The sequence below is a fragment of the uncultured Bradyrhizobium sp. genome (assembly GCF_947648125.1).
Lineage (GTDB): Bacteria > Pseudomonadota > Alphaproteobacteria > Rhizobiales > Xanthobacteraceae > Bradyrhizobium.
This window is the reverse complement of sequence record NZ_CANSMR010000004.1, coordinates 1-56975: the sequence shown is the minus strand read 5'-3', so window position 1 is coordinate 56975 and position 56975 is coordinate 1. Positions and strand designations below refer to the sequence as shown.

The 56975-nt window shown below is 64.6% G+C and carries 54 protein-coding genes (1 of these 54 running past the window's edge); 21 read left to right on the top strand and 33 right to left on the bottom strand.

The features are described from left to right. The 17 genes from Q0030_RS09680 to urtA all read right to left on the bottom strand — a co-directional run. Positions 1–979, bottom strand: the 5' portion of a protein-coding gene (locus tag Q0030_RS09680; protein WP_298365902.1) for a cytochrome c peroxidase. It extends 50 nt beyond the left edge of the window; only the first 979 of its 1029 coding nucleotides appear in the window; it begins with the start codon at positions 977–979; the stop codon falls past the left edge of the window. A gap of 187 nt (positions 980–1166) precedes the next feature. Then, complete coding sequence (locus Q0030_RS09675; protein WP_298365900.1) at positions 1167–2828, bottom strand: HWE histidine kinase domain-containing protein; 1662 nt, start codon at positions 2826–2828, stop codon at positions 1167–1169. Positions 2829–3171: 343 nt separating this feature from the next. Further along, complete coding sequence (gene ureG / locus Q0030_RS09670; protein WP_298365897.1) at positions 3172–3819, bottom strand: urease accessory protein UreG; 648 nt, start codon at positions 3817–3819, stop codon at positions 3172–3174. Positions 3820–3981: 162 nt separating this feature from the next. Continuing rightward, complete coding sequence (locus tag Q0030_RS09665) at positions 3982–4719, bottom strand: urease accessory protein UreF (RefSeq protein WP_298366587.1); 738 nt, start codon at positions 4717–4719, stop codon at positions 3982–3984. After that, positions 4700–5332, bottom strand: a complete 633-nt coding sequence (ureE, locus tag Q0030_RS09660; protein ID WP_298365896.1) for an urease accessory protein UreE — start codon at positions 5330–5332, stop codon at positions 4700–4702. The genes Q0030_RS09665 and ureE overlap by 20 nt, the downstream gene beginning before the upstream one ends. Positions 5333–5340: 8 nt before the next feature. Beyond that, positions 5341–5640 carry a putative quinol monooxygenase gene (locus Q0030_RS09655; RefSeq protein ID WP_298365894.1) on the bottom strand — a complete coding sequence of 100 codons (300 nt, stop codon included), beginning with the start codon at positions 5638–5640 and terminating at the stop codon, positions 5341–5343. 24 nt (positions 5641–5664) lie between these two features. Continuing rightward, positions 5665–5964 (bottom strand): putative quinol monooxygenase, encoded by a 300-nt coding sequence (locus tag Q0030_RS09650; RefSeq protein ID WP_024581875.1) that lies wholly within the window; start codon positions 5962–5964, stop codon positions 5665–5667. Positions 5965–6013: 49 nt separating this feature from the next. Next, positions 6014–7729, bottom strand: a complete 1716-nt coding sequence (gene ureC / locus Q0030_RS09645; protein ID WP_298365891.1) for an urease subunit alpha — start codon at positions 7727–7729, stop codon at positions 6014–6016. Position 7730: 1 nt separating this feature from the next. Then, positions 7731–8285, bottom strand: a complete 555-nt coding sequence (locus Q0030_RS09640) for an HD domain-containing protein (RefSeq protein WP_298365889.1) — start codon at positions 8283–8285, stop codon at positions 7731–7733. Between the two features lie 5 nt (positions 8286–8290). Next, on the bottom strand, positions 8291–8596 hold the full coding sequence (locus Q0030_RS09635) for an urease subunit beta (RefSeq protein ID WP_021076832.1): 306 nt from the start codon (positions 8594–8596) through the stop codon (positions 8291–8293). Positions 8597–8605: 9 nt separating this feature from the next. Next, positions 8606–8908: an urease subunit gamma gene (locus Q0030_RS09630; RefSeq protein ID WP_063695274.1), complete on the bottom strand. Its 303-nt coding sequence runs from the start codon at positions 8906–8908 to the stop codon at positions 8606–8608. A 27-nt stretch (positions 8909–8935) separates the two neighbouring features. After that, positions 8936–9868, bottom strand: coding sequence for an urease accessory protein UreD (locus tag Q0030_RS09625; RefSeq protein WP_298365882.1), 933 nt, complete (start codon positions 9866–9868; stop codon positions 8936–8938). 51 nt (positions 9869–9919) lie between these two features. Next, positions 9920–10615 (bottom strand): urea ABC transporter ATP-binding subunit UrtE, encoded by a 696-nt coding sequence (urtE, locus tag Q0030_RS09620; RefSeq protein ID WP_092119000.1) that lies wholly within the window; start codon positions 10613–10615, stop codon positions 9920–9922. A gap of 3 nt (positions 10616–10618) precedes the next feature. Next, positions 10619–11380, bottom strand: coding sequence for an urea ABC transporter ATP-binding protein UrtD (urtD, locus tag Q0030_RS09615; RefSeq protein WP_050405363.1), 762 nt, complete (start codon positions 11378–11380; stop codon positions 10619–10621). A gap of 4 nt (positions 11381–11384) precedes the next feature. After that, complete coding sequence (urtC, locus tag Q0030_RS09610) at positions 11385–12554, bottom strand: urea ABC transporter permease subunit UrtC (RefSeq protein WP_298365876.1); 1170 nt, start codon at positions 12552–12554, stop codon at positions 11385–11387. A 184-nt stretch (positions 12555–12738) separates the two neighbouring features. Then, positions 12739–14349, bottom strand: coding sequence for an urea ABC transporter permease subunit UrtB (gene urtB, locus Q0030_RS09605; protein WP_298365873.1), 1611 nt, complete (start codon positions 14347–14349; stop codon positions 12739–12741). Positions 14350–14450: 101 nt separating this feature from the next. Continuing rightward, positions 14451–15779 carry an urea ABC transporter substrate-binding protein gene (gene urtA / locus Q0030_RS09600; protein ID WP_097673797.1) on the bottom strand — a complete coding sequence of 443 codons (1329 nt, stop codon included), beginning with the start codon at positions 15777–15779 and terminating at the stop codon, positions 14451–14453. Positions 15780–16310: 531 nt separating this feature from the next. Between urtA and Q0030_RS09595 the strand changes: the two genes are divergently transcribed. The 3 genes from Q0030_RS09595 (at position 16311) to Q0030_RS09585 (ending at position 18527) form a co-directional block, all read left to right on the top strand. Beyond that, positions 16311–17729, top strand: a complete 1419-nt coding sequence (locus Q0030_RS09595) for a DEAD/DEAH box helicase (RefSeq protein WP_298365869.1) — start codon at positions 16311–16313, stop codon at positions 17727–17729. A 24-nt stretch (positions 17730–17753) separates the two neighbouring features. Next, positions 17754–18047, top strand: coding sequence for a translation initiation factor IF-1 (infA, locus tag Q0030_RS09590; protein ID WP_016842649.1), 294 nt, complete (start codon positions 17754–17756; stop codon positions 18045–18047). 267 nt (positions 18048–18314) lie between these two features. Further along, positions 18315–18527: a cold-shock protein gene (locus tag Q0030_RS09585; protein ID WP_016842648.1), complete on the top strand. Its 213-nt coding sequence runs from the start codon at positions 18315–18317 to the stop codon at positions 18525–18527. Positions 18528–18731: 204 nt separating this feature from the next. Here Q0030_RS09585 and Q0030_RS09580 read toward each other — a convergent pair whose 3' ends face one another. The 5 genes from Q0030_RS09580 to Q0030_RS09560 form a co-directional block, all read right to left on the bottom strand. Next, positions 18732–19361, bottom strand: coding sequence for a TadE/TadG family type IV pilus assembly protein (locus Q0030_RS09580; RefSeq protein ID WP_298365867.1), 630 nt, complete (start codon positions 19359–19361; stop codon positions 18732–18734). A gap of 8 nt (positions 19362–19369) precedes the next feature. Then, entirely contained in the window at positions 19370–19918 is a 549-nt protein-coding gene (locus Q0030_RS09575; protein WP_298365865.1) for a TadE/TadG family type IV pilus assembly protein, read from the bottom strand. Between the two features lie 171 nt (positions 19919–20089). After that, a complete protein-coding gene (locus tag Q0030_RS09570; RefSeq protein ID WP_298365862.1) occupies positions 20090–20596 on the bottom strand; it encodes a pilus assembly protein N-terminal domain-containing protein in 507 nt (168 codons plus the stop codon). 228 nt (positions 20597–20824) lie between these two features. Next, a complete protein-coding gene (locus tag Q0030_RS09565) occupies positions 20825–22270 on the bottom strand; it encodes a hypothetical protein (protein ID WP_298365860.1) in 1446 nt (481 codons plus the stop codon). A gap of 24 nt (positions 22271–22294) precedes the next feature. Then, positions 22295–23125, bottom strand: coding sequence for a sterol desaturase family protein (locus Q0030_RS09560; protein ID WP_298365858.1), 831 nt, complete (start codon positions 23123–23125; stop codon positions 22295–22297). Positions 23126–23403: 278 nt separating this feature from the next. Here Q0030_RS09560 and Q0030_RS09555 point away from each other — a divergent pair, with 278 nt between their 5' ends. The 9 genes from Q0030_RS09555 (at position 23404) to Q0030_RS09515 (ending at position 32153) form a co-directional block, all read left to right on the top strand. Further along, entirely contained in the window at positions 23404–23568 is a 165-nt protein-coding gene (locus Q0030_RS09555) for a Flp family type IVb pilin (protein ID WP_092119027.1), read from the top strand. 170 nt (positions 23569–23738) lie between these two features. After that, positions 23739–24263, top strand: a complete 525-nt coding sequence (locus tag Q0030_RS09550) for a prepilin peptidase (RefSeq protein ID WP_298365854.1) — start codon at positions 23739–23741, stop codon at positions 24261–24263. Between the two features lie 127 nt (positions 24264–24390). Continuing rightward, a complete protein-coding gene (gene cpaB / locus Q0030_RS09545; RefSeq protein WP_298365851.1) occupies positions 24391–25185 on the top strand; it encodes a Flp pilus assembly protein CpaB in 795 nt (264 codons plus the stop codon). 2 nt (positions 25186–25187) lie between these two features. Then, complete coding sequence (locus tag Q0030_RS09540; protein ID WP_298365850.1) at positions 25188–26666, top strand: type II and III secretion system protein family protein; 1479 nt, start codon at positions 25188–25190, stop codon at positions 26664–26666. Positions 26667–26674: 8 nt separating this feature from the next. Beyond that, a complete protein-coding gene (locus Q0030_RS09535; protein ID WP_298365848.1) occupies positions 26675–27427 on the top strand; it encodes a CpaD family pilus assembly protein in 753 nt (250 codons plus the stop codon). Beyond that, the gene (locus tag Q0030_RS09530) at positions 27424–28692 is read left to right on the top strand and encodes an AAA family ATPase (RefSeq protein ID WP_298365846.1); all 1269 of its coding nucleotides are present in this window, start codon (positions 27424–27426) and stop codon (positions 28690–28692) included. Before Q0030_RS09535 ends, Q0030_RS09530 begins: the two co-directional genes overlap by 4 nt. A gap of 24 nt (positions 28693–28716) precedes the next feature. Continuing rightward, a complete protein-coding gene (locus Q0030_RS09525) occupies positions 28717–30180 on the top strand; it encodes a CpaF family protein (RefSeq protein ID WP_298365844.1) in 1464 nt (487 codons plus the stop codon). Between the two features lie 11 nt (positions 30181–30191). Next, positions 30192–31169 (top strand): type II secretion system F family protein, encoded by a 978-nt coding sequence (locus Q0030_RS09520; RefSeq protein ID WP_298365842.1) that lies wholly within the window; start codon positions 30192–30194, stop codon positions 31167–31169. Positions 31170–31178: 9 nt separating this feature from the next. After that, positions 31179–32153 (top strand): type II secretion system F family protein, encoded by a 975-nt coding sequence (locus Q0030_RS09515; RefSeq protein ID WP_298365840.1) that lies wholly within the window; start codon positions 31179–31181, stop codon positions 32151–32153. Between the two features lie 166 nt (positions 32154–32319). Here Q0030_RS09515 and Q0030_RS09510 read toward each other — a convergent pair whose 3' ends face one another. Further along, the gene (locus Q0030_RS09510) at positions 32320–33117 is read right to left on the bottom strand and encodes a tetratricopeptide repeat protein (RefSeq protein WP_298365838.1); all 798 of its coding nucleotides are present in this window, start codon (positions 33115–33117) and stop codon (positions 32320–32322) included. A gap of 207 nt (positions 33118–33324) precedes the next feature. Here Q0030_RS09510 and Q0030_RS09505 point away from each other — a divergent pair, with 207 nt between their 5' ends. Both Q0030_RS09505 and Q0030_RS09500 read left to right on the top strand, forming a co-directional pair. Continuing rightward, positions 33325–34704, top strand: coding sequence for a leucyl aminopeptidase family protein (locus tag Q0030_RS09505; RefSeq protein ID WP_298365836.1), 1380 nt, complete (start codon positions 33325–33327; stop codon positions 34702–34704). Further along, positions 34697–35539 carry an NlpC/P60 family protein gene (locus tag Q0030_RS09500; RefSeq protein WP_298365834.1) on the top strand — a complete coding sequence of 281 codons (843 nt, stop codon included), beginning with the start codon at positions 34697–34699 and terminating at the stop codon, positions 35537–35539. The genes Q0030_RS09505 and Q0030_RS09500 overlap by 8 nt, the downstream gene beginning before the upstream one ends. Before the next feature lie 116 nt (positions 35540–35655). Here Q0030_RS09500 and Q0030_RS09495 read toward each other — a convergent pair whose 3' ends face one another. From Q0030_RS09495 to Q0030_RS09470, 6 genes are all read right to left on the bottom strand, one after another. Further along, on the bottom strand, positions 35656–37281 hold the full coding sequence (locus tag Q0030_RS09495; protein ID WP_298365832.1) for an ABC transporter ATP-binding protein: 1626 nt from the start codon (positions 37279–37281) through the stop codon (positions 35656–35658). Between the two features lie 3 nt (positions 37282–37284). Then, positions 37285–38469, bottom strand: coding sequence for an ABC transporter permease (locus Q0030_RS09490; protein WP_298365830.1), 1185 nt, complete (start codon positions 38467–38469; stop codon positions 37285–37287). Next, the gene (locus Q0030_RS09485; RefSeq protein ID WP_298365828.1) at positions 38469–39578 is read right to left on the bottom strand and encodes a microcin C ABC transporter permease YejB; all 1110 of its coding nucleotides are present in this window, start codon (positions 39576–39578) and stop codon (positions 38469–38471) included. Before Q0030_RS09485 ends, Q0030_RS09490 begins: the two co-directional genes overlap by 1 nt. A 3-nt stretch (positions 39579–39581) precedes the next feature. After that, a complete protein-coding gene (locus tag Q0030_RS09480) occupies positions 39582–41453 on the bottom strand; it encodes an extracellular solute-binding protein (RefSeq protein ID WP_298365826.1) in 1872 nt (623 codons plus the stop codon). Between the two features lie 16 nt (positions 41454–41469). Then, positions 41470–43374: an extracellular solute-binding protein gene (locus Q0030_RS09475; RefSeq protein ID WP_298365824.1), complete on the bottom strand. Its 1905-nt coding sequence runs from the start codon at positions 43372–43374 to the stop codon at positions 41470–41472. A 216-nt stretch (positions 43375–43590) separates the two neighbouring features. Next, positions 43591–44139 carry a cytochrome c family protein gene (locus Q0030_RS09470; RefSeq protein WP_298365822.1) on the bottom strand — a complete coding sequence of 183 codons (549 nt, stop codon included), beginning with the start codon at positions 44137–44139 and terminating at the stop codon, positions 43591–43593. Positions 44140–44338: 199 nt separating this feature from the next. Here Q0030_RS09470 and Q0030_RS09465 point away from each other — a divergent pair, with 199 nt between their 5' ends. Both Q0030_RS09465 and Q0030_RS09460 read left to right on the top strand, forming a co-directional pair. Then, a complete protein-coding gene (locus tag Q0030_RS09465; protein ID WP_298365820.1) occupies positions 44339–45079 on the top strand; it encodes a 3-deoxy-manno-octulosonate cytidylyltransferase in 741 nt (246 codons plus the stop codon). Positions 45080–45100: 21 nt separating this feature from the next. Next, positions 45101–45961 carry a prephenate dehydratase gene (locus tag Q0030_RS09460; RefSeq protein WP_298365818.1) on the top strand — a complete coding sequence of 287 codons (861 nt, stop codon included), beginning with the start codon at positions 45101–45103 and terminating at the stop codon, positions 45959–45961. A 69-nt stretch (positions 45962–46030) separates the two neighbouring features. Here the strand turns inward: Q0030_RS09460 and Q0030_RS09455 are convergent, their stop codons facing one another. Then, positions 46031–47053, bottom strand: coding sequence for an LLM class flavin-dependent oxidoreductase (locus Q0030_RS09455; RefSeq protein WP_298365815.1), 1023 nt, complete (start codon positions 47051–47053; stop codon positions 46031–46033). A gap of 393 nt (positions 47054–47446) precedes the next feature. Here Q0030_RS09455 and metF point away from each other — a divergent pair, with 393 nt between their 5' ends. From metF to maiA, 3 genes are all read left to right on the top strand, one after another. Then, positions 47447–48361, top strand: coding sequence for a methylenetetrahydrofolate reductase [NAD(P)H] (gene metF, locus Q0030_RS09450; RefSeq protein ID WP_298365813.1), 915 nt, complete (start codon positions 47447–47449; stop codon positions 48359–48361). A gap of 15 nt (positions 48362–48376) precedes the next feature. Then, positions 48377–52231, top strand: coding sequence for a methionine synthase (gene metH, locus Q0030_RS09445; RefSeq protein WP_298365811.1), 3855 nt, complete (start codon positions 48377–48379; stop codon positions 52229–52231). A gap of 168 nt (positions 52232–52399) precedes the next feature. After that, positions 52400–53065, top strand: a complete 666-nt coding sequence (maiA, locus tag Q0030_RS09440; protein WP_298365809.1) for a maleylacetoacetate isomerase — start codon at positions 52400–52402, stop codon at positions 53063–53065. 297 nt (positions 53066–53362) lie between these two features. On the opposite strand, the gene Q0030_RS09435 is transcribed toward maiA, so the two are convergent. From Q0030_RS09435 to Q0030_RS09425, 3 genes are all read right to left on the bottom strand, one after another. Further along, the gene (locus Q0030_RS09435; RefSeq protein ID WP_298365807.1) at positions 53363–54454 is read right to left on the bottom strand and encodes a Cj0069 family protein; all 1092 of its coding nucleotides are present in this window, start codon (positions 54452–54454) and stop codon (positions 53363–53365) included. A gap of 120 nt (positions 54455–54574) precedes the next feature. After that, positions 54575–55648, bottom strand: a complete 1074-nt coding sequence (locus tag Q0030_RS09430; protein WP_298365805.1) for a nickel/cobalt efflux transporter — start codon at positions 55646–55648, stop codon at positions 54575–54577. A 5-nt stretch (positions 55649–55653) separates the two neighbouring features. Continuing rightward, positions 55654–55932, bottom strand: coding sequence for a metal/formaldehyde-sensitive transcriptional repressor (locus Q0030_RS09425; RefSeq protein WP_050406339.1), 279 nt, complete (start codon positions 55930–55932; stop codon positions 55654–55656). A gap of 90 nt (positions 55933–56022) precedes the next feature. On the opposite strand from Q0030_RS09425, the gene Q0030_RS09420 reads away from it, so the two are divergent. Further along, positions 56023–56466 (top strand): hypothetical protein, encoded by a 444-nt coding sequence (locus Q0030_RS09420; protein WP_298365803.1) that lies wholly within the window; start codon positions 56023–56025, stop codon positions 56464–56466. A 226-nt stretch (positions 56467–56692) separates the two neighbouring features. After that, positions 56693–56975: rhodanese-like domain-containing protein (locus Q0030_RS09415; protein WP_298365800.1), on the top strand; the 283-nt coding region annotated here is incomplete at its 3' end.

The following is a 56975-nucleotide window of genomic DNA, read 5'->3' as shown; positions in this document are numbered from 1 at the left end:
GGGTTTGCAGGAAGGCGATGAGGTCCTTCTTCTCGCCCGCCGTCAGAGACAAAGGCTTGATGTCGGGCGACCGGCTCGGCCGCTCGATCCCGCCCTTGTTGTAGAGCTCGATGACATCTTCCAGCGTTGCGACCGAACCGTCGTGCATGTAGGGCGCACGCCGCGCGACATCGCGCAATGTCGGGGTCTTGAACGCATATTTCAGCTTCGCCGAGGTCGGAAAGTAACGTCCGCGCCCGATGTCGTGGCCCTTGGCGGTGCCGATATCCTGGAAGGAACCGTCGGAGAAGGACGGGCCGCTGTGGCACGACGAACAGCGTCCCTTGCCGTTGAAAAGCTCAAAGCCGCGCTGGGCCGTTGCGCTGATCGCGCTCTCGTCGCCCTTGATCCAGCGGTCGAACGGGGCCTCGCCTGCAACGATGGAGCGCTCGAAGGTCGCCAGCGACTGCTCGATCCTCGGCCGCGTGATCGCGCCGTCTCCGAACGCGTGGGCGAATGCATCGACATAGCCGGGGATCGCCGCGAGACGCGCGATCAATTCCGGCTCGGTCATGTTCAGGTTCATCGGGCTCAGGATCGGCCCGAACGCAACGGATTCGAGATCCCTAAACTTGCCGTCCCATCCCAGCGGCTCGAAGAACGCCACGTCGATCAGCGTCGGCGAGCGGATCGGCAGGCCTTTCGGATCCTCACCGATGGCGCGCGGAAGGCCGTCGGCCCATGACAGGCTTGGCTTGTGGCAGCTCGCGCAGGCATGCGTCTTGGACCGCGACAGCAGCGGATCGAAGAACAGCATCTGCCCAAGCGCGGATTTCGCCTCCGAATAGGGATTGCTGCTCGGGAAGGGAACAATGTCGGGCCGGCGATAGCTGGCACGGATTGCCGCAGGGTCACGGGGCGCCGTCGCCGGGGTCAAGGCAAGCGACAGCCCTACCGGCAAAACTGCCGCGAGCAAGGTCAGGCTGACCCAAAGCCTCATCGGGGTCCTCAGACGGTATCCTGCTCGGTATATGCCCAAGCATGTTCAACGAAGTTTTAACGCTCGGTTGCGGGCTATTACGGATGCCGGATTTCGTCACAGATGACGTGAGCGTCGTCCGGCGCGCCTGATTTCGATCAATCCGCGCAACGGCATAACGGCACAACCTGAGGCGGCTGCGGCCGCTCTACTTCTTCGCCGGACGGACCGGCGCCGAGAACTGCTCGGTGCGGTCGCGCTCGGTCATGTCGACCACGGTGTCCATCGGCGCGGTGAGCTCGTAGACATAGGAGACGTCGGTGAAGTAGCGCTTCGCGGTGCCGCCCAGCGCCTCGGGCGCGACGCGGTCGAGCAGGATCAGGCCGAAATCGCTGTCGGCCCGCCGCGTCGCCTGGCTGGTGTTGAACTCCTCCCAGCGGAAATGGAAGACCGCGTCCGCATCCTCGCCGGCGACTTCCCAGTTCGCGACGATGTGCGGATGCTTGCCGACCAGCGACAGCCCTTCGTCGGAGTGCGAGGCGAGCTCGAAGAACAGCAGCGACAGCGATTGCGCGGCGCGGGCGCTGACGGTGATGTCGGGACCGTTCACCGCGATCCGGTCGGCATGCGGAATCGCGCGCGATTCGAACAGGCCCTTCAGCTTGACGCCCTGCCACTGGCTCTCGCTGAGCAGCGTGACGACATTCGACATCGCGTGAATGCGCCCGATCAGGAGTTCGCGCGCGCCGTCGATGTCGGCGCCGTGCCGCAACGTGCGGGTCACGATCGACTGGATCACCGCGAGGATGTTCTTGACCCGATGGTTGAGCTCGTCGATGACCGCAGTCAGCCGGCGCTCGAAGCCGATCCGGACCTCGATCTCGCGGCTGAGGCGCAAATTGTTGTAGGCGACATAGCCGAACAGGCCGCACACGATGCCGGTCAGCGCGAGGCCAATCGCCGCGACGATCGTCGCGGTCTGCTGCGCACGCACCGTGGCGTTGCTCTTGGCGTAATAGTCGAGCGACCAGTCCCGGCCGCCGAACGTCACCGTGCGGACCATCGACGGCGACGGGCCGTCCTGGCGCACCGCGCGCGAGGTGACGATGCCCTGCTCGTTGGCGGTGAACTCGTCGTTGGAATCACGCGGGTCCTTCAACGCCACCGCGAACAGCGAGGAATCGTCGTTGGTCAGCATCAGCGACGACAGCTCATAGGAAAAGGTGATGAAGCCGGCCGGCTCGGACCCGCCCTCCTGGAACACCGGCGCGGCGAGCACGACCCCGACCGGGCCGTTCTGCCGCAGCAGCGGCACAGGATCCGAGGCCACGGGCTTGGCGTCCTCCATTGCCCGCGCCAGCATCGGACCGACCACCGAGTGGCGGTCGAAGGCGCGGCCCGGGATGCTCAAGGTTTCCGGATTGCGCGGCTCGACGTCCATCAGCACGTTGATCGGCTTGTCGAGCGCCTTGATGTCGAGCGCCTGGTCGTCGAAATCGCGGATCGAGGGATTGGTGAAGCCGGCAGCCTTCAGCTCCGCCTCGGCTGCCGTCAGCTCGTTCGGCTTGAGCCGCGCGATCCATGCGGCGACGACGAAATCGGTCTTGAAGGCGTAGATCGCCGAGCGCAGCGGCTGCAGCATGTTGGCCTTCACCATCGACGGCGTCCGGAACAGCCCCGAGGCCACCCGCGCCAGCAGCTCGCGCTCGGTCAAGCGGTCCTGCACCAGGCTGGCATGGACGTCGATCGCCCGCGCCAGCGCGATGCCGTCGATTGCAAGCTCCTGATCGTGCACCCGATAGGCGGCAAGACCGGAGAGGAGAACTCCGATCAGCGCAATCAATGCAACGATGAAGCCCAGTCGAACCACACGCTTACTCGGCAATCAGGGGGTGGCGAAAGGGGACGGTAGGCATCTGGCTTCTGCGGGGGCGGCGACAAATCAGGGTGCGATGAACGCCAGCCGCAAAGGAATATGGAATAGCGATCATCGGTACGCAACAGGAGCCGGTCGGCAACATTAACGACGACGCCACCCGGCGGTCTTTGGCGGCGCCAAAGGTTGCTAATCGTCAAAGTTGGCAATTGTTCCGGCGATTGCGCAGCTTTTTTGCGGCGGAGTACGCACCCCTCCCGTTCACCGTCACCCCCGCGCAAAGGCTTCGCCTTTGCGCGGGGGTGACGGGACTGGCCACTGCCACAATGATTAACGCCTAACCCGTCTTGGCCGCCTTGCCTGCGCCCTGCGACCGAAGGCCGCCCTTGGTCTCGATGAAGCTGATGATGCGGTCGAGGCCGTCGCTCTTCTTCAGATTGGTCATCACGAAGGGCCGCTCGCCGCGCATCCGCCTGGCGTCGGTGTCCATCTTCTCAAGCGACGCACCGACATGGGGCGCGAGGTCGATCTTGTTGATCACCAGAAGGTCGGATCGCGTGATGCCGGGACCGCCCTTGGAAGGGATCTTGTCGCCGGCGGCGACGTCGATGACGTAAATCGTGAGATCAGCCAATTCCGGCGAGAAGGTCGCCGCCAGATTGTCGCCGCCGGACTCGATCAGCACCAGGTCGAGATCGGGGAATTTCGCCCGCATGTCGGCGACCGCGGCAAGGTTCATCGATGCGTCCTCGCGGATCGCGGTGTGCGGACAGCCGCCGGTCTCGACGCCGGCAATGCGGTCCGGCGTCAGCGAGCCGGAGCGCACCAGAAACTCGGCGTCCCATTTGGTGTAGATGTCGTTGGTGATCGCCGCGATGTCGTAACGCTCGCGCATCGACTTGCAGAGCAGATCCATCAGCGCGGTCTTGCCGGAGCCGACCGGACCGCCGACGCCGACGCGCAACGGGCCATGAGAAGTGGGCATGAGAAGAGTGCCTCCGCTATCGTCGTCCCTGCGCAAGCAGGGACCCATAACCACCGAGTTCAGTTGCTGCAACCGTCTGGGGCCCCAGCCTCGCGCAACCACCAAAGCCGGAGGTTATGGGTCCCCGCTTTCGCGGGGACGACGCGTGGATGGTGTGGCCCATCATGACCGAAACAGCCTCGTGTATTGCGCTTCGTGGCGCAGGCTTGCGAGGTCGGCCCGGAAGGTCGCGCTGCCGAGATCGTCGAGCGAAGCTGCATTGGCCCGCGCCGCAGTCGCCGCAACGACCGGCTCGAGATCGGCCAGCACGCGCTGGCTGTCGGTCTGCCCGAGCGGGATCAGCCGGCTGCCCGCGGAAATCCAGTTCGAGAGCACGGCATGCAGGAAGGCATGCAGCGACGGCGAAAGCCGGATGCGATGCGCAGCGCTGGCGACGCCGACCGCGACCGGGTAGACGATCGGGCCGTCGCAGGCCGCAATCATCGCATCGAGGCCGGACGAATTCCAGGCCGCGCGGGCGATCTCGATGAAGGCGCGCCCCTGCGTCGTGGTCTCCAGCTGCCGCTCGCGCGACGGCACAAAGGCAGCAGCAAGCTCGGCGATCTCCTTCAGTCCGGCGTGGCCGGGTTCCGACGCCGCGCGATGGCTCTGCGCGAGAAACACGGCATCGCAAAAGCCGCTGCCGTCGGTGAGCATCGCCGCGAGCCAGCCGCGCAGCGACGCGGCATCGGTGATGTCGCCGGCCTCGACCGCCCATTCGATGCCGCTGGAATAGGCGAACGCCCCCACCGGAAAGGACGGCGACAGCCACGTCATCAACCGATACAGCGCGGCCGCCTCGTCCTCCGCCATCCCGCCGCGCACCGCAGCGGGATCAGGCTCATTTGCGGTCATGAGCATGGGAGTGGTCGTGGTGATGATGGGCATGGTCGCAATGCTCATCATGATGATGGTGGTCGTGGTCATGCGCATGATCGTGATGGTGATGGTGACCATCACCATGGTCGTGACCGTGATCGTGCGCTTCGCCATGGGCATGATCGTGCCCGGTGTGAGCATGCGCGTGCTCGTCGGCATGCGCATGCTCGGCATAGGCGCCGCCCTCGGGATCGAACGGCGCTTCGATCTCGATGACACGGGCCCCCAGCCCCTTCACCATCGCCTCGATCACGTGATCCCTGCGAATGCGCAGGCCTTTCGGCATGATCTGCGTCGGCAGATGGCGATTGCCGAGATGCCAGGCGACCCGGATCAGATGATGCGGATCGCTGCCGCGGATTTCCGCGAGCGGCTCTGGAGCAGCGACCACCTCGATGAGGCGGCCGTCCTCCAAGACCAGTGCATCGCCGCCGCGCAGCGCGACGGCGTTTTCGAGATCAAGCAGGAATTCGAGCCCGCGCGTCCCGGTCATCGCCATCCGCCGCCGGTGCCGGTCGTCGAAATCGAGCACGACGGTGTCGGCTGCCGCTTCCTTCCAGCGATGCTGTCCCAGGACTTTGGTTGCGCGGATCATCGATTGCCTCAGAGCTTCTGGACCTTGGCGTCGCTGATGATCTCGATCACCGTCGGGCCCGTCTTCATCTCGGCGGAATATTCGCGCCACACCTTCATGTGCGGCGCCTTGCTGTGCGCGGTCAGGTCGTCGCGGGTTTCCCAGCGCTCGACCACCACGTACAGATTGGGATCATTGACGCTGACATGACCCTCGTATGAGAGGCAGCCTTTCTCCTTGTGGGTCTCGGCGATGCACGCCTGGTGTCCCCGAATGAAGTCGTCCTTGTTCTCCGGCTTCATCGGCGTGGTGGCGATGACATAGATCATGTGTTTCTCCCGTTCTTGTTCTTGTTAGCGAACGTCGACCTTCTCGGGCGTGATCACCTCGATCTTCGGCGGCGCGGCCATGCACTTCACGGCGACGCGGCCGAACGTCTTCATGTGCTCGGCGGTGCGATGCGGCACCAGTGCCTCGGCGTTCTCCCACTGCTCGACGAACACCATCTTGCTGTGGTCGGTGACGCTCTCATGCAAATCGTAGGCGATGTTGCCGGGCTCCTTGCGGGTTTCCTTGATGCAGGCCGTCGCCGCCGCGATGAATTCGGCGCGGGTCTCGGGCTTGATGGTCAGCGTGGCTACGACGTAAATCACGGAAATTCCTCCCGGTTTTCTGTTCTGGCTTTGGATACCGGGACCGGTTTTAGAACATAAAGTAGCGCTGTGCCATGGGCAGCACCTCGGCCGGCGCGCAGGTCAGGAGCTCGCCGTCTGCGCGTACCTCATAGGTCTCCGGATCGACCTCGATGTTGGGCGTCGCATCATTGTGGATCATGCTCTTCTTGGAGATTTTTCCGCGGGTGTTCTGCACCGCGTAGAGCTTTTTGCTGATGCCGAGCTTCCGGGCGAGACCGCCGGTGACCGCAGCCTTCGAGGTGAACACCACCGAGGAGGCGGTCAGCGCCTTGCCGAAGGCGGCGAACATCGGTCGGTAGTGCACCGGCTGCGGTGTCGGGATCGAGGCATTGGGATCGCCCATCGGCGCCGCCACGATCGAGCCACCCTTGATGATGCAGTCCGGCTTGACGCCGAAGAACTCCGGCGACCACAGCACGAGATCGGCGAGCTTGCCCTTTTCGACTGAACCGATCAGCTTCGACACGCCATGCGCGATCGCGGGGTTGATGGTGTATTTGGCGATGTAGCGCTTGACGCGGAAATTGTCGTTGTCGTTGCCCTTGTCCTGCGGCAGCGCTCCGCGCTGTTTCTTCATCTTGTCGGCAGTCTGCCAGGTGCGGATGATCACTTCGCCAAGCCGGCCCATCGCCTGCGAGTCCGACGACATCATCGAGAGCGCGCCGAGATCGTGCAGGATGTCCTCGGCCGCGATGGTCTCCTTGCGGATCCGGCTTTCGGCGAAAGCGAGGTCCTCGGCGATCGACGGATCGAGGTGATGGCACACCATCAGCATGTCAAGATGCTCGTCGATGGTGTTGCGGGTGAACGGGCGGGTCGGGTTGGTCGAGGACGGCAGCACGTTCTTCAGGCCGGCGATTTTTATGATATCCGGCGCATGGCCGCCGCCGGCGCCCTCGGTGTGGAAGGCATGGATGGTGCGGCCCTTGAACGCCTTGACCGTATCCTCGACGAAGCCGGACTCGTTCAGCGTGTCCGAATGCAGCATCACCTGGACATCGTAATCGTCGGCAACGGAGAGACAGGTGTCGATCGCCGACGGCGTGGTGCCCCAATCCTCGTGCAGCTTCAGCGCGCAGGCGCCGCCCTTGATCATCTCGACCAGCGCCGCCGGACGCGAGGCGTTGCCCTTGCCCGAGATGCCGAGGTTGACCGGGAAGGCGTCGAACGACTGGATCATGCGCCCCATGTGCCACGGGCCCGGCGTGCAGGTGGTGGCGAAGGTGCCGTGCGAGGGGCCGGTGCCGCCCCCGAGCATCGAGGTGACGCCACTCATCAACGCGTGCTCGATCTGCTGCGGGCAGATGAAGTGGATGTGGCTGTCGAATCCGCCCGCGGTCAGGATCTTGCCCTCGCCCGCGATCACGTCGGTGCCCGGACCGATGATGATGGTGACGTTGGGCTGGATGTCTGGATTACCAGCCTTGCCGATCGCGGCGATCATCCCCTCCTTGATCGCGACGTCGGCCTTCACGATGCCCCAGTGATCGACGATCAGCGCGTTGGTGATGACGGTATCGGCCGCGCCCTGCGCGTTCGTCACCTGCGACTGCCCCATGCCGTCGCGGATCACCTTGCCGCCGCCGAACTTCACCTCCTCGCCATAGGTGGTGAAATCCTTCTCGACCTCGATGATCAAATCGGTGTCGGCGAGCCGCACCTTGTCGCCGGTTGTGGGGCCGAACATATCGGCATAGACGGAACGCTTGATCTTCACGGACATATCAGCCCCCAGTTTCAGCCAGCGCGGCCTTGGCGCGCGCGATGGTGTCATCGAAAATGCGGTCGAGCCGCGGATTGATCCCCCGGCAACCGGCAACGACCTTGTCGGCCCAGGTCGCATAATCGGCGAGATCGTCGCGTTCGTCCTTGCCTGGATGCGGCACTATGCGGGCGCCGATATTGCTGATCTTGTCGGCGGTCTTGATCAGCTTTGCACCGGGCGATTTGTGCGGAGCGTCCTCGACCTGCTTTTGCCGGCGCACGGCCTTGGACAGGCTCATGTCGTCGGTGCATTCGACCACCAGCGCGGCAACGCGTTCGCTGAATCTTTGCGCGAGCTCCTCGCGCGTGGTTTCGGTGTCTTCGATAGTGTCGTGCAGCCAACCGGCCGCCACCAGCTCAGCATCGGCACCGTCAGTCACCTGCGCCAGCAGGTTCGCAACCTCGGCGAGATGGTTGATGTAAGGCTCGTTCCCCCGCCCCTTGCGCGCCATGCCGTTGTGACGGCGCGCCGCAAGCTCGGCAGCTTCGGAGACCATGCGGAGCGCGGGCAGCATCGGGCCTAGAGCTTCCCTTTCACCTCGGCGCGGAAGCCGTAGATTACGCGCTTGCCGGCGAGCGCGACGAGCTGGACGTCGCGGGTCTGGCCGGGTTCGAAGCGGACGGCGGTGCCGGCGGCGATGTCGAGGCGCATGCCGCGGGCTTTCTTGCGGTCGAATTTCAGCGCCGGGTTGGTCTCGAAGAAGTGGTAGTGCGACCCGACCTGGATCGGGCGGTCGCCGCTGTTGGCAACCGACAGCGTCACGGTCTTGCGGCCTGCATTGAGTTCGATCTCGCCGTCCTTGATGAAGAGTTCGCCGGGGATCATGTCAGGCTCCTATCGGATCGGCTCGTGCACGGTGACAAGCTTGGTGCCGTCGGGGAATGTCGCCTCGACCTGGATGTCGTGGATCATCTCCGGGATGCCATCCATCACTTGCGCGCGGGTCAGGACCTTGGCGCCCGCCTGCATCAATTCGGCGACGGTGCGGCCGTCGCGCGCGCCCTCGACGATGTAATCGGTGATCAGTGCCACGGCTTCGGGATGGTTCAGCTTGACGCCACGCTCGAGCCGGCGGCGCGCCACCATGGCGGCCATCGAAACCAGGAGCTTGTCCTTTTCGCGGGGAGACAAATTCATGCGAACACTCTGAAAGCGTTTAGAGGATCAGTTGAGCCACAGCCGCGGCAGCGGCACGGCGGAGGCGCGGCGGAGCACCGCCATCATGTCGGCACGCAGCCGGGCCGCATCTTGGGCGCAGAAGCGCGCCATTGCAAAGCCATTCCAGGCCGAGATGCCGACTTCGCCGCCGAAGCTGTCAGACGCCTCGCGGATGCGCTCGACCAGCGCCTCGTCGCCCGGCACGATCAGCGCGGTGCCGATCGCGCAGCCGCCCCCTGCGATCGCGGGCCTTGCCAGCTTCTCACCGATCTCGCCGTCGAGGCGGATGGTTTCGGCAAACACCAGCCTGCCGCCACGCCGCATCCGCCAGCGATCGACGAACTCGCCATGGCGCATGGTCTCGCCCATCGCGGCGCGGCCGAACACCACGATCTCGCAGAGCAAAAGCGAAGCGCCCTCGGCCAGGTCGATGTCGAAGCGGCGATGAATGCGCGCGCGGTCGAACAGGATGGTCTCCTGCGGCAGCCAGGAGAGATGCGCGCCATCAGCGACCTTCAGCGCGATGTCGAGCCGCGCTGCCGCTGGGCATGGAGCGATCCGGCCGGATCGCTCCATGCCCTCATTTCGTTTGGACGCGTTTTCTTCACGCGAACCGGTACCCACTTCGCTCGAAAACGCTAACGGTGCACGATAGACCTTTTCCGCCGCTGCCGTGGTCAGGGTCAGGCGGGCGCCCTCGCCGGCTGCGATCGCAATCTCGAACCGGTCGCCGCCGGCAATGCCGCCGGCGGTGTTGACTAACATGGCCGACAGGCCGTCGTCCTCAGGCGACGGGAAACGGACGCGCAGCGAACCCGATTCATGAAGATCACCGCGGCGGGTGGCGCCGTCCTTGCGATGTACGCCGAACCTGACCGCGCCCTGGGCGCGGTTTGCCGCAAACGTTGCCGCTGTCGCGCCTGCGATCCCGGTCCGCATTCCCCCGACGCTCCCTTGACCCACGCCGCGCGAGGCGGCGTCACAGCTTGTTCACAGCGCCATCTGGCGGCTGATCTCGGCGGGATCGAGGCTTGCGCGATCGCAGGCATATTTCACCGCACCCCGGTCCATCACGGCAAAACTGTCGCCGAGTTCGCAGGCAAAGTCGAGATATTGTTCGACCAGCACGATTGCGATGTTGCCGAGGTTGCGCAGATAGGAAATCGCGCGGCCAATGTCCTTGATGATCGAGGGCTGGATGCCCTCGGTGGGCTCGTCGAGCAGCAGGAGCTTCGGCCGCATCACCAGCGCGCGGCCGATCGCAAGCTGCTGCTGCTGGCCGCCGGAGAGATCGCCGCCGCGGCGGCCCAGCATGGTCTGCAGCACCGGAAACAGCGAGAACACGTCATCGGGGATGTTGCGGTCCTCGCGCTTCAGCGGCCCGAACCCGGTCTTGAGGTTTTCCTCCACCGTCAGCAACGGGAAGATCTCGCGGCCTTGCGGCACGAAGCCGATGCCGCGCCGCGCCCGCTCATAGGGCTTCAGCGCGGTGATGTCCTTGCCGTCGAAATTGATCGCGCCGGAGGCGATCGGATACTGGCCGACCATGGCGCGCAGCAGCGAGGTCTTGCCGACGCCGTTGCGGCCGAGCACGCAGGTGACCTTGCCCGGCTCGGCGGTCAGCGACACGCCGCGCAGCGCCTGCGCCGCGCCGTAATAGAGATTGATGTTGTCGATCTTCAGCATCGCCTAGCGCCCCAGATACACTTCGACCACCCGCTCGTTCGACGACACCTGGTCGATCGAACCTTCGGCGAGCACCGTGCCTTCATGCAGGCAGGTCACCTTGACGCCGAGCTCGCGCACGAAGGTCATGTCGTGCTCGACCACCATGATGGTGTGGTTTTTGTTGATCTCTTTCAGAAGCTCCGCGGTCAGATGGGTCTCGACATCGGTCATGCCGGCAACCGGCTCGTCGACCAGCAGCACCTTGGGGTCCTGCGCCAGCAGCATGCCGATCTCAAGCCACTGCTTCTGGCCGTGCGACAGGCTGCCGGCGAGGCGGTTGCGCGCATCGGTCAGGCGGATGGTCTCCAGCACCTTGTCGATGCGCTCGGACTCCGCCTTGCTGCCGCGCCAGAACAGCGTGCCGCGCACGGAGTGATCGACATTGAGCGCGAGCAAGAGGTTGTCCTGCACGGTCTGGCTCTCGAACACCGTCGGCTTCTGGAACTTGCGGCCGATGCCGAGCTCGGCGATGCGGGTCTCGTCCAGCCGGGTCAGGTCGACGGTGCCGTCGAACAGCACGGTGCCCTCGTCCGGTTTGGTCTTGCCGGTGATGATGTCCATCATCGTGGTCTTGCCGGCGCCGTTCGGGCCGATGATCGCGCGCATCTCGCCGGGCGCGAGCGTCAGCGACAGATTGTTGATGGCGTGGAAGCCGTCGAACGAGACGTGCACGCCGTCGAGATAGAGCATGGCCGAAGTGGCGCGGGTATCCATGACGTTCATCTGCCTACTCCGCCAGGTTCGGTGCGCCGACGCCGTCTTCGCGCGCGGCACTCTCCGCGTCGGGAGAGTTGCGCCTTGCCCTGATCGGCTCCCACCAGCTGTGGAAGGTGCCGACGATGCCCTTGGGCAACAGCAGCGTGACCAGGATGAACAGCGCGCCCAGCATGAACAGCCAGTACGGCGCCAGCGGTCCGGACGTGAAGAACGTCTTGGCGTAATTGACCACGACAGCGCCGAGCGCTGCGCCGATCAGGGTGCCGCGACCGCCGACCGCGACCCAGATCACCGCCTCGATCGAATTGCCCGGCGCGAACTCGCTCGGATTGATGATGCCGACCTGCGGCACATAGAGCGCGCCGGCGACACCGGCCATGCAGGCCGACAGCGTGAACACGAACAGCTTGTAGGATTCGACGCGATAGCCGAGGAAGCGGGTGCGGCTTTCAGCATCGCGCACCGCGATCAGGACCTTACCGAGCTTCGAGGTCACGATCGCGCGGCAGATCAGGAAAGCGATGATCAGCGCCAGGCAGCTCAGCAGGAACAGCGCGGCACGGGTGCCTTCGGCCTGCACGTTGAAGCCGAGGATATCCTTGAAGTCGGTCAGGCCGTTGTTGCCGCCGAAGCCGAAATCATTGCGGAAGAACGCCAGCAGCAGCGCATAGGTCATCGCCTGCGTGATGATCGACAGATAGACGCCGGTGACGCGCGAGCGGAATGCGAGCCAGCCGAAGCAGAAGGCGAGCAGCCCCGGCACCAGCAGCACCATCAACGCGGCAAAGGCGAACTTGTCGAAGCCGTACCAGTACCAAGGCAGCTTGTCCCAGTTCAGGAACACCATGAAGTCGGGCAGGATCGGGTTGCCATAGACGCCGCGGCTGCCGATCTGCCGCATCAGGTACATGCCCATCGCGTAGCCGCCGAGTGCGAAGAACGCGCCGTGGCCGAGCGAAAGGATGCCGCAATAGCCCCAGATCAGATCGATCGAGAGCGCGAGGATGGCGTAGCAGACATATTTGCCCCACAGCGCCACCAGATAGGTCGGCACCTGGAACATCGAGCCCTGCGGCAGCAGCAGGTTCGACAGCGGGATCAGCACGCCGACCGCGGCGACGAGCAGGACGAACGCGGTCGCGGCGCGGTCGAGCGAACGGGTCAGGATATGCGGCGTCATTGGCGAACTCCCTTGCCTCTCCCGCTTGCGGGGGAGGCCGACGCGCGCATCAGCGCGCGGCGGGTGGGGGTCTCTCCACATCGGGAGTGTACCGTGTGGAGAGACCCCCACCCCAACCCTCCCCCGCAAGCGGGAGAGGGAGTCGCAGCGCACTTCGGGGCAGTCATTGGCGGCTCAAAGCAGGTCATGCTTCCACCGCCCGACCCTTGAGCGCGAACAGGCCGCGCGGCCGCTTCTGGATGAACAGGATGATCAGCACCAGGATCGCGATCTTGCCGAGCACCGCGCCCGCCACCGGCTCCAGGAACTTGTTGGCGATGCCGAGCGTGAAGGCGCCGACCAGCGTGCCCCAGAGATTGCCGACGCCGCCGAACACGACGACCATGAATGAGTCGATGATGTAGCTCTGGCCGAGATTCGGGCTGACATTGTCGATCTGCGACAATGCCACGCCGGCAATGCCGGCGATCCCCGAGCCGAGGCCGAAGGTCAGCGCGTCGACGCGCGAAGTGGCGATCCCCATCGAGGCCGCCATGCGGCGGTTCTGCGTCACCGCGCGCATCTCGAGGCCGAGCGCGGTGTAGCGCAGCATCGCCAGCAGGATGGCGAACACCGCGAGCGTGAAGCAGAGGATCCAGAGCCGGTTATAGGTGATGGTGATCTGGCCGAGTTCGAAGGCGCCGCTCATCCAGGACGGATTGCCGACCTCGCGGTTGGTCGGGCCGAATGCGGTGCGCACCGCCTGCTGCAGCACCAGCGACAGGCCCCAGGTCGCGAGCAGCGTCTCCAGCGGACGGCCGTAGAGGAAGCGGATGATGGTGCGCTCGATCACGACGCCGATGAAGCCGGCGACCAGGAAGGCGAGCGGCACCGCGATCAGCAGCGAATAGTCGAACAGCGCGGGATAGCGGGTGCGGATCACCTCCTGCACCACGAAAGTGGTGTACGCCCCGAGCATCACCATCTCGCCATGCGCCATGTTGATGACGCCCATCACGCCGAAGGTGATGGCAAGCCCGATCGCGGCGAGCAGCAGCACCGAGCCGAGCGACAGGCCGTACCAGGCGTTCTGCACCATCGACCACATCGCAAGATTGCTCTGGATCGATGAGACCGCGGTTGCCGCCGCCTGGGCGACCAGCGGCGGCTGGTCGCCCAGCCCGGTGAGCAGCGCCAGCGCCTCCTGGTCGCCGCGGGCCTTGACCACGGCGACGGCGTCGAGCTTGTCGCTGTCCGATGCATCCGGCTTGAACAGGATGATGGCGGCGCGCGCCTCGGCGAACGCCTGCTTGATCGATTTGACGCTCTCCTTGGCGAGCGCACCCTCCACCGTCGGCAGCAGGTTCTCCTCGTGGCTCTTGAACACCGATTGCGCCGCCGCGAGCCGCTTGGCCGGATCCGCCGACAATAGCGTCAGGCCGCCGAGCGCGGCCTCCACGGTGCGGCGCAGGCGGTTGTTGAGCCGAACCGCAGCGGCGTTGTCGGGCAGCTTGTCGACGGCAGCACCAGTCGCGGCGTCGACGATCTTGCCGTCGGCCTGCGTGATGAAGACCTTCTTGCTGTCGGGATCGGCCGACAACCGGCCATCCTGCAGCGCGCCGATGATGGGCGAGGCCAGCGCATTGCCCGATGCGGCAACTTCGCCGATCGCAGCCTCGGTGTCGGAGAACTCGTCATTGGCGAATTTGGCGACCGAATCCTCGAACGGGCCGGCCAGCGCCGGCACAGCAAGGCAGCTCAGCAGCACGATCGAGAGAAACAGAGTGCGAAAGCGATCAATACAAATAGCAAACACGTCAGTACCCCGGCAGGAGTGTGAGGAGAAGGCGGCGAGCAATGCCGCCTTCTCCAGGTTCTTGGATGGTTGTGTTGTGTCGTTAGATCAGGAGTGCCCGATTACGAGCCCTGGCCGCCGCACTTGTTGGTCTTGGTGTTGTAGTTGCCGCACTTCTTGCCGACCCAATCGCCGATCAGGTCCTTGGAGCCCTCGAGCTCCTTCGACCAGGCGTCGCCGGCCACCAGGCCCGGGGTCTTCCAGACCACGTCGAACTGGCCGTTGCCCTTGATCTCGCCGATGAACACCGGCTTGGTGATGTGGTGGTTCGGCAGCATCTTCGACACGCCGCCGGTCAGGTTCGGCGCCTCGGTGCCGGGAAGCGCGTCGATCACCTTGTCCGGATCGGTCGACTTCACCTTCTCGACCGCCTTCACCCACATGTTGAAGCCGATGTAGTGCGCTTCCATCGGATCGTTGGTCACGCGCTTCGGATTCTTGGTGTAGGCCTGCCACTCCTTGATGAACTTCTCGTTCGCCGGGGTCTTGATCGACTCGAAGTAGTTCCAGGCGGCGAGATGGCCGAGCAGCGGCTTGGTGTCGATGCCGGCGAGCTCTTCTTCGCCGACCGAGAACGCGACCACCGGAATGTCGGTCGCCTTGATGCCCTGGTTGCCGAGCTCCTTGTAGAACGGAACGTTGGCGTCGCCGTTGATGGTGGAGACCACGGCGGTCTTCTTGCCGGCCGAGCCGAACTTCTTGATGTCGGCCACGATCGTCTGCCAGTCGGAGTGACCGAACGGCGTGTAGTTGATCATGATGTCGTCCTGGGCGACGCCCTTCGACTTCAGATAGGCTTCGAGGATCTTGTTGGTGGTGCGCGGATAAACGTAGTCGGTGCCGGCCAGCACCCAGCGCTTCACCTTCTCTTCCTTCATCAGATAGTCGACGGCGGGGATCGCCTGCTGGTTCGGCGCCGCGCCCGTGTAGAACACGTTGCGCTCGGACTCCTCGCCTTCATACTGCACCGGATAGAACAGGATGTTGTTCAGCTCCTTGAACACCGGCAGCACGGACTTGCGCGACACCGAGGTCCAGCAGCCGAACACGACCGCAACCTTGTCCTTGGTGATCAGCTCGCGGGCCTTTTCGGCGAACAGCGGCCAGTTCGATGCGGGGTCGACCACGACGGCCTCGAGCTTCTTGCCGAGTACGCCGCCCTTCTTGTTCTGCTCGTCGATCAGGAAAAGGATCGTGTCCTTCAGCGTGGTTTCGCTGATGGCCATGGTGCCCGACAGCGAGTGAAGAATGCCAATCTTGATGGTGTCGTCGGCCGCTTGGGCGGGCGCGAACGGCGAGGACGCAGCCAGACCCAAAACCAGGCCGGCCGTCGCCGCGAGCGCGCGGCGGCGAGTCATCGTCGTTATTTTGTGAGTAAGCTGAGTAAGCATGAAATGTCGTCTCCCTGACGCAGGCGTTGAACGCTGCGAACGGCCGCTTGGCCGCCTGCGGTTAAGGGAATCGCAAGAACTGTGCCACGGTGCGTAGGCACCGTAAGCCGATGAACCAACTGGATAATTTCGTGAGTTCCGGGCAAATACGGAATGCGGCTGCCCAATCATTGAGCCGTCAACTTGACTGCCGAAAGAGCAATCAGGTTATTATCTAGGCAAAATTGCCGTCCTGGCTAAATTTCCGGCACCGATTTGTGACAGTTTGCGCGATGGTTCGGCGCATTCGGCGCACCAATCCCGGCGATATCATCTTGAAACCGCCCAGTTCCTGGTCCATATGCTGGCCATGCCCGCGACATCGCGGTGCCTTCGCGAGCTGCGTGTTCAAGCTGCCCCAAGCGGCTTCTGGCTCGCCTTTCAGCTAACCCAGCTTGACGCCCCAGACACGCGGGTGTCCCCGAATGCCTTCATGCGATTCCGGCCGATACTGGCCGGGACGATGACTGCTTTTATGGAAAGAACCACCTTTTGACCTCCTTTCAGGATTTCGGCCTCGCCGATCCCATCGCCCGCGCGCTTCGAGAAGAAAATTATCTCACGCCGACCCCCATCCAGGCCCAGACCATCCCGCTCGCACTTGCCGGCCGCGACGTCGTCGGCATCGCCCAGACCGGAACCGGCAAGACCGCGTCCTTCGCGCTGCCGATCCTGCACCGGCTGCTCGAGAACCGCATCCGCCCGCAGCCCAAGAGCTGCCGCGTGCTGGTGCTCTCGCCCACCCGCGAACTGTCCGGGCAGATCCTCGACAGCTTCAACACCTATGGCCGTCACATCCGGCTGTCCTCGACGCTCGCCATTGGCGGCGTGCCGATGGGCCGCCAGGTCCGCTCCCTGATGCAGGGCGTCGAGGTGCTGGTCGCCACGCCCGGCCGCCTGCTCGATCTCGTGCAGAGCAACGGGCTGAAGCTCAACCAGGTCGAGTTCCTGGTGCTCGATGAAGCCGACCGCATGCTCGACATGGGCTTCATCAACGACATCCGCAAAATCGTCGCCAAACTGCCGATCCGGCGGCAGACGCTGTTCTTCTCGGCCACCATGCCCAAGGACATCGCCGAGCTCGCCGAGGCGATGCTGCGCGACCCGGCCCGCGTGGCGGTGACGCCGGTGGCCTCGACGGTCGATCGCATTGCCCAGCGCGCGATCCAGGTCGATTTCGCGGCCAAGCCGACGGTTCTCGCCCAGCTTCTGAAGCAGGAGCCGGTCAATCGTGCCCTGGTGTTTACCCGCACCAAGCACGGCGCCGACAAGGTGGTGAAGAGCCTTGCCAAGGCCGGCATCGAGGCCAATGCGATCCACGGCAACAAGTCGCAGAACCACCGCGAGCGCACGCTGGCGGCATTCCGTTCCGGCGAGATCCGCACGCTGGTGGCGACCGATATCGCCGCCCGCGGCATCGACGTCGACGGCGTCAGCCACGTGGTGAACTTCGACCTGCCCAACATCCCGGAAACCTACGTGCACCGCATCGGCCGCACCGCGCGTGCCGGCGCCGACGGGGTCGCGATCTCGCTGATCGCCGGCGCCGAGGAGATGGGCTATCTGCGCGATATCGAGCGGCTGATCCGGATTACCGTGCCGCGGGAAGACCGCCGCACACAGGGGAGCCGCGAGGCCGCCGCGCCGGCGCAGGCCCCCCAACCGCATCGGGGTGGCCGCTCTGCGCCGCGCGCGCATAATGTCCGTGGGAATGAGGCCGCTCCAGGTGCAAAAGGCCCTCGCCGCCGCCGCCGTCGGGGTGGTAATAATGGCGCGCCGCAGACGAGCCGGGGCGAGTCGCCGCGTCCGTCGCAGGCCGGCAACAGCGAAGGCATTCAGGGCGTCGCCTTCTTGCATCGCGAGAGCCGGCCGAATCCGCAACCCAACCGCAACAACCGACCGAAGCACTAGCCGTCGCTCGATCTGGAGAAACATATGGCTAAGGAAGAGCTGATCCAGTTCGAAGGACTGGTGACCGAAATCCTCCCCGACGCTCGTTACCGGGTGCAACTCGATGCCGGACACGAGATCGTCGCCTACACCGCCGGCAAGATGAAGAAAAACCGCATCAAGACGCTGGCCGGCGACCGCGTCACGATCGAAATGTCGCCCTACGATCTCGAAAAGGGCCGCCTGATTTTCCGGCACAAGGACGAACGTCCGAGTGGCGCACCCGGCGGTCCGCCGCGGGGCGGCGCACAGCGCGGCGGCCAGTTCCGCCGCCGATAGGCTGACATTGCAACTGTTGCGCGCATGACGTCCTGATGTCCTGCGCAACAATTGGCCGGCGGCTGCGCCGGCCAAAAAATCGCGCACGTCAGGATTGTTTTGAGGCCTTCTATCGAATAATATCCTACCCATCGATTTTCGGCCGGACGACATTAGCCAATACCGGTACAGCCGGTTCAGACGCTGACGACCCTTCCAAAAATTCGATCTCACCACCCCGCCGACCAGCGGGTCTTGAACTTGTATATCTGAGAAGGGACTACCCACGTGAGCATGGGAACCGTGAAGTGGTTTAACGCGACCAAGGGCTACGGCTTCATCCAGCCGGATGAAGGCGGGAACGACGTGTTCGTGCACATCAGTGCAGTCGAGCGCGCCGGCCTTGGCACTCTGCGTGAAGGCCAGAAGATCTCCTACGAGATCGTTGCTGACCGCCGTTCCGGCAAATCCTCGGCCGACAATCTGCGCGCCGCTGGATAAGCCGATTTCCCGGGAGCGCGAAGCTCCAGGAAATTGTCGTCAAAGCATCAAGGGCCGCACCTTCGGGTGCGGCCCTTTTTGTCTGGATCGCGCTCTGTGACCCAGAGCGTTTTCGAGCGAAGTGGACACCGGTTCGCGTGAAGAAAACGCGTCAAAACAAGAATCTAGAGCTTCGGTTCTGACTCAATCAGAACCGAAAATGCTCTAGTAGGTCGAGCAGGTCGTCGGCATGGTGGCGGAGGTCGGGGCATAGAACACGCAAACCGATTGCCGCGGCCGTGTATAGGCGACGTCGCTGAGATTGATGCCGGCCTTGGCCATCACATAGCCGATCGTCGGAACGTATTTGTAGCTCACTTCGCTGAAGATCAGATAGGTGCCCGCAACCAGCAGCGCCGACGGAACGACGCTTGTCACGATGTCACCTTGGCTGCGAGTCGAGGCCGTCAGCGTCGCCTGCGTGGCGCCCGAGGCGATCGTCCCCGCCTTGCTCCACTGTATCCGCGCGATGTTGGAGTTATCGACGTAGATTTCCGACAACGTGACCTTGGTCGGCGACGGATCGTAGGGCGTCATGATGCCGACGCTGGCGCTGAAGAAATTCTGCAGGTCGGCATCCACCACCTGCGTCGCCTGCGAGGTCAGATCCGACGCGGCGCGCGCCATCAGCGTTACCTTGCGGTCGACCGCGACACCGGATGAAAACTCGACGGTGCCGAAGAACATCACCAGCATCAGCGGCATGATGAAAGCGAACTCGACGGCGGCGAGGCCCCGGCGGTCATGCCCGAGAGCGACGACAAAGCGCAGCAAGGCCGCGGGCAGGGTTTTCATGACTTTGCTCATGAGCATGTTGTGCCGGCGGTTCCGGAGGGCTCGTTCTTGAACGTCGCGGTCGCGATCAGGAGCCGCTTGCCGTTGGTGAGGTAGGTGGAGCTGAAAACTTTGGTGACAAATAGCGGCCACTGATAGAACAGGCGGACCACCACGACGTCACCGTCCTTGCCGGGGCACCATTTCACCTGGGTGGGATCGGTGATAGGCGTGAGCTTGACGGTAGAAAAACTCGTCGCGGGATAGCTGCGCACGTCAACGTAGACGCCGTTGGTGCAATCGAACAACGCGTTGACTCGCCCGCAGACGAATTGCTTGAATTGCGCCTGGGTATAATTTGCGCCCTGCGCCTGGCCGGTCATGATGAAGCGGGATGAATCCTGCGTCACCGTCTCGAGCACCTGGCTGGCAAAGAAGATCATTGCCACTTCGATGATCGCAAAAAGCAGCCCGAAAAACAGCGGCGCGACCATCGCGAATTCCACCGCGGTTGCGCCGCGGCGGTTTCGGCGAAAGCGGCGGAGGAGGCGTGCAAAAGAATGAGCGGGCAGCGGCATCAACGACCCCGGATCAACATGGCGGCAACAACTATCCAAGAGTCATTGTCGAAGCATTTCGCCGGATCGAGACAGAGCGACCCGATCCGTTAGGCCTTCACTAAGCATGTCGGGGGAAGCGCCCGCGATCGGCAGCGGCCCCGGCGTGTGCAGCGCCGGAGCGGACATGTGTCAGTTCTGCGGCTTCCCGGCCCCACCCGAGCCGGAGGCCTGGCTGCTGAGCGTACCGGCCTGGTCCATGGTCGACTTGAAATAGGTCTCGCCGTCACCGAGGGTGATGCGGCGCTGACAGACCGGCATGCAGCTGTAGGTCTCGCGATCGACGCCACGATAGACGGTGACCAGCTGGTCGGACGGACCTTCGACCTGGATCTGGCGATCCACCAGCACCTGACCGGAGCGGTCGAGTGCGATGAAATTGGTCGCGCCATAGCCCTTGCCGGTCACCACGACGACCCCGCCATTCTGCAAGGTAACGTCGGCGATCAAGGGATTGCCGACCACGATCGTGGCAATGCCGCCCGGCAGCCTGACGAGCTTGGCCTGATCGACACTGACCGCGATCCGGTCGGGATCCGGCGCAGCCGTTGCGAGTGCGGGCCCCAGCAGCAAGGCTGCGGCCATCGAGATGAAACCAATGCGCGTGAGCGCGCGAATACGCTGGGACTGAAACGACATACTCTACCCCGGGACGTTAACAGGCCGGCAAAGGCGATACGCTGCGGACCGGCGCCCGACGCTGGCAAATCTGACGGCAATTCATTTAGGAAGAGCAAAGATCGACCGCCGAATTGCGCGGATGTCACGACTTCCCGAGCCGATCGGCCAACCGTCCGGTACTTCGCGCAGGTTATCCGGCCGCCGATCCCGTCGTCCTGCCATTGGGCGGGACGGCCGGCAGTGGCCTCAAGTAGCGGCGCGGACGTGGACGACCACGCGGTCATCGGCGTAGAGGCGCTGCCATCCTGCGATGTGATCCAGCAATTTGGACGCCGGCGTGGTCGGATCGAGCATCACCGCATCGATGTCATGGGTCGCGAGCAGATTGAGGAAGCCGTTGACGTCCTTGAGCTGAACCGCACGGACCAAGCTCATGCCGAACGCCTCGCCGTAGAGTTCGGCACGCCCGTCGATGTACACCGGCATCTGACGCCAGATCAGGTAGCCGCCGAACTGCAGATCGTTGAGCACGCGCTTGACGTTGTGCGCCTTCATCGCGTCAACGGCGGCAGCCGGCGAATAGATCGGCGGTGGCGATATGACCTGGCGCGCGGCAACGACTGAGGTCCACGCGCAAAGCCCGACGATAAGGATTGCCGCCGGGGCAACTCTCGGGCGGACGGCGCTGGCGGCACGCAGCCCGAACTGGCTGGCAACCGGCGTCAGCACGGCCAGCGGCAGCAGCAGGGCGAACAGCTCGAGATTTCTGACATGGGACAGCGCCATGTGCAGCAAGCCCAGCACCAGGATGATTCGCGGCAGCGGCAACCTCGCCCCGCAATAGAGCGCAGCACCGAGCAGGCCGAGGATCGATAGTCCAAACGGGTCGATCTCGCCGAACGTCGACGGCCTCCATTCCGTGATGAGATGCAGCAATTCACCGAGGCCGAGAATCCTGAGCGAGGCGAGGATCGAGCCCCAGCCATAGGGGGTCGCGCAGCACGCAGCCAGTGCGCCGATGCCGAACGCCCCCCAGCGCAGCGCCAGCGCCAGCCTTTGAGCCGGCAAGGCATTCCACATCGCATCGAGCGCAAATGCGCCGGCCAGGACCAAACCGAATAGAAAGCCGCCGTGCAGATTGGCCCACAGCGCGATCAGCGGCAGCAGCCAGAACGAGGGCGCCTTGCGGCGTTCGCTGGCGGTCATCAGGCCGTTCGCCCAGACGATCATGATGGGCATCGCCAGCACATGCGGACGGGCCAGCAGGTGCCCGCAGGTCAGAACCAGCGCCGCAAGGGCGATCAGGCTCGCGTAGATCGTCGGCAGCACGCGGTTGAGGATGGCGGTGAGCAGCGCGAAGCTGGCAGCGGCGCAGGCGGCGGCCAGCGCCACTGGGCCGGTCCAGCCGGCGAGGTCGTAGGCCTTCGCGAACAGTACCTGCGCCAGCCAGGACGACGACACCCACGGCTCACCGGCCTTGGTGAACGAATAGATGTCGACAGACGGCAGCGTGCGGTGGTCGAGAATCCAGCGGCCGACGGCAATCTGCCAGTAGGTGTCGGAATCGGCGAGCAGCCTGTCGCCGACCAACAGCAGCAGCGCATAGACGCCGCACGCTATCCAGAACCAGGCCGGGACCTCGGTGAACGCGGAGGCTTTCGCGCGCGAGAAGGTCGCGGTCTCAGCGCTCATGATGGCACCGGCCGGCTGGCGGCGTCATTGCCGGAACGGATAGGCCAACTGTCCGCCAATCTCGGACGGCACGCCCTGCTCGGCATCGACACCGTAATCTTCCGGAAGCTTGCCTTCGGGCATCCGGAACGTGCCGAACAGAATATCCCAGAGCGGAAACGTGCCCGCGAAATTGGTGTCGCCGCCTTCCTCGAGCCCGGTGTGATGCCAGCGGTGAAACACCGGCGTCGCGATCACGTATTTGAACGAGCCGAGCGTCCAGTTCAGGTTGGCGTGCACGAATGCCGAGTGGAATGTGGTGAACGGCCCCACCCACAGCATGATGTTCGGCGAGATGCCCGCCATCAGCAGGATCACATCGACCGTGATCGTGCCGATCAGAAGATTGACGGGATGGAAGCGTGCCGCCGAGATCCATTCAAGATCCTCGGAGGAGTGATGAATGGCGTGGTACTTCCAGAAGGCGCCGCCATGGAACATCCGGTGCAGCCAGTACAGCATGAAATCGGAGGCGACGAGAAAGATAATGGACTGCAGCCAGAGCGGAAGCTGCGCCAGAGGGCCATGTCCGTTCTCGTAGAACGCGATCAGATCGTCGGCGTCGTGAACGTTGAACACCACGGCTGCGCCCAGCACCAGGAGCCCGATCCGCAGCACGCGGGCGAACACCGGCACGAAGAACCAGTAGCAGATGTCGGTGACCAGCTCACGCTTCTGCCACCACGGCTTGCCGGGATTGCAGGCCCAGAAATGAGTGAGCACCGTGAAGAACAGCGCCAGCGCGATCGTGATCGGCACCACCTTCATCATCGTCTGGCCGATCATCTCGATGACTTCAAAGGGAAGGCTGGGCATGACGGCCTCATTTAACGGAAGCCCCATGGGTATAGATGTGCGCTTAAGGAGCCGTGAATAGGTGCCGATAGCGGGCCCCGGCAACAATCTGCAATCTTAGCGGGCCGTTTAATTCCAAATTTACTGTGCGCAACAACTGCGGGTTCCCGCTGTGTTTATACGATCAAATTAACCGCGCCGAAATTGTCGAACCGTAGGGTGCCGGAATGGTCACGGTGCTGAGAACGCCGGCGAGACCAAATCTAGTTCGACCAGCCACGTGTACACAGGAGCTACTTATGAAGAATCTCGTCTCGCGCTTCGTGAAGGACGAATCGGGCGCGACCGCCATCGAATACGGCCTGATCGCCACCGGTATCGCCATCGCGATCATCGCTGCGGTCAACGGCGTCGGCAAGAACCTCTCGGGCACCTTCAACACGGTCGCCAGCTCGCTGAAGTAAGCCGGATCCAACGAACTTGCATCAAAGGTCCCGGCCCCCCCGGGACCTTTGCTATTTGGCGGACCGGCCGTCGGCGCCTTGATGGCGACCACGGCGACCTTTCCCGATTGTTCACCATTGGCCGCTAGCGTCGGGTCTCGACCGCAGCTCCAGCTTGACGGCATGAATCCATGATCCTCGACATCGCACGCTTGATGCTGTTTCCGGCCCTGATGGCTTTTGCGGCGGCGAGCGATCTCTTGACCATGACGATCCCGAACCGGATCTCGCTGGCGCTGGCGGCCGGCTTCTTCGTGCTGGCGCCGCTGACCGGGATGGGCGTGCACGAAATCCTCAGCCATGCCGGCGCGGGCGCGCTGGTTCTGGTGGTGGCATTCGGCATGTTTGCGATGGGCTGGGTCGGCGGCGGAGACGCCAAGGTCGCCGCTGCGGCCGGCCTGTGGTTCGGGTTCGAGCATCTGCTCCCCTATCTGGTCTTCGCGTCGCTGTTCGGCGGCGCGCTGACGGTGCTGCTGCTGCAGCTCCGGCAATGGCCGCTGCCCTATCCGCTCGCGAACCAGGCCTGGCTCAGCCGCCTGCACGACAAGCAGACCGGAATTCCCTACGGCATCGCACTCGCCCTCGGCGCCCTGCTGATCTATCCCGAGACGGACTGGATCAAGACGATCAACCTCGCGCACTTCGCGATGCGCTGAGAAACCAGCGGTAACCGCGCGTTAAGGCGATTTAGATACGCCTCATTAACCATGCTTTGACGAATAGCTGGTCAACTCCCATCACGGCGGCGGCAGCGTCGCGGCGTCATGTGGAAAGTGAAGCGTAATGGATAAGGCCCGCATTCTGGTCCTCGCAATCGCAGGCTGCGCCGGCCTTGCGGCGCTCTATTTGGCGAGCGGAAGCGACGACAAGCCGGCGGCGCCTCCGCCGGTCGCGCAGCTGCCCACCGTCGACATCCTGGTCGCGAAAACCGACATCGGCCTCGGCCAGGCCGTGAAGCCCGAAGATCTGCAATGGCAGACCTGGCCGGCGGCAACCGCCAGCGCCAGCTTCATGCGCAGGGACAGCAACGCCGAAGCGATCAAGGACGTGACCGGCTCGATCGCGCGGGCCCCTTTCATCCAGGGCGAACCGATTCGCGAGCAGAAGCTCGTCAAGGCCGACGGCAGCGGCTTCATGGCCGCGATCCTGCCGACCGGCATGCGGGCGGTATCGACCGAAATCTCCCCCGAGACCGGTGCCGGCGGCTTCATCCTGCCGAATGACCGGGTCGACGTCCTGCTGTCGAAGCGGGACAAGAATCCGGATCGCAACGGCGCCGACATCGTCAACTCCGAAGTGATCCTGACCAACGTCCGCGTGCTCGCGATCGACCAGGCACCGAAGGAAAAGGACGGCACCAACGCACTGATCGGCAAGACGGTGACGCTGGAGCTGAAGCCCGAACAGACCGAGACGCTGGCGCGCGCGCGCCAGAGCGGCGTCCTGTCGCTGGCGCTGCGCAGCATCGCCGACAACAACTCGCCCGAAACCAAGATCGACGACAACCGGCAGAGGCGCGGTGACACGATCAACGTCATCCGCTTTGGCGTTGCCAACCAGGCGACGATGCAGAAGTGACCATGAGGACACACGTGATGAAGGGCGGGGCAACTCAACGGACGATGCGGGCCTTCATGGTCCGCGCATTGTCGTTCTCGGCCGTCGCGGCGCTCACGCTCAATCCGGCGCTGACGCCGGTGGTGGCGAGCGACTACCGTGCCGCGCCGGCCCCCACCTCGGCCGATGGCCAGATGAACGCTCGTTTTCTCGCACTCGGCGTCGGCAAGTCGGTGGTGATCGATCTACCCCGGGACATCAAGGACGTGCTGGTCGCCGATCCCAAGATCGCCAACGCCGTGGTTCGCTCGGCGCAACGCGCCTATATCATCGGCGCGACGGTCGGCCAGACCAACATCGTGTTCTTCGACGCCGCCGGCCAGCAGATCGCGGCCTATGACATCGCCGTCAAGCGCGACCTCAACGGCGTGCGGGCCGCGCTGCGCGCGGCGATGCCGAATTCCGATATACAGATCGAGGGCGTCGGTGACGGCGTCGTGCTGACCGGCAGTGCGGCGACCCCGGTCGAGGCGCAGCAGGCCGGCGAGATCGCCGCGCGGCTGGTCGGCGGCCCCGAGAAGGTCGTGAACTCCATCGCGGTTCGCGGCCGCGACCAGGTGATGCTGAAGGTCACGGTTGCCGAAGTCTCGCGTAGCCTGATCAAGCAGCTCGGCATCGACCTCACCGCGAACCTCAACTACGGCACGACCGTGGTAAAATTCGCCAACAACAACCCGTTCACCGCGAACAGCTCACCGCTGGTGTCCGGCAACAATCTCACTACGTCGTTCGGATCGTCGGTGTCGGCGACGATCCGCGCCATGGAAAGCGCCGGTGTCGTGCGAACGCTCGCCGAACCGAACTTGACCGCGATATCAGGCGAATCGGCGACCTTCATCTCGGGCGGTGAGTTTCCAATTCCGACCGGCGTAACCTGTCAGACCTCGTCGACGGGCGCGATCGGGAATTGCGTCCAGACCGTCAGCTTCAAGAAATTCGGCATTTCGCTCAACTTCACGCCGGTGGTGCTGACCGAAGGACGCATCAGCTTGCGCGTGATGACGGAAGTGTCGGAAGTCTCGACCGAGAACGCGCTGACCGGCGGCGCGGGTGGAACGACGATCCCTTCGATTAAGACCCGCCGCGCCGAGACCACGCTGGAAATTCCCTCGGGCGGCTCGATGGCCATGGCCGGCCTGATCCAGGACCAGACCAAGCAGGCGATCAACGGCCTTCCCGGGCTGGCGTCCCTGCCCGTGCTCGGCACGCTGTTCCGCAGCCGCGACTTCGTCAACAACCAGACCGAACTGATGGTTCTGGTGACGCCCTATGTCGTTCGCGCCGTGGCGCAGAAGGACCTGTCGCGTCCGGATGACGGCTTCGCCAACGCGTCCGATCCGCAGGCCGACCTGCTCGGCAGCATCAACCGCGTCTACGGCGTGCCTGGCCGCACCGAGCCGGCGCGGAATTACCGCGGCACCTACGGCTTCATTACCGACTGAGGCGGACGATGACACAGACCACACCCAGAACATCCGCCGATTACAAGCGCACCACCGGTCTCGCCGGAGTGCTCGTCGGCCTTGCCATGACGCTCGGCGCCTGCCAGCACGCCGCCGACAACAGTTTCGCGATGGCGGACTCGCCGGCCGACTATCGCCAGCGTCACCCGATCGCGGTGACCGAGGCCGATCGCTCGATCGTGGTCTTCGTCGGCCGCAGCCGCGGCGGCCTGACCGCGGAGCAGCGCGCCGAGGTGATGGGAATGGCGCAGGACTGGATGCGCGACGGCACCGGCGCCGTCACCATCGACGTTCCCGCCGACACGCCGAACGCACGGCCCGCCCAGGAGTCGTTGCGCGAGATCCAGGCGACCTTCGCCGCCGCCGGCGTGCCGCCGCGCGGGATCCTCGTGCGCAAATACCATCCCGAGAATCCGCGCCTGATGCCCGCGATCCGCGTGAACTATCCAAAGATGAAAGCGGAGGCCGGGCCGTGCGGCCTGTGGCCGGAAGATCTCGGCCCGTCGATGGACAACGGATCCTACATCCAGAACAAGCAATACTACAATTTCGGCTGCGCCAATCAGCGCAACCTCGCAGCCATGGTCGAAGACCCGACTGACCTCGTGCAGCCGCGCGCGGAGACCCCTGCCTACACGTCGCGCCGCAATATCGCCTTCGAAAAGTATCGCAAGGGCACCACCACCGCCACGACGTATCCCGAGTCCGACAGGGCCAAGCTAAGCGACACAGGAAAATGATCACCTACGCGCAGCAAAACTCCGAAGAGCAGACGGACGCTCCGCCGCAGGCCGTGGACGACCATATTGCTCCGGCGCCGCGGGTTTCGGTCCAGGCGTTCTGCGAGACGGTCGAGACCGCTGCCGCCGTACAGTCGGCGGGCGAGGATCGCCGGCTGGCCAAGGCTCACCTCAAGATCCAGATGGGCGGCATGGCGGCTGCCATCGAGGCCTATCGCTCGGCGCCGACGCCCAATGTCATCATCCTCGAGACCGAGGGCCGCAGCGACATTCTGGCCGGGCTCGACCAGCTCGCCACGGTGTGCGACGCCGGCACCCGGGTGGTCGTGATCGGCCGGGTCAACGACGTCACGCTGTATCGCGAGCTGGTGCGCCGCGGCGTCAGCGACTACGTGATCGCGCCGGCCCATGCGATCGACGTGGTGCGCGCGGTATGCAACCTGTTCTCGGCGCCGGAAGCCAAGGCGGTCGGCCGCGTCGTCGCCGTCGTCGGCGCGAAGGGCGGCGTCGGCGCCTCGACGATCGCCCACAATGTCGCCTGGGCGATCGCCCGCGATCTGGCGCTCGATTCCGTCGTCGCCGATCTCGACCTCGCATTCGGCACCGCCGGCCTCAACTACAACCAGGATCCGGCGCAAGGCATCGCGGATGCCGTGTTCTCGCCGGACCGCGTCGATACCGCCTTCGTCGACCGCCTGCTGTCGAAATGCACCGACCATCTGAGCCTGCTGGCGGCGCCGGCCACGCTCGACAAGGTCTACGATTTCGGCGCCGAGGCGTTCGATGCGATCTTCGACACGCTGCGCACGACGATGCCCTGCATCGTGCTGGACGTGCCGCATCAATGGTCCGGCTGGACCAAGCGCGCGCTGATCGCGGCCGACGACATCCTGATCGTGGCGGCGCCCGACCTCGCCAATCTGCGCAACGCCAAGAACATGTTCGACCTGCTGAAGGCGTCGCGGCCCAACGACCGCGCGCCGTTGTACTGCCTGAACCAGGTCGGCGTGCCGAAGCGGCCGGAGATCGCGGCGAGCGAATTCGCCAAGGCTATCGAAAGCCAGCCGATCGCCGCCATCCCGTTCGATCCGCAGATATTCGGTTCGGCCGCCAACAACGGCCAGATGATCGCGGAAATCTCCGCCAATCACCGCGCGGTCGAGATGTTTCTGCAGATGGCGCAGCGGCTGACAGGCCGCGGCGAAACCAAGAAGCCGAGGGGGTCCTTCCTGTCGCCCCTGCTCGAAAAGCTGCGGTCCAAATAGTGGTCCGCGTGGAGTCAAGACGTCGTGTTTGGTAAGCGTAGCGGAAACGATGCGGATATGCGGGCACCCAAGCCCGCTTTTCAGACGCCGGAGCCCACCGGCTCGTCGCCGATGGCGCGCGAGTCCGCCGCCCCGACAATATCGGCGCCACCGCTGGCCCCTGCCAAGCCACCGCCTGCTCCCGCCGTCGAAGCCCGCCGCTCGGACAACTACTACCAGGTCAAGGCGACGATCTTCGGCGCCCTGATCGAGGCGATCGACCTGGCCCAGCTCGCCAAGCTGGACAGCGAGTCGGCGCGCGAGGAAATCCGCGACATCGTCAACGAGATCATCGCGATCAAGAACATCGTGATGTCGATCGCCGAGCAGGAAGAGCTGCTCGACGACATCTGCAACGACGTGCTCGGCTACGGACCGCTGGAGCCGCTATTGTCGCGCGACGACATCGCCGACATCATGGTCAATGGCGCGGGCACCGTGTTCATCGAAGTCGCCGGCAAGATCCAGCGCACCGGCATCCGCTTTCGCGACAACCAGCAGCTGCTCAACATCTGCCAGCGCATCGTCAGCCAGGTCGGTCGGCGCGTCGACGAATCCTCGCCGATCTGCGACGCCCGCCTCGCCGACGGCTCGCGCGTCAACGCCATCGTGCCGCCGCTGGCGATCGACGGGCCCGCGCTCACCATCCGCAAATTCAAGAAGGACAAGCTGACGCTGGAGCAGCTCGTCAAGTTCGGCGCGATCACGCCGGACGGGGCGACCATCCTGCAGATCATCGGCCGTGTCCGCTGCAACGTGATCATCTCGGGCGGTACAGGTTCGGGCAAGACAACGCTGCTGAACTGCCTGACCAACTATATCGAGCACGACGAACGCATCATCACTTGCGAAGACGCCGCAGAACTTCAGCTGCAGCAGCCGCATGTGGTGCGGCTGGAAACCCGGCCGCCGAACATCGAGGGCGAGGGCCAGGTCACGATGCGCGAACTGGTCCGCAACTGCCTGCGTATGCGCCCCGAGCGCATCATCGTCGGCGAAGTCCGCGGACCCGAGGCATTCGACCTGTTGCAGGCGATGAACACCGGCCACGACGGCTCGATGGGCACGCTGCACGCCAACAATCCTCGGGAAGCACTGTCGCGCTGCGAATCCATGATCACCATGGGCGGCTTCTCGCTTCCCTCGCGCACCATTCGCGAGATGATCTGCGCCTCGGTCGACATCATCGTGCAGGCCGCGCGCCTGCGCGATGGTTCGCGCCGCATCACCCACATCACCGAGGTGATGGGCATGGAAGGCGACACCATCATCACCCAGGATATCTTCCTCTACGACGTGGTCGGGGAAGATGCCAACGGCAAGATCATCGGCAAGCACCGCTCGACCGGCATCGGCCGGCCGCGCTTCTGGGAGCGTGCGCGCTACTACAATGAAGAGAAGCGGCTTGCGGCGGCGCTGGATGCCTCCGACTCGCCGGCGCCGGTCTAGGGGAACGCAGGATGCAGACGCAAACCCTTGCCCTGGCCTTCCTCGCCGCCACCACCGTGGGCGGCATCGCCTGGGTCTTCCTCTATCCCTACCTTTCGGGGGAAAAGAAAGCCGAGTCGCGCCGCGCATCGGTGGCGCGCAGCGAACCGTCGACGACGCGAAGCACCGACCGCACGCAGCGCTCCCGCCGCGAGCAAGTCGAAGGATCGCTGAAGGAGCTCGAAGCGCGTCGGCAGAAGGACAAGAAAGTCCCGCTCGGCATGCGCATCTCGCAGGCCGGACTGGAGTGGTCCGAGCAGAAATTCTGGATGATCTCCGGCGCCCTCGGCCTGTTCGGGTTCGGCGCGGCATTCATGGTCGGCGGAGGCCTGCTCGGCGCCGCCGGCATCGGCTTTGCCATGGGTCTCGGCCTGCCGCGCTGGCTGCTCGGCTTCCTGAAGAAGCGGCGGGAAAAGGCCTTTCTGAAGGCGCTGCCCGACGCCGTCGACGTCATCGTGCGCGGCATCAAGGCCGGCCTGCCGCTGTTCGAATCGCTCAAGGCGGTCGTCAACGACGCATCTGAGCCGTTGCGCAGCGAGTTCCTTGCCATCATCGAGACCCAGGCGATCGGCATGCCGCTCGGCGAGGCCTGCGCCCGGCTCTACGAACGCATGCCGCTGCCGGAAGCGAACTTCTTCGGCATCGTGATCGCGATCCAGCAGAAGTCCGGCGGCAATCTGTCGGAAGCGCTCGGCAACCTGTCACGGGTGCTGCGCGACCGCAAGAAGATGGCCGAGAAGATCCAGGCGATGTCGATGGAAGCGAAAGCTTCCGCCGCCATCATCGGCTCGCTGCCGCCGATCGTGATGATCCTCGTGTTCCTCACGACGCCGGACTACATCGCCCTGCTGTGGACGAACTCGATGGGCCAGCTCATGCTGGTTGCCTGCGCCGTCTGGATGTCGATGGGCGTGCTGGTGATGAAGAAGATGATCAACTTCGATTTCTGACGGTGCAGCATGATTGATATTCTGGTCGCCAAGCTCCACGACGTCAGGTTCATGACCATGCTGCTTGCCTTCATCGCGACAAGCGCGACGGTCTACACGTTGGTAATGCCGCTGCTCGCCGGCGGCGACCTCAACAAGCGTATGAAGGCCGTCGCCAGCGAGCGCGAGCGTCTCCGGCAGCGTGAGCGCGATCGTCTCGCCAAGACGGAGAAGGTGGCGCTGCGGCAGACCCCGAAGCAGGTCGTCTCCCGGGTGGTGGACGATCTCAACCTCACGAAATGGCTCGCCCAGGAAGCGGCGCTCGAGAAGCTCGTGATGGCGGGCTATCGCGGCCACGCCCCCTACGTCACCTTCTTGTTCGCCCGCGCCGTGGCGCCGATCGTGCTGCTGCTCGGCGCCATCGTCTATACGTTCTTCATCGCGGGCGCGACTTGGTCGCTCACGCTCAAGATCGGCATTTGCGTCGGTGCGGCCTATGCCGGCCTGCAGGCGCCGATGTTGTTCCTGAAGAACGCGATCTCAAAGCGCCAGCTCCAGATCAAGCGCGCCTTCCCTGATTCGCTGGACCTGCTGCTGATCTGCATCGAGTCGGGCATGTCGGTCGAGGTCGCGTTCCGCAAGGTGGCCAACGAGATCGCCGGACAGTCGATCGCGCTGTCGGAGGAGTTCGCGCTGACGACCGCCGAACTGTCGTATTTGCAGGACCGCAAGTCCGCCTACGAGAACCTGGCGCGCCGCACCGGGCTCGAAGGCGTGAAGTCGGTGTGCATGGCGTTGCAGCAATCCGAACGCTACGGCACGCCGCTCGGCCAGAGCCTGCGCGTGATGGCGCAGGAAAACCGCGACATGCGCATGAACGAGGCCGAGAAGAAGGCGGCGGCGCTGCCGCCCAAGCTGACCGTGCCGATGATCCTGTTCTTCCTGCCCTGCCTGTTCATCGTGATCCTCGGGCCGTCCTACATCAAGATCGCCACGATGCATTGAGCGGCGCCGCCGCGGACGGCTGCCTTCCCCTTCCCCCCGAAGGGCGAAGGTCGGGATGGGGCGGGCGCGGACGACACTGCGGAGAGAGCAGATCCCCACCCGCTTGCTCTGACGAGCAAAGCGACCTCCCCTTTTCAAGGGGAGGTGTGGAAGTTGCCGTGTTGGCTTAATCGTCCTTGGCGACAACCGGCGCGGCGCGCGAGGAAATCCGCGGGCCGTCCTTGCGGTTCAGCATGTCGCGGAGATAGGCGACATTGGCCGCCGCCTCATCCGCCGGCAGGTCGGCCTTGACGATGGTCTCGGCTTCCGCGAAGCTGCCCTGCAGGCCGACGACCAGCGCAAGGTTCTGCCGGATGCGGGTGTCGGCGCGGGCGCTGGCATAAGCCTTGCGCAGCGTCTCTTCCGCCTTCGGCAATTCCTTGGTCAGCATGTAGGACAGGCCGAGATTGGACAGCACCGACGGCTCGTCAGGGGCCAGTCGCAGCGCACTGGTGTAGTAGCGCCGCGCTTCCTCGTGCCGGTTCAACTTGTCGAGCGTGGTTCCCTGCACCGACAGGATCCGCCAGTCCGGATTGTCCGGACTGTGCGCGCGGCTCAGCACGTCGAATGCGGCCTGCGAATTGCCGTTGTCGGCGAGCGCACGGCCATAGGCGGCGAGCAGCGGCTTGTTGCCGGGGCTGGCGAGGGTGGCCTGCTCCAGCACGGCGCAGGCCTGCGAACGCTGTCCGCTCATGCGCAATGCCTGGCCGTAAGCGATCGCGGCGTCGGCATCCTTGGGATTCTTGCGATAGCGCTCGCCATAAACCTCGAGATTGCGGCGCGGATCGTCCGGCGCCGGATCGGACCTGGACGCGATCGATCCGGTGACGTCGGACATGGTCTGGCAACCGCCAAGTCCGGCGGCGAGGACCGCCACGAGGGCTGCGGAAGTAAGATGCCGGGTCAAAATGGACTGTCGACGCATGGCACTGTGACTCACGAAATCGGGCAAATGGATCGAGCCGAGCGTGCCAGCAATAGACTGTTAACCCTAACGTCTGGTTAACTGCGGCACTGGCGACCGGTGCGCCGGTTCCAATCGCCGAAGGTCGCGTCAACCGCGGGCGCGCTACCATCCACGGCGAAAGGCGTGTTAGTCACCAGCAACGACGCCAGAACAGCCGAGAGCCGCATGCCATCCATGTTCGAGACCGCACCCACGACCGCCGTCACGCCGATCACCTTCGTCAGCAAGGCGACATGGGATGCGATCCGCAGCGAGTTGCCGGCGCCGGCGCGCCAGTTCGCGGAGGCCAATGACTTTGCCGCCAAGCCCGGCAAGGCCCTCGCGCTGCCGGCAGCCGATGGCGGCATCGCGCAGGTGCTGTTCGGCCTCGAGGATGCAGACCACAAGGCGCGCGACCCGTTCCGGCCCGGCGCCCTGCCCGGCCTGCTGCCGCCGGGCGTCTACCGCTTTGGCAATGCGCCGCATGACACGCGACTTGCCGCGCTCGCCTTCGCGCTCGGCTGCTACCGCTTCGGCCGCTATCGCAAGAACAAGACCCCCGAGGTTCGCCTGGTGCCGCCCGATGGCGTCGACGCTGCGGAGATTGCGCGGATGGCGGATGCCGCGGCATTGGCGCGCGACCTCATCAACACGCCGTCCAACGACATGGGCCCGGCCGAGCTCGCCGAGGCGGCGCGCGACCTCGCAACGCGATTCGGCGCCGCCTTCACCTGCATCGATGGCGACGAGCTCGCGCAGAACTTCCCGCTGATCCACGCCGTCGGCATGGCCTCGACCCGCGCGCCGCGGCTGATCGATCTGAGCTGGGGCGATCCGGCCCATCCGAAGGTGACGCTGGTCGGCAAAGGCGTCTGCTTTGACACCGGCGGGCTCGACCTCAAGCCGTCGAGCGGCATGCTGATCATGAAGAAGGACATGGGCGGCGCCGCCAACGTGCTGGCACTGGCGCAGATGGTGATGGACGCGAAGCTGAAAGTGCGGCTACGCGTGCTGATCCCGGCGGTCGAGAACGCGGTTGCCGGCAACGCGTTCCGCCCGCTCGACATCTTCAAGTCGCGCAAGGGCATCACCGTCGAGATCGGCAACACCGACGCCGAGGGGCGGCTGGTGCTCGCCGACGCGCTGGCGCTGGCCGACGAGGAGACCCCGGACCTGCTGGTTGATCTCGGCACCCTGACCGGCGCAGCGCGCGTGGCGCTGGGCCCGGATTTGCCGCCGTTCTACACCAATGACGAGGCGCTCGCCGGCGACGTTGCAGCTCATGCGACCAGCGAGAACGACCCGTTGTGGCGGATGCCGCTATGGCCGGCCTACGATGCCTGGCTCGACTCCAAGACCGCCGACATCACCAACGCGCCGTCGGGCGGTTTCGCGGGCTCGATCACCTGCGCGCTGTTCCTGCAGCGCTTCGTCGAGCACGCCAGGAGCTGGCTGCATGTCGACATCTATGGCTGGACGCCGTCGGCAAAGCCCGGCCGCCCCGAAGGCGGCGAGTGCCAGGCCGCACGCGCGATCTACAAATTGCTGAGCCAGCGCTATGCATGATCCCCGCTTGACGCCGGCCCGCGCCGACCTCGCCGCGAAATATCTCGAAGGCAAGGTGAAGGCTGCGCGCTTCGTCGACGGCGAGACCTTCGAGGTCGGCGACGCCATTGCGCCGCTGCGGCGGGCGCCGGCGGCCGATGCCGAACAGATGACGCAGGCCCTCAGGGGTGAACGCGTCACGGTGTACGACCGCAACGGCGAAGGCTGGGCCTGGGGCCAGCTCGCCGATGACGGCTATGTCGGCTGGATTGCCGAGGCCGCGCTGACGGCGCCCGGCGCCGCACTGACGCACAAGGTGACGGCGCTGCGCACGCTGGCGTTTCCGGGACCGTCGATCAAGCTGCCGCCGGTCGAGGCGCTGGCGATGGGGACCAAGCTCGCAATCACCCACGAGGACGGCCCCTTCGCGGTGACCCGCGAGGGCTCGCATCTGCCGCGCCAGCATCTCGCCACTCTCGACACGATGGCGCCGGATTTCGTCGCAATCGCCGAGCAGTTCATCGGCACGCCCTATCTCTGGGGCGGCAAGTCGAGCCTCGGCATCGATTGCTCGGGCCTGGTGCAGATCGCGCTGACTGCCGCCGGCACCGGCTGCCCGCGCGACAGCGACATGCAGCAGGACGGGCTCGGCCGCGAATTGACGACAGCGGAATCGAAGCATCTGCAGCGCGGCGACCTGATCTTCTGGAAGGGCCATGTCGCCATCGTGCGCGATGCGACGACGATCGTGCATGCCAACGCGCATCACATGGCAACGGTGGCGGAGAACACACACGCCGCCATCGCGCGGATCAAGGCCGCCGGCAGCGACGTGTTGGCGATCAAGCGGCTTTGATCCCGTCATTACGGGGCGACGCGCAGCGTCGAACCCGGAATCCATTCATCCACCGAACGTGCGGGCCGATGGATTCCGGGCTCGCGCTTCGCGCACCCCGGAATGACGCGTAATAGCTACGTCGCCACCGTCCCCTCGCCGGCCGCTTCAATGCGGAACGCTGCGGCGAACAGCGCGCGGGTGTAGTCGCTCTTTGGATTCTTGAACAGTTCGGAGGCCGGCCCCTCCTCCTCGACCTTGCCGGATTTCATCACGATCAGATGGCTCGCGAGCGAGGCAACCACGCGCAGATCGTGCGAGATGAACATGTAGGTGAGGTCGCGCTTGCGCTGCAGGTCGCGCAACAGATCGACCATCTGGGCTTGCAGCAGCATGTCGAGCGCGCTGGTCGGCTCGTCCAGCACCACGAAGTTCGGCTCCAGCACGACCGCGCGCGCGATCGAGATGCGCTGGCGCTGGCCGCCGGAGAATTCGTGCGGATAGCGGAAGCGCCAGTCGGGATCGAGGCCCACGTCCTTCAGCGCCTTGATCACCCGCGCCTCGCGCTCCTCGCGCGACAGCTGCTTCTGGTGCACCTCGAGCCCCTCGGCGATGATGTCGGCGACCGACATGCGCGGGCTGAGCGAGCCGAACGGGTCCTGGAATACGATCTGCATGTCGCGGCGGAACGGAAGCATCTGCTTGAAGCGCAGGCCCTGGATGTCCTTGCCGAGGAACACGATCGAGCCATCGGACGAAATCAGCCGGAGCAGCGCCAGCCCGAGCGTGGTCTTGCCGGAGCCGGATTCGCCGACGACGCCGAGCGTCTCGCCCTTGCGCACCGCGAGGCTGACGCCATCGACCGCCTTGATGTGGCCGACGGTCGAGCGCATCAACCCGCGCTTGATCGGAAACCAGACCTTGAGATTGTCCGCCGACATCACGACCGGCGCGCCCGGCTGCGGCGGGGCCGGATCGGGCTTCGGCTCGGCCGCCAGCAGCGCCTTTGTATAGGCGTGCTTCGGCGCGGTGAAGACCTGCTCGACCGGGCCCTGTTCGACGATCTTGCCGTTGTTCATGACACAGACGGTGTCGGCGATGCGACGAACGATGCCGAGGTCGTGGGTGATGAACAACAGGCTCATGCCGAGCCGGGCGCGGATCTCGGCCAGCAAGGCGAGAATCTGCGCCTGCACGGTGACGTCGAGCGCAGTGGTCGGTTCGTCCGCGATCAGCAGATCGGGCTCGTTGGCAAGCGCCATCGCGATCATCACGCGCTGGCGCTGGCCGCCGGACAATTGATGCGGATAGCTCTTGAGCCGCGTCTCCGGCTCGGGGATGCCGACCTGGCCGAGCAACTCCAGCGTCCGCGCCCGCGCCGCCGCACCGCTAATGCCGCTGTGCAGCGACAGGATCTCGCCGATCTGGGATTCGATGGTGTGGAGCGGATTGAGCGAGGTCATCGGCTCCTGGAAGATGATCGAGATGTCGTTGCCACGAATCCCGCGCATCTCGCGTTCCGATGATCCCAGCAGATCGCGGCCCTTGAAACGGATCGCCCCGGAGGGATGCGACGCCGCCGGATAGGGCAGCAGCCTCAATACCGACAGCGCGCTGACCGATTTTCCCGAGCCGGACTCGCCGACCAGCGCGGTGCATTCGCCGCGCTTGATCGAAAAGGAGACGCGATCGACCGCAAGCGAGCGGCCGAAGGCGACGGAGAGGTCGCTGACGTCGAGCAGGGGCTGGTTGGTCGCGTCCATGCGTCAGCCCTTCGAGAACGTCTTGCGCGGATCGAAGGCGTCGCGCGCGGCTTCGCCGATGAAGATCAGGAGCGACAGCATGATCGCGACCGAGAAGAAACCGGTCAAGCCAAGCCACGGCGCCTGCACATTGGCCTTGCCCTGCGACAGCAATTCACCGAGCGAGGGCGAACCGGGCGGCAACCCGAAGCCGAGGAAATCCAGCGCCGTCAGCGTCATCACCGAGGACGAGACGATGAACGGCAGGAACGTCATGGTCGCGACCATCGCGTTCGGCAGCAGGTGGCGGAACATGATCACGCGGTTGGAGACGCCGAGCGCGCGCGCCGCCTGGATGTATTCGAAGTTGCGGCCGCGCAGGAATTCGGCGCGGACCAGGCCGACCAGCGAGACCCACGAGAACAGCAGCAAGATGCCGAGCAGGATGAAGAAACCCGGCGGCAGCACCGCCGAGATGATCAGCAGCAGATAGAGCGAGGGGATCGCGGTCCAGATCTCGATGAATCGCTGGAAGCCGAGATCGATCCAGCCGCCGAAATAGCCCTGCACGCCGCCGGCGGCAATGCCGATGATCGAAGACAGGATGGTCAGCGTCAGGCCGAACAAGACCGAGATGCGGAAGCCGTAGATCAGCCGCGCCACGACGTCGCGGCCCTGATCGTCGGTGCCGAGCCAGTTGTATTCGAGGTCGCGGCAGCCGCTCAGCCCCTTGCGCTTCACCACATCCGCGCACTGCTTTTCGGTCAGGAGCCAGGTTGGCTTCGACGGCACCGCGGTCGGCGGGTCGAGGTTGCGGCTGTCGTAGGAATAGCGGATCGGCGGCCAGATCATGCTGCCGCGCTTGGCGGCGATCTGTTTCTGCAAATAGGGATCGCGATAGTCGGCCGCGGTCTCGAAGTCGCCGCCGAACGTCGTTTCGGCATAGGTGAACACCACCGGCCAGTAGAGGCGGCCGTCATACTTGACGACCAGCGGCTTGTCGTTGGCAATGAAATTGGCGAACAGCGACAGCACGAACAGCACGAGGAATATCCAGAACGACCAGTAGCCGCGACGGTTCGCCTTGAAGTTCTGCCAGCGCCGCTGATTGAGCGGCGACGGCGCGAAGGCGTGGCGGGTGGCGGGCACCGCCTCGCCCATCGGCGATTGCGTCGTGGTCTCGACCGGCTGGGGCGCGAGCATCGTCATCAGACCTCCCGCGCCTCGAAATCGATCCGCGGATCGATCCACATATAGGCAAGATCGGAGATCAGATTGACCACCAGTCCGACCAGCGAGAAGATGAACAGCGTTCCGAACACCACTGGATAATCGCGGTTCAGGACGCTCTCAAAGCCGAGCAGGCCGAGCCCGTCGAGCGAGAAGATCGTCTCGATCAGCAGCGAGCCCGAGAAGAACGCGTGGATGAACGCGCCCGGGAAGCCCGCGATCACGATCAGCATCGCGTTGCGGAAAATGTGGCCGTACAGCACCTGGCGCTCGCTGCAGCCCTTGGCGCGCGCGGTCATCACATATTGCTTGCGGATCTCGTCGAGGAACGAGTTCTTCGTGAGCAGCGTCATGGTGGCGAAGGCGCCGAGCGCCATCGACACTAGCGGCAGCGTCAGGTGCCAGAAATAATCGATGATCTTCCAGTACCAGGGGAATTGCGACCAGCCGTCCGAGGTCAGGCCGCGCAGCGGGAAGATATTGAGGAACGAGCCGCCGGCAAACAGCACGATCAACAGGATCGCGAACAGGAAGCCGGGGATCGCAAAGCCGATGATGATCACGGCCGAGGTCCAGGTGTCGAACCGCGAGCCGTCCTTCACCGCCTTGCGGATGCCGAGCGGGATCGAGATCAGATAGGTCAGCAGCGTCATCCAGATGCCGAGCGACATCGAGACCGGCAGCTTCTCCTTGATCAGCTGGATCACGCTGACGCTGCGGAAATAGCTGTTGCCGAAGTCGAACCGCGCGAAATTCCAGACCATCAGCGCGAACCGCTCGGGCGCCGGCTTGTCGAAGCCGAACTGCACCTCGAGTTTCTTGATGAAATCAGGATCGAGCCCCTGCGCGCCGCGATATTTCGAGTTGATGGCGCCGGCCGCCCCGGCGCCCTGGCCGCGCTGCGCGCCGAAATCGCCACCCCCACCCGAGACGCGCGAGGTGCCGCCGGTGTCGGCGCCGTTGATCTGCGCGATGACGCGCTCGACCGGACCGCCGGGGGCAAACTGCACGACCACGAAGGAGACGAACAGGATGCCGAGCAGCGTCGGCAGCATCAGGAAGATACGTCGGGCGATATAGGCGCTCATCGGCTACTTCGCCTGCTCGAGCTTCGCGGCCTTGGCCGCATCGTACCACCAATTCTCCGGCGCGCCGACGCCCTGGGTGTATTTTGCCAGCTTCTCGGTATGGCCGAACTGATCCCAATAGGCGATCGGATGCGTGTTGCGGTACCATTGCGGCACCCAGTAGCGACCGGCGCGAAACACGCGGTCGAAGGCGCGGCAGGCGACCGTCAGCTCATGGCGGCTGTTCGCGCCGATGATCTTCTCGATCAACTCATCGATCGCAGGATTGGCGATGCCTGCGAGATTGTAGGAGCCCTTGGTCTTCGCTGCCTGGGAGGAGAAGAATGGCCGCATGCTGTCGCCGGGCGTCGCCGAGAAGCTGAAGCGCTGCATGGTCATGTCGAAATCGAAGTCTTCCACCCGGGCGCGGTATTGCACCGCATCGACCAGGCGGAACGTCGCATCGATGCCGAGCGTGCCGAGATTCTTGATGTATGGCCCGTGGTGCGGTTGCAGCGAGGGCTCGTCGTTGAGGAATTCGATGGTAATGGGCGTGCCGTTCGGCAGCACGCGCTTGCCGTCCTTGACCACGCAGCCGGCCTCGTTGAGCAGTTGCACCGCCTTGCGCAGCAGCGCACGGTCCTGACCGGAGCCGTCTGACATCGGCGGCACGAACGGCAGGCCGAACACCTCGTCGGGCACCTGGCCGCGGAACGGCTCGAGCAACGCAAGCTCCTCCGGTGAGGGAGGCCCTTCCGCCACCATGTCCGAGTTCTGGAACGGTGAGACGGTGCGCGCATAGGCATCGTACATGATGGTCTTGTTGGTCCACTCGAAGTCGAAGGCGCAGATCAGCGCCTCGCGCACGCGTGGATCCTTGAACTTGTCGCGGCGCATGTTGATGAACCAGCCCTGCGCACCGGACGGCGTGTCGTCGGGCAGCGTCTCGCGCTTGACCCGGCCGTCCTTGACCGCGGGGAAATCGTAGCGTGTTGCCCAGACCCGCGCGGTGAACTCCTCGCGGAACAGATAGCTCTTCGAGGTGAAGCCCTCGAACGCCACATCGCGGTCGCGATAGAATTCGTAGCGCACGGTGTCGAAATTGTAGCTGCCGCGATTGACCGGAAGATCGGCGCCCCACCAGTCCTTGACGCGGTCGTATTCGACGTAGCGGTTGACCTCGAACCGGCCGACCCTGTACGGCCCCGAACCGAGCGGCGCATCGAGCGTCGATTCCTCGAACGAGCGCGTCGCGTAGTAGGCCTTGGAGAAGATCGGCAGGCTCGCGACATAGAGCGGCACGTCGCGCGCGCGACCCGCTGCGAAGGTCACCACCACGGTCGCGTCATCGGGCGCCTCAGCCTTGACGAAATCGCGGAGCTGCACCTGGATCAGCGGATGCCCCTTTTCCTTCAGTGTATTGAGCGAGAAGGCGACATCCTGTGCGGTCAGCTTCGAGCCGTCATGGAAGCGCGCTTCGGGGCGCATGGCGAAGCGGTAGGTCAGCTTGTCGGGCGAGATCTGCACCGACTTCGCGGCAAAGCCGTACATTGCGTCGGGCTCGTCATTGGCGCGCGACATCAGCGCCGCGAACGTCATGTCCATGCCCTGCGCGCCCTCGCCTTTCAGGACATAGGCGTTCAGCGAGTTGAAGGTGTAGTAGGACTGGTTGTAGGCCCGCACCCACGGAATCACCGAGAACGCGCCGCCCTTCGGCGCTTTCGGATTGACGTAGTCGAAGATTTGGAAATCCGCGGGATATTTCAGGTCGCCGAACACCGACATGCCGTGCATGTCGGCCCCGTTGTCGGCCACTGCCGGTGCAGTTCGCAAGCCTGCAGCACTCAACGCACCGATGCCGAGGCCGAGTGCGTGCCGACGGGAGAATAGCGCCATGCGCGGATCCTTGGGCTTATGAACGCTTGAGCTTGGCTGCCTTGTCGGCGTCGTACCACCAAAGATTTGGGAATCCTGAAACCGCGTATTTCGGCAGCGGATCGGGATGGCTGAAGCGATCCCAATAGACATAGCGCTGCTTGTCGTAATTGAAGTGTGGAACGCAATAGAAGTTCCAGAGCAGAACCCGATCCAGCGCCTTGGCGGCGGCGATCTGATCGGCGCGGCTGTTGGCGAAGATGATGCGCTCGATGATGGCGTCGACGGCCGGATTCTTGATGCCGGGAAGATTGTTCGAGCCCGGACGGTCGGCAGCCTGCGAACCGAAATTGTCGCGCTGTTCGTTGCCGGGCGAGATCGACTGGCCCCACACCTGGGTGACCATCTCGAAATCGAAATCGCGCACCCGGTTCTGGTACTGCACGGTGTCGACGGCGCGCAGATTGACGGTGATGCCGAGGCGCTCCAGGCTCGGCTTGTAGAACAGCGTGATCCGCTCCATGCCGGAATCGCCGCTGTTGCCGAGGATCTCGACCGTAAACGGCTGGCCCGAGGAGTCGACCAGCTTGCGATCGCGGATCTCGAAGCCGGCTTCCTTCAACAGCCGCGTCGCCTCGCGCAGATTGGCGCGCACGTTTTCCGGCGTGCCGCCGACCGGGTTCGCGTAGGGCGTGGTGAAGACGTCCGGCGGCACCTTGTCGCGCACCGTCTCCAGGATCTCGAGCTCCTTGCCTTCCGGCAGGCCGGTCGCCATCAGATCGGGGATGCCGTCGAAATAGCTGGAATCGCGATGGTACTCGCCGGTCGAGAGCACGCGGTTCATCTCTTCGAAATCGAACGCATAGTTGAAGGCCCGGCGCAGCCTGGGGTCCGCGAATTTCGGGCGCCTCAGGTTGAACACCCAGCCCTGCATGCGGCCCTGATTGCGGACGGTGAAGAGCTCCTTGAGCAGGCGGTTCTCACGCACCGGGGGGACGTCGTAGGCCGACGCCCATTCCTTGGCGCTGCGCTCGTTGTACCAATCGAACCCGTCAGCCTTCAGCGCCTCGCGCGCGACGGTGTCGTCGCGGAAATACTCGTAGCGCAGTTCGTCGAAATTGTTCTGCCCGATCGCAACGGGGATGTCCTTGCCCCAGTAATCCTTGACGCGCTCGAGCACGACCGATCGTCCGGCGACGAACTCCTTGATCTTGTAGGGGCCCGACCCAAGCGGCGGCTCCAGCGTGCTCGCGGTGATGTCGCGCTTCTTGCCCTGCGCGTCGGTGCCCTCCCACCAATGCTTGGGCAGGATGATGAGCTGGCCGGTGATCATCGGCAGCTCGCGGTTGCCCGGGCTGTCGAAGGTGAACTTGACGTCGCGGTCGCCGATCTTCTCGGCCTTTGCGATATGCCGGTAGTAGGCGCTGAACATCGGGCTGTTCGCCTTCAGCGCCTCGAAGGAGAAAATCACGTCCTCCGGCGTGACCGGCTTGCCGTCGTGCCAGCGCGACCCGGGACGGAGGCGGTAGATCACGTAGGAGAAATCGTCGGGAAAGGCCGCAGCCTCGGCGAGCTCGCCGTAATAGGTGTCGGGCTCGTCGAGGGAAGCTTCCATCAGCGAGTCGTAGATGCGGGCGACCGCCGCGGCGACGGTGCCCTTCAATCCCGCAACGACCAGGTTGAAGCTATCGTAGGTGCCGGGCTGGAACAGCCGCACCACGCCACCCTTCGGCGCGTCCGGCTTGACGTAGTCGTAGCGCTTGAAGTCAGCCGGGTACTTGATCTCGCCGTAGGTGGAGAGGCCGTGGCGCCATTTCAGCCCGTTGGGGGCGTCGTCGGCGAGCGCCGGCGTGATCGCCGACAGGCTGGAGTTCAGTCCGAGCGCGGGAGCGAGTGCCGCCAGTGCGCTGCCTTGAAGGAGGTGTCGTCGGGTGATCGCCAAATTCGGTGTTCCTGCTTGCGGCCCCGGTTACATGGGACCCAATATAAGGCAACGGTTCGACAAATTACGTTGCTTTTTCCTCATGATATTGGCCCGGGAACAATATCGGTGCGGCGAAACGTCCCGATAACAACCCCCGCGACAACGGATTCCCCATGCGAAAACGGCCAGGCATTGCCTGGCCGTTTCATCCGCATGCTTGCGCGAAGCAATTCGTTACTTCGAAGCGGTCGGGAGCGGAGCCGGGTGCTCCGAGTTCGAATTCAGATAGGCGATGATGTCGGCGCGCTCGCTGTCCTTCGGCACGCCGGCGAAGCCCATCGCGGTGCCCGGGACGAAGGCCTTCGGGTTGGTCAGGAACTTGTTCAGGTCGTCGAACGACCAGTCGCCGCCCTTGCCCTTCATCGCGGCCGAGAAATTGAAGCCACGGCCCTCGCCCTTCTTCTCGCCGACGATGCCGAACAGGTTCGGACCGACGCGGTTGGGGCCGCCCTTTTCGAAGGTATGGCAGGCCTGACACTTCTTGGCGGCAGCTGCGCCCTTCTCGGCGGAAGCGGTCTGCAGCAGCTTCTCGATCGGCTCGGAGGCGGCCGCAGCGGCCTCGCCGCCACCGCCATGGGACTCTTCCTTCACCGCGATCTCAAAACCCGGCTTCTCCGGCATCTTGGCCGAAAAGACCGATCCGGCGGTAAAGCTCATCACCAGGACGACGATGCAGGTGCCGAGAACCGCACCGAGGATTTTGTTGAGTTCGAAGGAGTCCATTTCGGTCAGGCTCCGGGCCTTGAATGTCGACTTCAGGCCGGGAATACGGCCGCGAGGAAAGACCTGGGAATCGGCCTTATCGCACCGCCCCAAGCAGGGTTGAGATATCGGTTTGCCCGCGCTCTGGCAACCCGTATAAACGCGCCGAATTCAACCTCCTCCCCGCCAATTTCCGCAGGCCGGACGGGCCCCGACACGAATGACCCAACCCCGTACCTTGGTGCTGATTCCGGCCCGCATGGCCGCCACGCGCCTCCCCGGCAAACCGCTGCTCGATATCGCGGGCGCGCCGATGATCGTCCATGTGCTGCGGCGCGCCGAGGCGGCCGGGATCGGCCGGGTCGCGGTCGCAACCGACACGGCCGAGATCGCAGCCGCGGTGAAGGCTGCCGGCGGCGAGGTGGTCATGACCCGCCCGGACCATCCCTCCGGCTCGGACCGGATCCATGAAGCGATGACGATCCTCGACCCCGGCGGCGCTGCCGAGATCGTGGTCAATCTGCAGGGCGACTTCCCGACCATCACGCCCGAAACGATCCGCAGCGTGATGCCGCCGCTCGCCGACCCCACCGTCGACATTTCGACCCTGGCCTCGCGCATCCATACCGAGGAGGAGGATCAGGCCCCCAGCGTCGTCAAGGCGGTCGGCTCGCCGATTGGCGCGAACCGGCTGCGCGCGCTCTATTTCACCCGCGCCACCGCGCCTTATGGCGATGGACCGCGCTACCACCATATCGGCCTCTACGCCTACCGCCGTGCCGCCCTGGAGCGGTTCGTGCGGCTGCCGCCCTCGCCGCTGGAGCAGCAGGAGAAGCTCGAGCAGCTGCGCGCACTGGAGGCCGGGATGCGGATCGACATCACCATCGTCGACACCGTCCCCCGCGGCGTGGACACCCCGGCCGACCTTGAAACCGCCCGCAGAATACTTTCCAAAGCCTGACCGGGTGCTAAAAGGCCCGCCATGACCAAGAAGCTGAAAATCGCGTTCCAGGGCGAGCCTGGCGCCAATTCCCACATCGCGATCGCCGAGGCGTATCCCGACGCCGAGCCGATGCCCTGCCCGACCTTCGAGGACGCGCTGGCGGTGATTTCCTCCGGCGAGGCCGATCTCGGCATGATCCCGATCGAGAATTCGGTCGCCGGCCGCGTCGCCGACATCCATCATCTGCTGCCCGCCTCGGGCCTGTTCATCGTTGGCGAATGGTTCTTGCCGATCCGCCACCAGCTGATGGCGGTGAAGGGCACCAAGCTCGCCGACATCAAGAGCGTGGAGAGCCACGTCCACGCGCTGGGCCAGTGCCGGCGCATCATCCGCAAGCTCGGCATCCGGCCGATCGTCGCCGGCGACACCGCCGGCAGCGCCCGCGACATCTCCGAGCGCGGCGACAAGAGCGTGGCGGCGATCGCCTCGCGCCTCGCCGCCGATATCTATGGCCTCGATATTCTCGCCGAGGACATCGAGGACGAGGCCCACAACACCACCCGCTTCGTGGTGCTGGCGCGCGAGGCCAAATGGGCCGCGCAGGGCTCGGGGCCGCTGGTCACCAGTTTTGTTTTCCGGGTGCGCAATCTGCCCGCCGCGCTCTACAAGGCACTCGGCGGCTTCGCCACCAACGGCGTCAATATGACCAAGCTCGAAAGCTACATGGTCGACGGCAATTTCTTTGCCACGCAATTCTATGCCGATGTCGACGGCCACCCCGACGACCGCGGACTTGCCTTTGCGCTGGAGGAATTGAAATTCTTCTCGCGCGAATTCCGCATCGTCGGCGTCTATCCCGGCCACCCGTTCCGCGCGACCTTCAGCGAGACGCAGGCCTAAGTCAGGCGAGCGCAATCTTTCCACACGTCGTCCCGGCCTAGTGCGCAATTGCGCACTAGGCCGGGACGATCATAATGCGACTTCCTTCTTCGCAAGCCCGAACGCCTCGGCAAGCAGGCCGTACGACTTCTTCCGCGCTTCGTGGTCATAAACCGCGGTGATCACCATCAGCTCGTCGGCCTGGCACGCCGCGATCAGCGACTCCAGCTTCGTCATCACGGTTGCGGGGCTGCCGACGAAGAACCGCGCGCGGTTGCGCGCGATCGAGGCGCGCTCGGCGTCGATGTAGGGATAGGCCTCGGCCTCCTCGACGCTCGGCAGCGGCAGATACTGGCCGCGATCGCGGCGCAGCCGGTTGAGGTCCATCGACATCGCAAGCCGCTCGGCTTCCGCGTCGGTCTCGGCCGTGACCACGGCGACCGCCAGGATCGACTGCGGCGTCGTACGCCAGCCCGACGGCTTGAAATGCGCGCGATAATTCGTCATCGCCGCAATTGCGTCGTGAGTGGCAAAATGATGCGCGAACGCAAACCCCATCCCGACCTGGGCGGCGAGTTCGGCCGAATAGTCGCTCGAGCCGAGCAGCCAGATCGGCGGCAGCGGCGAATCATCCGGCATCGCCACCACATTGTTGTAGGGATGGCCGGCCGGGAAATCGCGCGTCTCCCAAAGCGTCAACTCGTGCAACCGCTCGAGGAAGTCGTCGCCCTCACGGCGATCGAGCCGGCTGCGTAGCGCGTAGGCCGTGGCGCCATCGGTGCCGGGCGCACGACCGAGGCCAAGATCGATGCGGCCGGGAAACAGCGCCTCAAGCATCTTGAAGCGCTCGGCGACCACGAGCGGTGCGTGGTTGGGCAGCATCACGCCGCCGGAGCCGACCCGGATATGCTGCGTCACCGCCGCAATCTGCCCGATCATCAAATCGGGCGCCGGGCTCGCGACCGAGGCGAGGTTGTGGTGTTCGGCGAGCCAGTATCTGACGTAGCCGAGACCATCGACATGGCGCGCCAGATCGATGCTGTTACGGAGCGCAGCGGCGGGCCTGGTGCCAGACGTGACGACGGACAGGTCGAGGACGGAGAGCGGGATCATGGCCGACAACCTAATGTGGCACCGCGAGGAGACAAAGACACCGGCCGCGCAGAGCAGTCCCGCACCGGAAAGTCGGCGCCGGTCATTGCGGCTCTTGGGACGAAATACGAAGATTCATTGACATTCCGGCTTGCCCACGGCTGATCCCGACGTCTAATCAGCGCCGTAAATATCTATTTTTATTATTATATATCAAGGATATAACCCTAAAACTCGTCAACCGTCGTCACAGCCCACCCCGCGTTCTCGATCGCTCATTTTGACCAAATCTACGTCTTCAATGGGCAATTTCCCACATCCGATGGGCTGTTTCGGCCCACCGGTTTGGCCTATCTTAGGGTCACCATATCCAGGCCGGACATCTGCCCTCCAGTTGCGGAGCCCTTGCGTATCATGACCGAGACCATTTCCTCCCTGCCGAACGGGCAGCGCGCGCCGAAAGCGCCGAAAATCTCCTTCGAGTTCTTCCCGCCGAAGACGGAGGAGATGGAGCGCAATCTCTGGGAGACCATCAAGCGCCTGGCGCCCCTGACGCCGAACTTCGTCTCGGTCACCTACGGCGCCGGCGGCTCGACCCGCGAGCGCACCCATTCCACCATCAGTCGCATCCTTCGCGAGACCGATCTGCTGCCGGCCGCGCATCTGACCTGCGTCAGCGCCTCGCGCAGCGAGATCGACGAGATCGTCGACCGCTATCATGAGGTCGGTGTCCGCCACATCGTGGCGCTGCGCGGCGATCCGCCCGGCGGCATCGGCACGCCCTACTTCACCCATCCCGACGGCTACCAGAGCTCGGCCGAGCTCGTCGCCGGCATCAAGAAGCGCCACGCCGACATCGAGATCTCGGTGTCCGCCTATCCTGAGAAGCATCCGGAAGCCAAGGATTTCGATACCGACATCGACACCCTGAAGGCCAAGGTCGATGCCGGCGCGACGCGCGCGATCACCCAGGTATTCTTCGACAACGACCTCTATCATCGCTACGTCGACCGGGTGCGCGCACGCGGCATCGAGATTCCGATCGTGCCTGGCATCATGCCGATGCACAATTTCAAGCAGGCCCGCAATTTCGTGACGCGCGCCGGCACCAGCGTGCCGGACTGGCTCGCCGAGAAATTCGAGGGCCTCGACAATGACGCCGAGACCCGCAAGCTGGTCGCCGCCACCGTCGCCGCCGGCCAGGTGCAGAAGCTGTTCAAGCACGGCGTCGACACCTTCCACTTCTACACCATGAACCGCGCGGACCTCGTGTTCGCGATCAGCCACCTGCTCGGCATCCGGCCGACCGGTGCCCAAAAAGCTGCCTGACCCAGAAAGCGATCGATGTCCGTTCCGGTTTCTCCCAAGCGTAACGCTTTGCTCGCGGCTGCCCGCGAGCGCATCCTGGTGCTCGACGGCGCCATGGGCACGATGATCCAGGGCTTGCAGTTCGACGAAGCCGCCTTCCGTGGCGAACGCTTTGCGGGCTTCCACCGCGACATCAAGGGCAACAACGATCTCCTGATCCTGACCCAGCCCGAGGCGATCACGGACATCCACGCCGCTTACCTGCGTGCTGGTGCCGACATCGTCGCGACCAACACCTTCTCCTCCACCTCGATCGCGCAGGCCGACTACGACATGTCGGACCTCGCTTATGAGCTGAACCTGCAGGGTGCGCGGCTCGCACGCGCCGCCGCCGAGCGGGTGAGCGCCGAGGACGGCAAACAACGCTTCGTCGCCGGCGCGCTCGGCCCGACCAACCGCACCGCCTCGATCTCGCCCGACGTCTCCAATCCCGGCTATCGCGCGGTGACCTTCGACGATCTGCGCAAGGCCTATGGCGAACAGGCCAAGGGCCTGCTCGACGGCGGCGCCGACCTGCTGCTGGTCGAGACCATCTTCGACACGCTGAACGCCAAGGCGGCGCTGTATGCGATCGCCGAGATCATCGAGGAGCGCGGCATCGACGTGCCCGTGATGATTTCCGGCACCATCACCGACAAATCCGGCCGCCTGCTCTCCGGGCAATTGCCGGAGGCGTTCTGGCATTCGGTGCGGCACGCCAAGCCGATCACGATCGGCTTCAACTGCGCACTCGGCGCCGAGGATCTGCGCGCGCACATCGCCGATATCGGCCGCGTCGCGGACACGCTGGTCTGTGCTTACCCGAACGCCGGCCTGCCCAACGAGTTCGGCCAGTATGACGAGACGCCGGACTACATGGCGCGGCTGATCGGCGAATTCGCCGCCGCCGGCCTCGTCAACATCGTGGGCGGTTGCTGCGGCACCACGCCAGACCATATCGCCGCGATCGCCAAGGCCGTCGCCCCGCACAAGCCGCGCGTCGTGCCCGAGATCGAACCGCGTCTCAAGCTCTCCGGACTCGAGCCGTTCACGCTGACCGACGCGATCCCGTTCGTGAACGTCGGCGAACGCACCAACGTCACGGGTTCGGCGCGCTTCCGCAAGCTGATCACCGCGGGCGACTACACCGCCGCGCTTCAGGTCGCACGCGACCAGGTCGAGAACGGCGCCCAGGTCATCGACGTCAACATGGACGAGGGTCTCCTTGACTCTGAAGCGGCGATGGTGACGTTCCTCAACCTCGTCGCCGCCGAGCCCGACATCGCACGCGTGCCCGTGATGGTCGACTCCTCGAAATTCCACGTCATCGAGGCTGGCCTGAAATGCATCCAGGGCAAGCCCATCGTGAACTCGATCTCGATGAAGGAAGGCGAGGAGAAATTCCTGCACGAGGCGACGGTCGCCAAGCGTCACGGCGCCGCCGTGGTGGTGATGGCGTTCGACGAGGCCGGCCAGGCCGACACGTTCGCGCGCAAGACCGAGATCTGCAAGCGCGCCTACGACATCCTAGTGGGCCGGCTCGACTTCCCGCCCGAGGACATCATCTTCGATCCGAATATTTTTGCGATCGCGACCGGCCTCGAGGAGCACAACAATTACGGCGTCGACTTCATCGAGGCGACGCGCTGGATCCGCCAGAACCTGCCCGGCGCCCACATCTCCGGCGGCGTCTCCAACCTGTCGTTCTCGTTCCGCGGCAACGAGCCGGTGCGCGAGGCGATGCACTCGGTGTTCCTGTATCACGCCATCCATGCCGGCATGGACATGGGCATCGTCAATGCCGGGCAGATGATCGTCTATGACGACATCGACCCCGAGCTGCGCCAGACCTGCGAGGACGTGATCCTCAACCGCGATCCGGGCGCCTCCGAGCGGCTCTTGGCGCTTGCGGAGAAATTCCGCGGCAAGGAGAAGCAGACCAAGGAGCAGGATCTCGCCTGGCGCGAATGGCCGGTCGAGAAGCGGCTGTCGCACGCGCTGGTGCACGGCATCACCGAGTTCATCGAGGCCGACACCGAGGCCGCGCGCCAGAACGCCACCCGTCCGCTCGACGTCATCGAGGGCCCGCTGATGGCCGGCATGAACGTGGTCGGCGACCTGTTTGGCGACGGCAAGATGTTCCTGCCGCAGGTCGTGAAGTCGGCGCGCGTGATGAAGCAGGCGGTCGCCTATCTGATGCCGTTCATGGAGGAGGAGAAGGCGCGCAACCTCGCCAACGGCATCACCGGCGGCCGCAACGCCGCGGGCAAGATCGTGCTCGCGACGGTGAAGGGCGACGTCCACGACATCGGCAAGAACATCGTCGGCATCGTGCTCCAGTGCAACAATTTCGAGGTCATCGACCTCGGCGTCATGGTGCCTGCCAACAAGATCATCGAGACGGCGAAGGCCGAGGGCGCCGACATCATCGGCCTGTCCGGCCTGATCACGCCCTCGCTCGACGAGATGAGCTTCCTCGCCGGCGAGCTGGAACGGCAGGGCATGAACGTGCCGCTGCTGATCGGCGGCGCCACCACCAGCCGGGTGCATACCGCCGTGAAGATCGACCCGAACTATCCGGGCGGCCCGGTCGTGCACGTCAATGACGCGAGCCGCGCCGTCGGCGTCGCCTCCTCGCTGCTGTCGGCCGAGAAGAAGCAGGCCTATGCCGCCGAGGTGCGCGCCGAATACGCAAAAATCTCGACGGCGCATTTCCGCGCCCAGGCCGACAAGAAGCGGCTGAAGCTTAACGACGCCCGCGCCAACAAGGTCGCAATCGACTTTGCCGCAGTGCCGCCGAAGAAACCGGCCTTCTTCGGGCTGAAGAGTTTTGACGCCTACGATCTCGCCGAGCTCGCCGATTACATCGACTGGACGCCGTTCTTCCAGACCTGGGAATTGACCGGCCGCTTCCCGGCGATCCTCGACGATCCCAAGGTCGGCGAGGTCGCGCGCTCGCTCTATGCCGACGCGCGCAAGATGCTCGACACGATCATCCAGGAGAAGTGGTTCACCGCGCGGGCCACCATCGGCTTCTGGCCGGCAAATGCCGTCGGTGACGACATCGAGGTCTATGCCGACGAGAGCCGCGCCAAGAAGATCGCGACCTTCCACACGCTGCGCCAGCAGCTGGAGAAGCGCGAGGGCCGCTTCAACGCGGCGCTGTCGGACTTCGTCGCACCAAAGGGGACCGGCGTGCCCGACTATATCGGCGGCTTCGTCGTCACGGCGGGGATCGGCGAGGATGCGGTCGCCGATCGCTTCAAGAACGCCAATGACGACTACTCATCGATCCTGTGCAAGGCGCTGGCCGATCGTCTCGCCGAGGCCTTCGCCGAGCGCATGCACCAGCGCGTGCGCAAGGAGTTCTGGGGTTATGCGCCCGACGAGACGTTCGCGGCGGACGAATTGATCCTCGAGAAATATGACGGCATCCGCCCCGCGCCCGGCTATCCGGCGCAGCCCGATCACACCGAGAAGCGGACGCTGTTCGCGCTGCTCGATGCCGAGAACAGGTCCGGCGTGAAGCTGACCGAGAGCTACGCGATGTGGCCGGGCTCGTCGGTCTCGGGCCTGTATTTCTCGCATCCCGAAAGCTTCTATTTCGGCGTCGGCAAGATCGAGCGCGACCAGGTCGAGGACTATGCCGCGCGCAAGGCCATGACGGTGGCCGAGATCGAGCGCTGGCTCGCGCCGGTCTTGAACTACATCCCCTCGCAGGACGGCGCCAAGGGATCGGCGATCGCACCCGCCGCGACGCCCGCCAACGACGAGGAACTGGCCTCGCATCCGCAGGGCTGCACCTGCGCGGTGCACCTTGCCTGGCGGAAGAAAAAGGTGGGTGCGGGGTAGGCCTTTCTTCCCTTCTCCCCTTGTGGGAGAAGGTGGCGTGGACGCAGTCCACGCCGGATGAGGGGTCTCCATCCGCGGAGACAGACCCCTCACCCGTCCGCGATGCGTTGCATCGCGTCCACCCTCTCCCACAAGGGGAGAGGGGAAGACTCGCGGAGTGGCCACACCATGCAATTCTTCTCCTTCTGGCGATCGCTGGCGAGCTTTCGGGTGCGGATCGCGCTCAATCTGAAGGGCGTGCCGGCCGAGGTCGTGTTCGTCGACATCGACGCGGACGCGCATCGCGCCGATGCCTATCGCAAGATCAATCCGCAGATGGCGCTGCCGGCGCTGGTGACCGACGACGGCACGGTGCTGTTCCAGTCGCTCGCGATCATCGACTATCTCGACGAGACCTACCCGACCCCGCCGCTGCTACCGTCCGATGCGCTCGGCCGCGCCCGGGTGCGGGGGCTTGCACTGATCGTCGCCTGCGAGGGCCATCCGCTGCTGACGCCGCGGGTGCGCCGCTATCTCGACCGCGAGCTCGATCTGCGCGACAGCCAGCAGAACGCCTGGCGGCGGCACTGGACGGTCGAGACGCTGGCGGCGCTCGAGGGCCTCCTCGCCGGCCACAAGGCAACCGGCCAGTTCTGTCACGGCGATGCGCCGACCCTCGCCGACATCTGCCTGGTCGGCCATGTCACGGCGGCGATCAACCAGCAGATCAGCCTGTCGCCCTGGCCAACCGTGAAGCGCATCCACGACACCGCGATGGCGCTGCCGGCGTTCGCCAACGCGCATCCCTCCGCGCAGCCGGATACGCCGGAGGGGACGCGGGCGAATGCAACGTAAGGAATCTCCGTATCGTCATCCTGGCGAAAGCCAGGACCCATAGCCACCGAATTTGATTGTGAACGAGATCGTGACCCCAGCGTCGCACAGCAATTTCCATTTGGGGTAATGGGTCCTGGCTTTCGCCAGGACGACGATGAGGATGGATCGCGATTCAAGTTGCCACACCACGCGGTGTCATCACGCGCACGCGGGTGATCCAGCATTCCAGAGGTGCCAGTGCTTGAGTCGCGATGCCACAGCGCCCTCCAGGCGTCGCCCCGCAATGACGATGGATAGAGTTGCGCGATATTTGCGCTATCGTCCAGCGTCGCTCTCCATGTTCCGGCCAATGCGATCGCTGACCGTCCTTGCGATCGCCGCCGGCGCCTCGTCGGGGATCGCGAAGCACGAGCTCGCGTTGATCTCGCAGAGCACATAGGTGTCCGCACCATCGGCATCACGCGGACCATAGAGGAAGTCGGCATCCCAGATCACCGGCAACGACGCTTCATCGATCGCCAGCGTCGCCATCAACTGCGGAATCCATTCGTCCTCCATCAGCCGCCGCAGCGTCTGGAATTGTGCGGCGTCGGGACCGTGCATGATGCGCGGTCCGGGTTGAGCTTGCGGTGAATCCGGGCCTTCCGGCGGCGGCGGGATCAAGGCCTTGATCAGCTGGTGTCCGAAGCCTGCGACCTTCGTTCCGCTCACATAGCAACGGATCATGCCCTCGGGCAGCCGCGGCTGGAACGCCTGATCGATGATGCAGCCGCCCCAACCGAAATACGGCTCGCAGCGCGCCATGAAAGCCTCCAGCGGCATCTCCTCGGGCTGGCTGCCGCGCAGCGCGTGGAGCACGCGGACAGTGGCGTCCGCATTCGGCAGAGCCTCCACCTTCCAGACCCCCTGCCCGCCATTGCCGCGGTTCTGCTTGAGCACGCGCGGCCCGGCCGCGCGAAGGCGCGGCGGGAATTCGGCGCGGAAGGCGTCCGCGGTGGCGTATCGATGCGTGTCGGCGCCCCAGCCCAGATGACGTGTCCGATAGAGCACGTCCTTGACGCCCATCTTGAGGATGATTTCGGGATGTGCGCTGACCCATGAACGTTTCATTGGGCCTTTTGCCGCAACCTCGCGTAACAGCGGATCGAGCGTCGCGCGAGTCTTGCCCTGATGGATCGGATCGACCCAGACGAGAACGCCGTCCATGGTCAGCAATTGGTCGCGGACGAGATCGGCGACGGCCTCGTCATAGACGACGGGAAAAGCGTCGATGCCGGAAGCGGCAAGCGCTTCGAAGACGCGAACGAAACGGCTGTTCTGCGCCGTCGCCTCCTGCCGCGACGCGGCATCGCCACGCCACAGGATGGCGATTCTGGAACGACGGGAAATGTGCTGATCTGTGTCCATAACAAGCTCCACGACGTGAGTGTCGCGCAGAGCTTGGACCGAAGTCTCACGGGGAGTCTGCCTTGCCCCCGTAGGGACAAGTCTAGACGACTTCGCGCAGCTTTCAAGATGGACGTGGGATCAGGCCGTGATCCCGTGCAACCCAAGCCAGCCCGTGTAGAGGCCGACCAGCACGATCAGTGCGGCCGACACGTAGGGCGCGCGTTGGGCGAAGCGGCTGAAGCCACCCCAATGACGCTCGACATGACGGAGACTGAGCGCCGCCGCGACACCGACCGAGACCATGGTGATCGCAAGCCCTATGCCGAAGCAGAGCACCAGCACGAAGCCGAGGCTGAATTGCTTGAGCTGAAGGCAGAGCAGCAGCACGGTGATCGCCGCCGGACACGGAATGAGGCCGCCGGTCAGGCCGAACAGAATGATCTGCCACGTCGTGACGGTCCGCCCGGCAAAGCGCTTGCGGATGTCGGCAGCGTGCGCGCGGGCATGCGCATCATCCGCGTCGCCGAGGTCCATATGCGCATGGTCATGCTCCTCGAACAGGACTTCCACAATGTCCGCGCGCACCGACACGCGGGCCTTGAAGGCATGCGGTTCCGGAATTTCATCGATGCTTTCCAGATAGCCGTCCCGCGCGGCGAAGCGGAACTGCTGCTCGCTGCCGTCAGCGCGGATCGTCACGACATCGACCTCGCCGGCTGCCGGAAGCGCCCCGGCCTCGCTGCGCAACCGCCAGCGCGGCGGCACACCATCCTCGAAGACTTCGAGCGACAGCGATTGCCCGGCCAGGGTCAATTGTCGAGTTTCGTCGTGATGATGGTGGTCATGGTCATGGTCGTGCTCGGAGTTCTGCTCGCGCCAGGTGCGCCAGGCCATCCAGGCCGCGATCGTGATGATGATCGCCGCCGATACCAGTTGCAGCCAGGCTTCGCTGCGTTCGCCGGACCATTGCTGGCCGAAATGCAGTCCCGCCAACGCGATGATCCAGACGATGGCCGTGTGCGAGATCGTCGCCGACAGGCCGAGCAGCACCGCCTGCAGCACCGTACCGCGGATCGCGACGATGAAGGCCGCCATCATCGTCTTGGAGTGGCCAGGCTCGAGACCATGCAGAGCGCCGAGCAGGATCGCACTGGGGATGAACAGCCATGCATGCGCGCTGCTCTGCTGGAGCAGCTGGGACAGATCGGTCATGTGCTTCACTTCAAATAGGTACGAACAACGTCGATCAGGTCGGCGGCGCCCTGCGCTCTCTCGGGATCCTTTTCCCGGGCAGGATCCACCACGTGATGGCGGATGTGATCCTCGAGCAGTTCCGCGGTGAGGCCATTGATGGCGCCGCGAACCGAGGCCACCAGCATCAGCACGTCGGCACAGCCGAGCTCGGACTCCAGTGCCCGCTCAACGGCCTCCAGCTGACCCTTGATGCGGCGAACCCGGCCAACGAGCTTGGACTTGTGCTTGATCGTGTGCGACATACCCATAATATAGGGGGGTACCCTATATTAGTCAACCGGCTTGAGGCATGGCTGGGGGGCGCGGGCGTAGCCGCACCCACGCTGGTGGCGTTGCCCGCGCTTTACATTGCGGCGCGAACGGCATTGAATCAGGTCAAACCAACAACAAGGCTAACGAGGCAAGCAAGGAGGCGCCGCGTGAAAGTCCACATCCTGATGTTGGCTCTCCCGTTCCTGCTTTCGAGCGTGCTGCCGGCCATGTCCAAGAGCAGCATCGGGCACAATGATGGCCCCTGGAATTCCGATCACATCGACAATTTGCCGTCCGAAGTCCGGCAATACATCGCAGAGATTTGCAGAGGACCCGCCAGCGCGCAACACGACTTCGCGACCTATTCGCCGCGTGAGAAGCGCTGGCGGATAAACCTCGAATATCTCCGCTGCAACGGCATCGGCGCATTTCGTCGGGGCAACCAGTGCCTGGACGTCGACTTCGTTGAGCAAGGCTCGCGATTTCACCTCGGCGCAAAACAATTCAGGGATTGCGGCTTCTAGATCGCAGCGATCCCGACCGTCTGAGTCTTGCGTCGCGGTCGGAACATTGTTCCAAACCGCGCAGGTGAACTGTTAGTGACAGTGACCTGGACGTTTCGCTTGTGACCGCAGCGCACGCCCGTTGACATCGATCAACACAAGGTCTTAATTCCAGAGCACGGGGATGTGCGATCTCCCCGCGAGGCGACATGCCCAAGAATCGCGTCCTGTTCACCAAGGACGCACCATGTCGTCATACACATCGATCTCATCCGAAAAACTGTCTCGTCTCATCGGCACCGCCAAAGCGCCGACGCTCGTCGACGTCCGCCTCGATGAGGATTTCGCCGCCGATCCGCGCTTGATCCCGGGCGCCATCAGGCACTCCCATCTCGACGTTCAGGACTGGGCTCACCGCCTGACCGGTCAGTCCGTGGTCGTGGTCTGCCAGAAGGGGCAGAAGCTCAGCGAAGGCACCGCCGCCTGGCTCCGATGCGGCAACATTGCTGCCGAAGTTCTCGAGGGCGGCC

Coding starts and splice junctions, on each gene's coding strand:
- ureG (WP_298365897.1), bottom strand. CDS start 3,819: ATGCCCACTTCTCATGGCCCGTTGCGCGTCGGCGTCGGCGGTCCGGTC.
- Q0030_RS09665 (WP_298366587.1), bottom strand. CDS start 4,719: ATGCTCATGACCGCAAATGAGCCTGATCCCGCTGCGGTGCGCGGCGGG.
- ureE (WP_298365896.1), bottom strand. CDS start 5,332: ATGATCCGCGCAACCAAAGTCCTGGGACAGCATCGCTGGAAGGAAGCG.
- Q0030_RS09655 (WP_298365894.1), bottom strand. CDS start 5,640: ATGATCTATGTCATCGCCACCACGCCGATGAAGCCGGAGAACAAGGAC.
- ureC (WP_298365891.1), bottom strand. CDS start 7,729: ATGTCCGTGAAGATCAAGCGTTCCGTCTATGCCGATATGTTCGGCCCC.
- Q0030_RS09640 (WP_298365889.1), bottom strand. CDS start 8,285: ATGCTGCCCGCGCTCCGCATGGTCTCCGAAGCTGCCGAGCTTGCGGCG.
- Q0030_RS09635 (WP_021076832.1), bottom strand. CDS start 8,596: ATGATCCCCGGCGAACTCTTCATCAAGGACGGCGAGATCGAACTCAAT.
- Q0030_RS09630 (WP_063695274.1), bottom strand. CDS start 8,908: ATGAATTTGTCTCCCCGCGAAAAGGACAAGCTCCTGGTTTCGATGGCC.
- Q0030_RS09625 (WP_298365882.1), bottom strand. CDS start 9,868: ATGCGGACCGGGATCGCAGGCGCGACAGCGGCAACGTTTGCGGCAAAC.
- urtE (WP_092119000.1), bottom strand. CDS start 10,615: ATGCTGAAGATCGACAACATCAATCTCTATTACGGCGCGGCGCAGGCG.
- urtD (WP_050405363.1), bottom strand. CDS start 11,380: ATGAACGTCATGGATACCCGCGCCACTTCGGCCATGCTCTATCTCGAC.
- urtC (WP_298365876.1), bottom strand. CDS start 12,554: ATGACGCCGCATATCCTGACCCGTTCGCTCGACCGCGCCGCGACCGCG.
- urtA (WP_097673797.1), bottom strand. CDS start 15,779: ATGCTTACTCAGCTTACTCACAAAATAACGACGATGACTCGCCGCCGC.
- infA (WP_016842649.1), top strand. CDS start 17,754: ATGGCTAAGGAAGAGCTGATCCAGTTCGAAGGACTGGTGACCGAAATC.
- Q0030_RS09580 (WP_298365867.1), bottom strand. CDS start 19,361: ATGAAAACCCTGCCCGCGGCCTTGCTGCGCTTTGTCGTCGCTCTCGGG.
- Q0030_RS09575 (WP_298365865.1), bottom strand. CDS start 19,918: ATGCCGCTGCCCGCTCATTCTTTTGCACGCCTCCTCCGCCGCTTTCGC.
- Q0030_RS09570 (WP_298365862.1), bottom strand. CDS start 20,596: ATGTCGTTTCAGTCCCAGCGTATTCGCGCGCTCACGCGCATTGGTTTC.
- Q0030_RS09565 (WP_298365860.1), bottom strand. CDS start 22,270: ATGAGCGCTGAGACCGCGACCTTCTCGCGCGCGAAAGCCTCCGCGTTC.
- Q0030_RS09560 (WP_298365858.1), bottom strand. CDS start 23,125: ATGCCCAGCCTTCCCTTTGAAGTCATCGAGATGATCGGCCAGACGATG.
- Q0030_RS09555 (WP_092119027.1), top strand. CDS start 23,404: ATGAAGAATCTCGTCTCGCGCTTCGTGAAGGACGAATCGGGCGCGACC.
- Q0030_RS09550 (WP_298365854.1), top strand. CDS start 23,739: ATGATCCTCGACATCGCACGCTTGATGCTGTTTCCGGCCCTGATGGCT.
- cpaB (WP_298365851.1), top strand. CDS start 24,391: ATGGATAAGGCCCGCATTCTGGTCCTCGCAATCGCAGGCTGCGCCGGC.
- Q0030_RS09540 (WP_298365850.1), top strand. CDS start 25,188: ATGAGGACACACGTGATGAAGGGCGGGGCAACTCAACGGACGATGCGG.
- Q0030_RS09535 (WP_298365848.1), top strand. CDS start 26,675: ATGACACAGACCACACCCAGAACATCCGCCGATTACAAGCGCACCACC.
- Q0030_RS09530 (WP_298365846.1), top strand. CDS start 27,424: ATGATCACCTACGCGCAGCAAAACTCCGAAGAGCAGACGGACGCTCCG.
- Q0030_RS09520 (WP_298365842.1), top strand. CDS start 30,192: ATGCAGACGCAAACCCTTGCCCTGGCCTTCCTCGCCGCCACCACCGTG.
- Q0030_RS09515 (WP_298365840.1), top strand. CDS start 31,179: ATGATTGATATTCTGGTCGCCAAGCTCCACGACGTCAGGTTCATGACC.
- Q0030_RS09510 (WP_298365838.1), bottom strand. CDS start 33,117: ATGCGTCGACAGTCCATTTTGACCCGGCATCTTACTTCCGCAGCCCTC.
- Q0030_RS09505 (WP_298365836.1), top strand. CDS start 33,325: ATGCCATCCATGTTCGAGACCGCACCCACGACCGCCGTCACGCCGATC.
- Q0030_RS09500 (WP_298365834.1), top strand. CDS start 34,697: ATGCATGATCCCCGCTTGACGCCGGCCCGCGCCGACCTCGCCGCGAAA.
- Q0030_RS09495 (WP_298365832.1), bottom strand. CDS start 37,281: ATGGACGCGACCAACCAGCCCCTGCTCGACGTCAGCGACCTCTCCGTC.
- Q0030_RS09490 (WP_298365830.1), bottom strand. CDS start 38,469: ATGACGATGCTCGCGCCCCAGCCGGTCGAGACCACGACGCAATCGCCG.
- Q0030_RS09485 (WP_298365828.1), bottom strand. CDS start 39,578: ATGAGCGCCTATATCGCCCGACGTATCTTCCTGATGCTGCCGACGCTG.
- Q0030_RS09480 (WP_298365826.1), bottom strand. CDS start 41,453: ATGGCGCTATTCTCCCGTCGGCACGCACTCGGCCTCGGCATCGGTGCG.
- Q0030_RS09470 (WP_298365822.1), bottom strand. CDS start 44,139: ATGGACTCCTTCGAACTCAACAAAATCCTCGGTGCGGTTCTCGGCACC.
- Q0030_RS09465 (WP_298365820.1), top strand. CDS start 44,339: ATGACCCAACCCCGTACCTTGGTGCTGATTCCGGCCCGCATGGCCGCC.
- Q0030_RS09460 (WP_298365818.1), top strand. CDS start 45,101: ATGACCAAGAAGCTGAAAATCGCGTTCCAGGGCGAGCCTGGCGCCAAT.
- Q0030_RS09455 (WP_298365815.1), bottom strand. CDS start 47,053: ATGATCCCGCTCTCCGTCCTCGACCTGTCCGTCGTCACGTCTGGCACC.
- metF (WP_298365813.1), top strand. CDS start 47,447: ATGACCGAGACCATTTCCTCCCTGCCGAACGGGCAGCGCGCGCCGAAA.
- metH (WP_298365811.1), top strand. CDS start 48,377: ATGTCCGTTCCGGTTTCTCCCAAGCGTAACGCTTTGCTCGCGGCTGCC.
- maiA (WP_298365809.1), top strand. CDS start 52,400: ATGCAATTCTTCTCCTTCTGGCGATCGCTGGCGAGCTTTCGGGTGCGG.
- Q0030_RS09435 (WP_298365807.1), bottom strand. CDS start 54,454: ATGGACACAGATCAGCACATTTCCCGTCGTTCCAGAATCGCCATCCTG.
- Q0030_RS09430 (WP_298365805.1), bottom strand. CDS start 55,648: ATGACCGATCTGTCCCAGCTGCTCCAGCAGAGCAGCGCGCATGCATGG.
- Q0030_RS09425 (WP_050406339.1), bottom strand. CDS start 55,932: ATGTCGCACACGATCAAGCACAAGTCCAAGCTCGTTGGCCGGGTTCGC.